The organism is Nostoc sp. DedQUE08 (genome assembly GCF_034530895.1).
Classification (GTDB): domain Bacteria; phylum Cyanobacteriota; class Cyanobacteriia; order Cyanobacteriales; family Nostocaceae; genus Nostoc.
This window is the reverse complement of the sequence record NZ_JAVRCD010000025.1, coordinates 1-57671: the sequence shown is the minus strand read 5'-3', so window position 1 is coordinate 57671 and position 57671 is coordinate 1. Positions and strand designations below refer to the sequence as shown.

At 40.8% G+C, this 57671-nt stretch carries 52 protein-coding genes, 1 tRNA gene and 2 pseudogenes (1 of these 55 running past the window's edge); 30 read left to right on the top strand and 25 right to left on the bottom strand.

The genetic code is table 11. The features are described 5' to 3' along the window. The 5 genes and pseudogenes from RMY64_RS18015 to RMY64_RS17990 all read left to right on the top strand — a co-directional run. Positions 1-1503, top strand: the 3' portion of a protein-coding gene (locus RMY64_RS18015) for an ATP-binding protein (RefSeq protein WP_322683670.1). The gene continues 264 nt to the left of window position 1, outside the view; only the last 1503 of its 1767 coding nucleotides appear in the window; the start codon falls outside the window, past its left edge; the stop codon is at positions 1501-1503. Positions 1504-1511: 8 nt separating this feature from the next. Then, positions 1512-2261: pseudogene (locus RMY64_RS18005) on the top strand (metallophosphoesterase family protein); the annotation flags it as partial. Continuing rightward, positions 2241-2693, top strand: coding sequence for an exonuclease SbcCD subunit D C-terminal domain-containing protein (locus RMY64_RS18000; RefSeq protein WP_322700777.1), 453 nt, complete (start codon positions 2241-2243; stop codon positions 2691-2693). The pseudogene RMY64_RS18005 and the gene RMY64_RS18000, both read left to right, overlap by 21 nt. Beyond that, positions 2680-3033, top strand: a complete 354-nt coding sequence (locus tag RMY64_RS17995; protein WP_322700758.1) for an AAA family ATPase — start codon at positions 2680-2682, stop codon at positions 3031-3033. The genes RMY64_RS18000 and RMY64_RS17995 overlap by 14 nt, the downstream gene beginning before the upstream one ends. Before the next feature lie 36 nt (positions 3034-3069). Then, positions 3070-5706: an SMC family ATPase gene (locus RMY64_RS17990; protein WP_322700757.1), complete on the top strand. Its 2637-nt coding sequence runs from the start codon at positions 3070-3072 to the stop codon at positions 5704-5706. A gap of 107 nt (positions 5707-5813) precedes the next feature. On the opposite strand, the gene RMY64_RS17985 is transcribed toward RMY64_RS17990, so the two are convergent. Further along, on the bottom strand, positions 5814-6749 hold the full coding sequence (locus RMY64_RS17985; protein WP_322700756.1) for an alpha/beta fold hydrolase: 936 nt from the start codon (positions 6747-6749) through the stop codon (positions 5814-5816). A gap of 178 nt (positions 6750-6927) precedes the next feature. Between RMY64_RS17985 and RMY64_RS17980 the strand changes: the two genes are divergently transcribed. The 7 genes from RMY64_RS17980 to namA all read left to right on the top strand — a co-directional run bounded on the left by RMY64_RS17980 (position 6928) and on the right by namA (position 12719). Further along, positions 6928-7809 (top strand): shikimate dehydrogenase, encoded by an 882-nt coding sequence (locus RMY64_RS17980; RefSeq protein WP_322700755.1) that lies wholly within the window; start codon positions 6928-6930, stop codon positions 7807-7809. 335 nt (positions 7810-8144) lie between these two features. Continuing rightward, on the top strand, positions 8145-8393 hold the full coding sequence (locus tag RMY64_RS17975) for a helix-turn-helix transcriptional regulator (protein ID WP_322675641.1): 249 nt from the start codon (positions 8145-8147) through the stop codon (positions 8391-8393). A 273-nt stretch (positions 8394-8666) separates the two neighbouring features. Next, a complete protein-coding gene (locus RMY64_RS17970; protein ID WP_322700754.1) occupies positions 8667-9848 on the top strand; it encodes a hypothetical protein in 1182 nt (393 codons plus the stop codon). Between the two features lie 593 nt (positions 9849-10441). Beyond that, positions 10442-10690, top strand: coding sequence for a hypothetical protein (locus tag RMY64_RS17965; protein ID WP_322674867.1), 249 nt, complete (start codon positions 10442-10444; stop codon positions 10688-10690). Between the two features lie 140 nt (positions 10691-10830). Then, a complete protein-coding gene (locus RMY64_RS17960) occupies positions 10831-10983 on the top strand; it encodes a hypothetical protein (RefSeq protein WP_322700753.1) in 153 nt (50 codons plus the stop codon). Between the two features lie 121 nt (positions 10984-11104). Then, positions 11105-11311 (top strand): hypothetical protein, encoded by a 207-nt coding sequence (locus RMY64_RS17955; protein WP_322683676.1) that lies wholly within the window; start codon positions 11105-11107, stop codon positions 11309-11311. Between the two features lie 337 nt (positions 11312-11648). Further along, positions 11649-12719, top strand: coding sequence for an NADPH dehydrogenase NamA (namA, locus tag RMY64_RS17950; protein ID WP_322683677.1), 1071 nt, complete (start codon positions 11649-11651; stop codon positions 12717-12719). Between the two features lie 290 nt (positions 12720-13009). Here the strand turns inward: namA and RMY64_RS17945 are convergent, their stop codons facing one another. Next, entirely contained in the window at positions 13010-14392 is a 1383-nt protein-coding gene (locus RMY64_RS17945) for a DUF2252 domain-containing protein (RefSeq protein ID WP_322700752.1), read from the bottom strand. Positions 14393-14569: 177 nt separating this feature from the next. Here RMY64_RS17945 and RMY64_RS17940 point away from each other — a divergent pair, with 177 nt between their 5' ends. Beyond that, entirely contained in the window at positions 14570-15250 is a 681-nt protein-coding gene (locus RMY64_RS17940) for a RibD family protein (protein WP_322700751.1), read from the top strand. A gap of 116 nt (positions 15251-15366) precedes the next feature. Here RMY64_RS17940 and RMY64_RS17935 read toward each other — a convergent pair whose 3' ends face one another. The 3 genes from RMY64_RS17935 to RMY64_RS17925 all read right to left on the bottom strand — a co-directional run bounded on the left by RMY64_RS17935 (position 15367) and on the right by RMY64_RS17925 (position 16484). Further along, the gene (locus tag RMY64_RS17935; protein WP_322674861.1) at positions 15367-15717 is read right to left on the bottom strand and encodes a histidine triad nucleotide-binding protein; all 351 of its coding nucleotides are present in this window, start codon (positions 15715-15717) and stop codon (positions 15367-15369) included. Between the two features lie 277 nt (positions 15718-15994). Beyond that, a tRNA-Pro gene (locus RMY64_RS17930) sits at positions 15995-16068 on the bottom strand. A gap of 50 nt (positions 16069-16118) precedes the next feature. Next, the gene (locus tag RMY64_RS17925; protein WP_322674860.1) at positions 16119-16484 is read right to left on the bottom strand and encodes a DUF1818 family protein; all 366 of its coding nucleotides are present in this window, start codon (positions 16482-16484) and stop codon (positions 16119-16121) included. A gap of 709 nt (positions 16485-17193) precedes the next feature. On the opposite strand from RMY64_RS17925, the gene RMY64_RS17920 reads away from it, so the two are divergent. Both RMY64_RS17920 and RMY64_RS17915 read left to right on the top strand, forming a co-directional pair. Continuing rightward, a complete protein-coding gene (locus RMY64_RS17920) occupies positions 17194-18435 on the top strand; it encodes an aminoglycoside phosphotransferase family protein (RefSeq protein ID WP_322689331.1) in 1242 nt (413 codons plus the stop codon). Between the two features lie 101 nt (positions 18436-18536). After that, complete coding sequence (locus RMY64_RS17915; RefSeq protein ID WP_322700750.1) at positions 18537-19625, top strand: T3SS effector HopA1 family protein; 1089 nt, start codon at positions 18537-18539, stop codon at positions 19623-19625. 224 nt (positions 19626-19849) lie between these two features. Here the strand turns inward: RMY64_RS17915 and xth are convergent, their stop codons facing one another. Continuing rightward, positions 19850-20632, bottom strand: a complete 783-nt coding sequence (xth, locus tag RMY64_RS17910) for an exodeoxyribonuclease III (protein WP_322674857.1) — start codon at positions 20630-20632, stop codon at positions 19850-19852. Between the two features lie 456 nt (positions 20633-21088). Here xth and RMY64_RS17905 point away from each other — a divergent pair, with 456 nt between their 5' ends. From RMY64_RS17905 to RMY64_RS17895, 3 genes are all read left to right on the top strand, one after another. Continuing rightward, on the top strand, positions 21089-22159 hold the full coding sequence (locus RMY64_RS17905) for a glycosyltransferase family 4 protein (RefSeq protein ID WP_322700749.1): 1071 nt from the start codon (positions 21089-21091) through the stop codon (positions 22157-22159). Between the two features lie 55 nt (positions 22160-22214). Continuing rightward, entirely contained in the window at positions 22215-22400 is a 186-nt protein-coding gene (locus tag RMY64_RS17900) for a hypothetical protein (protein WP_104909358.1), read from the top strand. A gap of 111 nt (positions 22401-22511) precedes the next feature. Continuing rightward, on the top strand, positions 22512-23534 hold the full coding sequence (locus tag RMY64_RS17895) for a zinc-dependent alcohol dehydrogenase (protein ID WP_322683862.1): 1023 nt from the start codon (positions 22512-22514) through the stop codon (positions 23532-23534). Here RMY64_RS17895 and RMY64_RS17890 read toward each other — a convergent pair. Together RMY64_RS17890 and RMY64_RS17885 are read right to left on the bottom strand one after the other, a co-directional pair. Continuing rightward, complete coding sequence (locus RMY64_RS17890; RefSeq protein ID WP_322683684.1) at positions 23531-23968, bottom strand: hypothetical protein; 438 nt, start codon at positions 23966-23968, stop codon at positions 23531-23533. The two genes, RMY64_RS17895 and RMY64_RS17890, sit on opposite strands and share 4 nt — an antisense overlap. Beyond that, on the bottom strand, positions 23949-24401 hold the full coding sequence (locus RMY64_RS17885) for a Panacea domain-containing protein (protein ID WP_322674854.1): 453 nt from the start codon (positions 24399-24401) through the stop codon (positions 23949-23951). Before RMY64_RS17885 ends, RMY64_RS17890 begins: the two co-directional genes overlap by 20 nt. Positions 24402-24568: 167 nt before the next feature. Here RMY64_RS17885 and RMY64_RS17880 point away from each other — a divergent pair, with 167 nt between their 5' ends. Then, positions 24569-25333 carry an ABC transporter ATP-binding protein gene (locus tag RMY64_RS17880; protein WP_322674853.1) on the top strand — a complete coding sequence of 255 codons (765 nt, stop codon included), beginning with the start codon at positions 24569-24571 and terminating at the stop codon, positions 25331-25333. 65 nt (positions 25334-25398) lie between these two features. On the opposite strand, the gene RMY64_RS17875 is transcribed toward RMY64_RS17880, so the two are convergent. Beyond that, a complete protein-coding gene (locus tag RMY64_RS17875) occupies positions 25399-25929 on the bottom strand; it encodes an orange carotenoid protein N-terminal domain-containing protein (RefSeq protein ID WP_322683685.1) in 531 nt (176 codons plus the stop codon). Positions 25930-26146: 217 nt separating this feature from the next. Between RMY64_RS17875 and RMY64_RS17870 the strand changes: the two genes are divergently transcribed. Beyond that, positions 26147-26524: a hypothetical protein gene (locus tag RMY64_RS17870; protein WP_322674851.1), complete on the top strand. Its 378-nt coding sequence runs from the start codon at positions 26147-26149 to the stop codon at positions 26522-26524. A 145-nt stretch (positions 26525-26669) separates the two neighbouring features. On the opposite strand, the gene RMY64_RS17865 is transcribed toward RMY64_RS17870, so the two are convergent. Together RMY64_RS17865 and queG are read right to left on the bottom strand one after the other, a co-directional pair. Beyond that, on the bottom strand, positions 26670-27305 hold the full coding sequence (locus RMY64_RS17865) for an HAD-IA family hydrolase (RefSeq protein ID WP_322674850.1): 636 nt from the start codon (positions 27303-27305) through the stop codon (positions 26670-26672). Then, positions 27280-28254, bottom strand: a complete 975-nt coding sequence (queG, locus tag RMY64_RS17860; RefSeq protein ID WP_322700748.1) for a tRNA epoxyqueuosine(34) reductase QueG — start codon at positions 28252-28254, stop codon at positions 27280-27282. Before queG ends, RMY64_RS17865 begins: the two co-directional genes overlap by 26 nt. Before the next feature lie 238 nt (positions 28255-28492). On the opposite strand from queG, the gene RMY64_RS17855 reads away from it, so the two are divergent. After that, positions 28493-28924 carry a ketosteroid isomerase family protein gene (locus RMY64_RS17855; RefSeq protein ID WP_322674848.1) on the top strand — a complete coding sequence of 144 codons (432 nt, stop codon included), beginning with the start codon at positions 28493-28495 and terminating at the stop codon, positions 28922-28924. Between the two features lie 281 nt (positions 28925-29205). On the opposite strand, the gene RMY64_RS17850 is transcribed toward RMY64_RS17855, so the two are convergent. The 3 genes from RMY64_RS17850 to RMY64_RS17840 form a co-directional block, all read right to left on the bottom strand. Further along, complete coding sequence (locus RMY64_RS17850) at positions 29206-29631, bottom strand: anti-sigma regulatory factor (RefSeq protein WP_322674847.1); 426 nt, start codon at positions 29629-29631, stop codon at positions 29206-29208. Positions 29632-29634: 3 nt separating this feature from the next. Beyond that, positions 29635-31308 carry a SpoIIE family protein phosphatase gene (locus tag RMY64_RS17845; RefSeq protein WP_322700747.1) on the bottom strand — a complete coding sequence of 558 codons (1674 nt, stop codon included), beginning with the start codon at positions 31306-31308 and terminating at the stop codon, positions 29635-29637. 163 nt (positions 31309-31471) lie between these two features. Further along, a complete protein-coding gene (locus RMY64_RS17840) occupies positions 31472-32191 on the bottom strand; it encodes a response regulator transcription factor (protein WP_322674845.1) in 720 nt (239 codons plus the stop codon). Positions 32192-32615: 424 nt separating this feature from the next. Here RMY64_RS17840 and RMY64_RS17835 point away from each other — a divergent pair, with 424 nt between their 5' ends. Together RMY64_RS17835 and ftsE are read left to right on the top strand one after the other, a co-directional pair. Then, the gene (locus RMY64_RS17835) at positions 32616-33371 is read left to right on the top strand and encodes a WecB/TagA/CpsF family glycosyltransferase (RefSeq protein ID WP_322683688.1); all 756 of its coding nucleotides are present in this window, start codon (positions 32616-32618) and stop codon (positions 33369-33371) included. Between the two features lie 292 nt (positions 33372-33663). Continuing rightward, positions 33664-34410, top strand: coding sequence for a cell division ATP-binding protein FtsE (gene ftsE / locus RMY64_RS17830; RefSeq protein WP_322700746.1), 747 nt, complete (start codon positions 33664-33666; stop codon positions 34408-34410). 116 nt (positions 34411-34526) lie between these two features. On the opposite strand, the gene RMY64_RS17825 is transcribed toward ftsE, so the two are convergent. Further along, positions 34527-35300 carry an armadillo-type fold-containing protein gene (locus tag RMY64_RS17825; RefSeq protein WP_322700745.1) on the bottom strand — a complete coding sequence of 258 codons (774 nt, stop codon included), beginning with the start codon at positions 35298-35300 and terminating at the stop codon, positions 34527-34529. A 186-nt stretch (positions 35301-35486) separates the two neighbouring features. Then, positions 35487-36071, bottom strand: a complete 585-nt coding sequence (locus RMY64_RS17820) for a hypothetical protein (protein WP_322674841.1) — start codon at positions 36069-36071, stop codon at positions 35487-35489. Between the two features lie 612 nt (positions 36072-36683). On the opposite strand from RMY64_RS17820, the gene RMY64_RS17815 reads away from it, so the two are divergent. After that, positions 36684-37580, top strand: coding sequence for an alpha/beta hydrolase (locus RMY64_RS17815; protein WP_322700744.1), 897 nt, complete (start codon positions 36684-36686; stop codon positions 37578-37580). Positions 37581-37706: 126 nt separating this feature from the next. Here RMY64_RS17815 and RMY64_RS17810 read toward each other — a convergent pair whose 3' ends face one another. After that, the gene (locus RMY64_RS17810; protein WP_322674839.1) at positions 37707-38240 is read right to left on the bottom strand and encodes a DUF4330 domain-containing protein; all 534 of its coding nucleotides are present in this window, start codon (positions 38238-38240) and stop codon (positions 37707-37709) included. A gap of 486 nt (positions 38241-38726) precedes the next feature. On the opposite strand from RMY64_RS17810, the gene RMY64_RS17805 reads away from it, so the two are divergent. Beyond that, on the top strand, positions 38727-39590 hold the full coding sequence (locus RMY64_RS17805; RefSeq protein WP_322683692.1) for a M48 family metallopeptidase: 864 nt from the start codon (positions 38727-38729) through the stop codon (positions 39588-39590). Positions 39591-39827: 237 nt separating this feature from the next. Here RMY64_RS17805 and RMY64_RS17800 read toward each other — a convergent pair whose 3' ends face one another. Beyond that, positions 39828-40583, bottom strand: coding sequence for a metallophosphoesterase family protein (locus RMY64_RS17800; RefSeq protein WP_322683693.1), 756 nt, complete (start codon positions 40581-40583; stop codon positions 39828-39830). Between the two features lie 270 nt (positions 40584-40853). Here RMY64_RS17800 and RMY64_RS17795 point away from each other — a divergent pair, with 270 nt between their 5' ends. Next, on the top strand, positions 40854-41138 hold the full coding sequence (locus tag RMY64_RS17795) for a DUF2470 domain-containing protein (RefSeq protein WP_322674836.1): 285 nt from the start codon (positions 40854-40856) through the stop codon (positions 41136-41138). A 468-nt stretch (positions 41139-41606) separates the two neighbouring features. Here RMY64_RS17795 and RMY64_RS17790 read toward each other — a convergent pair whose 3' ends face one another. After that, the gene (locus RMY64_RS17790) at positions 41607-44048 is read right to left on the bottom strand and encodes a hypothetical protein (protein WP_322700743.1); all 2442 of its coding nucleotides are present in this window, start codon (positions 44046-44048) and stop codon (positions 41607-41609) included. Between the two features lie 470 nt (positions 44049-44518). Here RMY64_RS17790 and RMY64_RS17785 point away from each other — a divergent pair, with 470 nt between their 5' ends. The 3 genes from RMY64_RS17785 (at position 44519) to RMY64_RS17775 (ending at position 49746) form a co-directional block, all read left to right on the top strand. Continuing rightward, complete coding sequence (locus RMY64_RS17785) at positions 44519-45688, top strand: glycosyltransferase family 4 protein (protein ID WP_322674834.1); 1170 nt, start codon at positions 44519-44521, stop codon at positions 45686-45688. A gap of 63 nt (positions 45689-45751) precedes the next feature. Continuing rightward, positions 45752-46897, top strand: a complete 1146-nt coding sequence (locus tag RMY64_RS17780) for a glycosyltransferase (protein ID WP_322674833.1) — start codon at positions 45752-45754, stop codon at positions 46895-46897. Between the two features lie 722 nt (positions 46898-47619). Next, on the top strand, positions 47620-49746 hold the full coding sequence (locus RMY64_RS17775) for a bluetail domain-containing putative surface protein (protein WP_322683698.1): 2127 nt from the start codon (positions 47620-47622) through the stop codon (positions 49744-49746). 22 nt (positions 49747-49768) lie between these two features. Here the strand turns inward: RMY64_RS17775 and RMY64_RS17770 are convergent, their stop codons facing one another. After that, positions 49769-50140, bottom strand: coding sequence for a hypothetical protein (locus tag RMY64_RS17770; protein WP_322674831.1), 372 nt, complete (start codon positions 50138-50140; stop codon positions 49769-49771). Positions 50141-50656: 516 nt separating this feature from the next. After that, positions 50657-50926, bottom strand: a complete 270-nt coding sequence (locus tag RMY64_RS17765; protein ID WP_322700742.1) for a hypothetical protein — start codon at positions 50924-50926, stop codon at positions 50657-50659. 844 nt (positions 50927-51770) lie between these two features. On the opposite strand from RMY64_RS17765, the gene RMY64_RS17760 reads away from it, so the two are divergent. Then, positions 51771-53069: a sodium:proton antiporter gene (locus RMY64_RS17760; RefSeq protein WP_322700741.1), complete on the top strand. Its 1299-nt coding sequence runs from the start codon at positions 51771-51773 to the stop codon at positions 53067-53069. Between the two features lie 143 nt (positions 53070-53212). Here RMY64_RS17760 and RMY64_RS17755 read toward each other — a convergent pair whose 3' ends face one another. The 4 genes and pseudogenes from RMY64_RS17755 to RMY64_RS17740 all read right to left on the bottom strand — a co-directional run. Beyond that, a complete protein-coding gene (locus RMY64_RS17755; protein WP_322683700.1) occupies positions 53213-53602 on the bottom strand; it encodes a hypothetical protein in 390 nt (129 codons plus the stop codon). A 381-nt stretch (positions 53603-53983) separates the two neighbouring features. Next, on the bottom strand, positions 53984-55090 hold the full coding sequence (locus RMY64_RS17750) for a saccharopine dehydrogenase family protein (protein ID WP_322683701.1): 1107 nt from the start codon (positions 55088-55090) through the stop codon (positions 53984-53986). Between the two features lie 123 nt (positions 55091-55213). Then, entirely contained in the window at positions 55214-56722 is a 1509-nt protein-coding gene (crtD, locus tag RMY64_RS17745) for a C-3',4' desaturase CrtD (RefSeq protein ID WP_322700740.1), read from the bottom strand. A gap of 424 nt (positions 56723-57146) precedes the next feature. Beyond that, a pseudogene (locus RMY64_RS17740) lies at positions 57147-57401 on the bottom strand (hypothetical protein); the annotation flags it as partial. Positions 57402-57671 lie beyond the last annotated feature (270 nt).

The following is a 57671-nucleotide window of genomic DNA, read 5'->3' as shown; positions in this document are numbered from 1 at the left end:
GCTCACGTCCAAGTCACAAGAATTGAGCCAGAAGAGTATTTACCTCCACAACCGGGCGATCCGGTTCGCCTAGCTGTAGATAAGCAGTTAGCATCGGCATTATATTTTGACAGCATGGATACCCCAATTCCGGCTGGTATTATGAATAACGGCAATGCGGCTTATTTTAACTACTCATTTATCAATGGTGAAAAAGGCGCTCATGTAAATATCTCTGGTGTTTCTGGTGTGGCTACTAAAACATCTTACGCTTTGTTTTTACTATATTCAATTTTCAATTCTCCGGCTTTAGGTTCTTACAAAGCTAATACGAAAGCACTGATTTTCAATGTTAAGGGTGAAGATTTATTCTTTTTAGACAAGCTGAATCAAATTTATGGTAATTCAGGAAAAGAAAAAGATAAAAATAAATATGAAATTTTAAAATTGCCAGTACAACCTTTTAAAAGTGCAAGTTTTCGGGCTGCGCCAAAAAGAGATTCTCGGACTGTTGACTCTGACTTAGAACAGCGTTCTGAAGGGATATCAGTTTATTTGTGGAGTATTCGGGAACTGTGCCGCGATCGCCTGTTTCGGTTTTTGTTTACTGGTGAAGATTTAGACCGAGGAAATTTATCCTATTTAGTGACGACGGTAGAAGAACGATTAGCACGGGTAGCAGAAGAAAATGACCAGAACGATCGCAACAGTCGGCGCAAAGTCCAAGCTCATTTAGAAGTAGAAGCCTTTGGAGAAGAGAATAAAACAAAGATTAAGACATTTAGAGAATTAATTGACTTTTTAGAAGACAAACTGCTTAACGATGAAGATAGAGAAGAAAATAGGCGTTGGTTAGGACGAAATGTCCCAGCTACAGCAGAAGCAATGATTCGGCGTTTGTACGGTATCAGTAGTGAAGTTAGCCATTTAATTCGCGGTGATTTATCACCAGATGAAGTTGCTAAATACCAACTCAATCCAATAGCTTCAGATGCTCAACTGACTGTCACTGATATCCACAAACTCAGTGCCCGTGCTCAAAAATTTGTTGTGGGTGTTTTACTACAAAAGCTATTTTTTCAAAAAGAGAAGCAAGGAAGAGAACCTGTTGTTTTTATTGTCCTTGATGAGTTGAACAAATACGCGCCTCGTGATGGACGTAGCCCGATTAAAGATTTACTGGTAGACATTGCAGAACGCGGGCGATCGCTAGGAATTATCTTAATTGGTGCCCAGCAAACAGCCTCAGAAGTCGAACGGCGCGTTGTGGGACAAGCGGCTATTCGTGTTGTCGGGAGATTAGATTCAGCAGAAGCAGAACGTCCAGAATACAACTTTCTGACGGGTTCTTGTCGCAAGCGAGCTTTATTTCTAAAATCTGGCACAATGTTTGTGCATCAACCAGAAGTCCCCGCCCCAATTTTAGTTAACTTCCCCTTCCCCGCTTACGCCACTCGCAAAGAAGAAGTGTTTTTAAGCCAAGCAGAAATTACCAGCATCGAAGCTGATATTGACCGTTTTTAGGAGGAATTGTGCGTTTAATTCATACATCTGACTGGCATTTGGGGCGTCACCTCAAAGGCAAGGATCGTACCCCGGAAATTGAATTTGCTCTTCAGGAACTTTTACGACAAGCCAAAGAATTAGAAGTTGATGCGGTGTTAATCGCAGGCGATATTTTTGAAACTCCTAATCCTCCATCTGATGCTGAATGAGTTGCGTATCAGTTTTTTGAGGGGTTGCGAAATGCCAAAATCCCAGCAATTGCGATCGCAGGTAATCACGATTCTGCTTCCCGCTTTGATGGGATCGCTAATCTCTTGTCTTTAGCTGGCGTGCAGATTTTAGGGAAACCTCGTCGCGTCAACCAAGGAGGTTTGATTACCCAAGAAACGCTCAATGGCAAATTGCGTGTAGCTGCAATGCCTTTTGCTTCAGAACGGCGACTATTGACAGTTGAAAATCTCTGGACAATGGATGAATTGCAGCAAATACAGCACTACAGAGACAGGGTAGACTACTTGCTCAAAAATTTAGCTGGCGGCTTTCAAGATGATAGCGTTAATATCCTCATGGCTCACCTGACTATCGATGGTGCTAGGTTAGCTAACTCCGAAGCCCGTCATCACACCAAAGAAACCTACGCCTTGGCTGGACAAAGCCTACCCGCTGAAGCTCAGTATATAGCTCTCGGACACATCCATAAATCTCAAGAAATTCCAATTGCAGCTCCTACTTACTATTCAGGTTCTTTGATTCAAGTGGACTTTGGCGAAGCTGAAGAAGATAAGGGATTTTATCTGATTGATGTTGAACTTGGTTCTCCCGCCAAAAAACCAGAGTTTATATCTATCCCCTGTCAAAAACCTTTGAACATAGTCGAATGTGAATTGAGCAATTATGAAGAAAAACTAGAACCACAACGCAATCACCCAGGCTATCTGAAGGTAATTATCAACTTGCAAACACCTCAAATGGGGTTAGCTGACAAAATTCGGAAAATTTGTGGCGATAAAGTGCTGCAAATTGAGCCACGTTTTCCAGAAGTGGAATCAAAGCAAGAAAAATCTGTAAATCGCGAAGAGTTCGATCCAGTGGAAGAATTTAAACGCTACTTCCAAGAAGAATTAAACACAACGCCTCCTCTTGCCGTTGTAGCAAAATTTGAAGAACTATACAAGGAAATTAAGGAAAACCAAGATGCGACCGCTTGAACTGACTTTAGAAGGTTTTACCAGTTTTCGCAATCAGACAAAGATTAACTTTGAGAAGTTGGAAGTATTCGCTATTACTGGCCCAACAGGCGCAGGCAAATCATCTTTACTCGATGCGATGACTTTAGCATTATATGGGAAAGTAGCAAGAAAAACTCAACCCAAAGAATTATTGAGTCAGGGGAGTTTAAAATTACAGGTATCATTTCGCTTTTTAGTAAATGAAACGGAGTTTTTAGTCTTTCGCTCATGGTTATATCGTACTAGAACGTCCCAGCTTACTTTTAAGTTAGAAAAGCGGATAAATGGCGAGTTTCAACCTTTTGGAGAACAAAAGTAAGCAGAGATTAATGCCGTTATCGAGAAAGTTTTAGGAATGAATTTTGAAACTTTTACAAAAGTTATTTTGCTTCCTCAAGGTCAATTTGATGAGTTCCTCAAAGGTAAAAGTACTGAACGGCGTCAGATTTTAAGCAATCTGGTTGGATACGAAAAAATTTTTCCAGATATGTGTACGCAGGCTGGGAAGCAAGCTAACTTTCTTGAAGGTGAATGTAACGTAATTCAAGAACAGCTAAAAAATCTGGATTTCTCATTAGATTTAGAACTGAATTCTCAACGACGCGATCGCTCTGAGTTTCTCTCACAAGAATTACTTAGATTACATGAAGCAGTTACCAAAGCACAAACAGGTTTAGCCGCAGAAAAAGAATTATTACAACATCTGAAAGCTTTAGCAGATTGGCAAGAGCAACTTGAGGAATTAAATAAACAAGCTATAAACATAAGTAAATTAAAACAGCAATTAGAACAAGCGCGAGTTGGCGATCGCTTATCAGCCATCTGGACATCAGTCAATTTGGCTCGCAATCAATATGACAAAACTCATGCTGATGTTGAGATTGCTGCCAAAGCTTTGATTGAGAAACAATCAGCTTTTAAAATTCAAGAAGATAAATTCAATCAAGCACAAGCCTACCACACTGAAATTGCACCTCAGCTAAAACAGCGAGAAGAAGCTCTTACTACTGCCAAAATATATGAACAACAGCGTCGTCAAATTAACAATGAAGTAAAGAGGGTAGAAGAAGTATTAGCAGATAAAGTCAAGCTTTTAACTGAGGCTGATAAAGCTGTCAAAAAAGCTGAAGCTGAATTAATGCAAAAAAATCAGATATTGACTAGAGTTAATAATGAAATGTCTCTATATTCCTCTGGTGGTGAGAGATTAGAGCAGCTTAATCAAGTTACACCTCTACTAATTAAATGGGAAGGAGTTCAAAAGCAAGTTGAAAGCGATCGCACCAAACTACAACAAATTACTCAAGAGTTAATCACCACTGAGTCTGATTATCTGTCTGCTATTTTAAATTTCCAAAAATCTGAAGCAGAATGCGAGCAATCTCGTGTTGAATTAGATACTGCTAGACAAAACAATTATGCTGCGGCTTTACGTGCATTGCTACATACTAACGATGATTGTCCAGTTTGTGGTGGAGTTTGTCCAGAAGCCCACTTATTACCACAACTAGAATCTTCTGATAATATCGAAACGCTAGAAAAACGTGATCGCGCTGCTGAACAAATCCGTCAAAAAGCTGCTGATACTAAAACTAAAGTTGAAACAATCAGGGATAATCTAAAAAAACAAGAAATTGAATGTCGTCAAATATTAGCAAAAAAAGAAGCCGATCTGAAGGCAGAAACACAACAAATTATTGTTATCTTAAAAACAGACAAATGGAAAGTTAAAGTACTTGAACAGGAACGCCAAGCATTACATGAAAGTGACGCTAAGTATCAACAATGTTTAAGAAATAAAGAGAAAACAGTTACAGAAGTTCAAGTAAGCGAACAAAATTTAAAGTCTGCAACAAGTAATTTATCAGATAAGCAAACCCAACATCAAGATGCAGCACATGAAGTAGAACGTCAAAAAACACAACTTCAGGAAATATCAGACAAACTATCCAAACTTACTGGAAGTGAGTCTTACGATCATTTATTCCAAAAGCTAGAACGAGATAAACAAGAGTTAGAGCATCGTATTCAGCATCAAACCCATAACTATCAAACTGCTCGCGATGAATTTCGGCAAGCTCAACAAAGTGATGTCAAAGCAAGAAAAGACTTTGATTTAGCTTCTACTGAAAAACAACACCTAGAAACTGAATGGCAGACTAGTTTACTATCTGTAAACTTTACAGAAAAAATATTTCAACAATCTAAAGTAGATCCAGAATTACAAAATCAATGGCAGCAAAAAATTGAAGATTACAAGACTAATAAAATTGAGTTGCAAACTAACGTTCAGCGAGAAACTGATGCAATTGGTGACAGAACTACTAAGGCAGAAATAATTGCACAGTATGAAAAAATTGTAGCTGATGCTGGAGAAAAATATAAACAAGCACAAGATGAATACAACGATTTAAAACTTGTGATTGCTAAAGCTGAAGAACAGCAAGAGCAAGTAGAGAAATTGCAAGCACAACTATCTAGCAAACAACAAGAGCTAGGAATATATAAAATTTTATCCAAAGAGTTGAGATCGGATCGATTTCAAGACTATATTCTCCAGCATTTTGAGCGAGAATTAGTAGAACAAGCAACAGTGTTTCTGCTCGAACTTACAGAACAGCGATATGCATTGAAATACGAAAAAAAAGACTATAAAGTAGAAGATAACTGGAGTGGTGGCGAATCGAGACGAGTGCAAACACTATCTGGTGGTGAAACCTTTGCTACTTCTTTATCACTGGCTCTGGCACTTTCAGAAAAGTTGTCTAGAGGAGCTAAGTTAGGCAGTCTGTTTATAGATGAGGGATTTGGAACATTAGATGCCGAAACTCTGCAAAGTGTCTCAAATATTCTACTGTCTTTGGGAAAACAAGAGAGACTGGTTGGCGTAATTACTCATGTTCCCGCTTTGGGAGAGGAGTTAGGAACACAAATCAAAGTAGAAAAGTTTTTAGAAGGCTCGCGGATTGTTGTAACAGGGATTTCAGCTTAATGGTAGTTTTCTTTTTTATCTAACTATCTTTTTGATAGAAAAATTTACAAGTAGAGACGCAATAAATTGCGTCTCTCAACATCATTTTCTAATGAGATTTAATCTCCCTAGTCAATAGACAAAACCCAATCGTGTAAAAGTTGGTTTACTTTATCAGGTACTTCGTCGTGGGGACAATGACCTGCTGTTAAAAAATGCTCTGTCAATTCCGGGCAATATTGACGAAACTTTCGAGAACGTTCTCTAGCATTCATCCACGGATCGGCTTCTCCCCATAACATCAACAGAGAACAAGTTAATTGCTTTAATAGTACATCAACTTTTTCCCCTTGAGGACTGCTAAAAACTGAAACAAATACATCCAACGCACCCGGATCAAAAGCAGGGCGAGAAATTTCTTCTACCAATTGATCTGTAACTGCACTTTTATCAAGATATACCTTTTCTAAGGTTTGGCGAATTACCCAACGTTGTCGCACATATTGAAATAACACAAACTGAGCTAAAGGTTGTTGAAAAATCCATTTAACTGAGTCACCCAGAAGTTTCTCTAAAGAAGAGGGTTTTTTGGGTGGCTGAATTTCGCTTTGCAAAGCTTCCGGTTCCGATGTCATCTGGCTTTCGCTAAAAGGCCCAGCACTATTGAGCAACACTAATCCAGCCGCACTGTCAGGACGTTGGGCTGCAACACATAAGCAAGCATAACCACCAAGAGAATTACCTGCTAATACTGCTTTTTCACCAATCACTTCGCTGATAAAATCATGGAGTTGGTCGCGCCACAAGTCGCCACTATACTGCAATTTTGGTTTTGCCGATCGCCCGAATCCCAAAAGGTCGATCGCAAATACTTCAAAATCTTGACACAATCCTGTGATATTCTTGCGCCAGTGGTCTGTGGAAGCACCAAATCCATGTACCAAAAGCAAAGGCGGACGTTGCGTTTGTTTCTCTCCCGCACGCACGTAGTAAACGTTGTGCCCGCGCCACTGCCAATATTTGCCAGGAATTGGAGTTGTAGAGGAGGCTGTAGTTGCCTGCATGATTTAAAGAAATGTTAAGGAGCTTTTAATAATTGTAGGCTACCTGAGGGGATTGGGGCAGGGGAGCAATCAATTCAAAATTCAAAATTCAAAATTCAAAATTAAAGAACTCCTGCCTTCTGCCTCCTCTTTCCCAATGACAAATGACTAATGATTAATGACTAATGACAAATGACAAATGACAAAAAAAATTACAGGCAAAACTAAGCTACTAGGGGTAATTGGGCATCCGGTGGAGCATTCGCTGTCGCCAGTGATGCATAATGCAGCGATCGCACAATTAGGATTAGATTACGTTTATCTGCCTTTTGCGATTGAACCACAGAATTTAGAGGTGGCGATCGCAGGTTTTGCTGCTGTTGGGGTTGTCGGCTTTAGTGTGACAATACCTCACAAACAGGCAATCATTCCCCTACTCTCAGAAATTACACCCCTGGCTCAAACTATTGGAGCCGTGAATACTGTTAGCCGCCAAAATAACAAATGGGTAGGCACAAATACAGATATAGAAGGATTTATTGCCCCTTTGCAGACAACATATAAACAAGATTGGAGTCAGAAAGTAGCGGTAATTTTAGGCAATGGTGGTGCAGCAAGAGCTGTTGTCGCAGGTTGTACTCAGTTAGGTTTTGCCCAAATTCATGTTGTTGGGCGCAATATGCAGAAATTAGAAGAATTCCGCAATAGTTGGAGCAATTCACCCCTTGCTGAGAAATTCCAGGTTCATCAATGGGAGAAATTACCAGAACTAATTCCTCAAGCAAATCTGCTGGTAAATACAACTCCGATTGGGATGTATCCCAAAGTCGATGAATCGCCTTTGAATGTAGAAGAAATTGCGAATTTACCAACGGGTGCGATCGCTTACGATTTAATATATATTCCTAAACCAACGCAATTTCTCCAGCAAGCACAAAAACAAGGTGCAATTGCGATCGATGGATTAGAAATGCTAGTTCAACAAGGGGTAGCAGCATTAAAAATCTGGTTGCAGCAGGAAACTTTGCCTGTAGAAGTGATGCGTCAAGCATTACAAAATCACCTGGGTTTGGGAAAATGAAACGTTCTATAGAACTCCTACTTGCTTATTTCGGTGCGTAATTGATTCCTTAAAAATCAATACAGTTCAAAATGAGCAACAAAATCCAGATGTAGAGACGCGATTTATCGCGTCTTAAAAGACCAATTATCTACACCAACAACCCTTAACCCAAGCGTGTTGCCTTAAAAATCTCATTAGGAAATACGTATCTACGGACGTGTAATTACTTGGTTAGCAAACCAAGAAAGTATAAAAACTCTAGTATATTTTCGCCTATCAATTTAGCATTAGCCCCAATAGGATGTAGCGGAATACATATCACTCGCCAGATTAACAGGTGCGTTCTTAGCTAAATGACTATTAAGAAACCTTTGCTAATCAAGCAACCGCAAGTTGGAAAGCTCATCCGTGAACTTCGTGGCATAACCGATCTTACCCAAGAACAGTTTGCAGCATCTTTAGGTATAACTTATTCGACGGTAAACCGTTGGGAGAAAGAATATACCAAGCCTTCATCTCTAGCTATGCAAAAGATTGAGGGGATGTTAAAGGAGATGGGCGAGCTGGGGCAGAAAGTGTCGGTGAAGTATTTATCGAATTAGAAAGCAGCCAGAGAGGCTTAATTGAAGTTACTTTCCCCCAATTAACAGGTTATCGCTACGACATAACCACAAACAATTCAATTCTAATTTTAGCGATGTTTGCAGATATGCATATTCTGCGGATTACTCAACCTTTGAGTTTGAGTTTACCGTAGCCGATATTTTTTGCACTTTTGAAGACGAGTTTAGCTTAAAAACGCGCAAAAACTCCCAAAATTTTTTTCTTAATTGAACAGCCAATACTTTTCAGTCAACCTTATCTAGGACTGTACAATGTTTGATTACTCTACCCCCGCTTTAGCTACATATCTTAATATTTCTTCGCCAAGAGCAGCTTGCACTAACGGCAGCAAAGTTGCGGTTATCAATACTGAAGGTGTATGGGAAGTAGAAAGTAATGGGACGAAAAAACTAATCCCAAACTCTAATTATGATGCTCGTGACATAGTAGCAATTGACGGCAAAACTTATGTCTTAGCTGTTCCAACAGGACTAGTAAAAATAAAAACTGACGGAACTAAGCAAAAAATAGTTAGCAACAAAGCTAATTCAAAGACACGGGTAAAATTTTTGCAAGATTGGATTATTTACCAGTCTGCAAATACTCTATCAATTTATGATAAAAACCTCAACTTTAAAGCCAAACAGAGCTATGGCGTAACTGAGGTAATGGATTTTGAGTATAAAAACGGGTATCTCTATACTAGTGGCTACCAGCAACAAAAGAGGTTAGGTATTCCCGTCCAGGTAGCTTTTCTTTACCGAATGGTTTTCGATGGAGCAAAAATATTTGCTTTGGCAAATTTAGCAGGAAATAACCAAGGCAAACTTTGGGGCTACAATTCTGCCGATCTTGCTCACGATATGGCAGACACAAGACTTAACCGATTACATATTGTTGAAGACAAGCTTTATGTCCTTGGTTCAGTTTATGGGGGTAACTCAATCTACAGGTGGAATGGCAAAGACTTATTAACAAAGACTTTGATTACCACAGACAGCTATACCAATGCTGCACAAACCCGTGATGAGACAAAGGTTTATATAGGAACTGTTAATCTGACTAATTTTACTGTCGAGCGTGGACAGCTAAGTATTCCAAGAAAGCCTACAACTGCCGGGATGGGAGACGGCAGTAGCAATTTCCCTAAAACTATTTACTCAGATGGCAGTAAAATTTTTGTGGGTTCTTCTGCTGCTTATGCGATCGCCAATAGAGATAATCAAACCTTCATGGGTAAACCCATCTCGCCTTACCGTGGAGATGCATCTCTTTTAGTTGTCTCCAAAAACCTAATGACTCGCCACGCTTGGGTAACACCGGGAAATGGTGAAGTATTGCTATTTACTGATAAGTTTGCAGTAATCAAAACAGATAATAAAAAAAATGACTTGGCTACAAATGTAGGAACTGCCCAAACTTTACCAACAAATACTTATTTCGTTAGGTTTTAATAGAGCAACTAGATTGTAGAGAATATCGTTGCTCAATTCTTTTTTGCAGAAAACTATCAGCCAATACAGTTCAGATAAACCCAAAACCCGGATGTAGAGACGCGATTTATCGCGTCTGGAAAGACCAATTATCTACACCAAGACCCCTTAAACTAAGCGTATTGAACTATACGCAAGATTAATTATTAGTTTTTTGTTGGCGTAGAGTTTACGCCAACAAGTTAGTTTTTTATCCAAAGTCTAATACGTACTTTATATCTTAACGATAATTGCATAGCAGGCTATTAAGCTAAAAGTTTTACCCTGTCTCATCTAACTCTTATTCGATGCAGGATATATTATTTTAACCATTGAGGACAAGTATAGTTCTTGTCCTTTATTTTTTTGAGAAAGTTTTCGCCACAGACTGCATTTTATTCAAGGTAATATCAATAAATTTTAATAGCCTCTTGTTTTTTAGCACAATTTATGTAAATCTCATAACTGTATAATACGGTAAGACTATGTACTTATCGTATTATACCGAAAAATTAGGTGGGTTAGCCAATAAACTCAAAATTTAGTGCCAAGTAAACTTTTTAGGAGATGTAATCGTGAATACATATCAATCGGAGTCAGGCAATAGTTCGACTTCGCAACTGAATTTAGAGACTGATGTTCTAGTCATAAGCGGCGATCCATCAGCAACTTGGGCAACTTGGAATGCTGCTGCTCAAGGGGTAAGAGTGATACTCGTAGATAAAGGCTACTACGGTACCAGTAGAGCAACAGCATCTTCTGGTACTGGTTGCCTCGTAGATGACGAAGGGCGTCCTAGTCGTCGCGCTATAAGAAGCTCATGATTATATGCGCTTGATACGTAATCTCCCCAGCTTCAAAGAGAGATTGAGGGTGAGGACATTTGATTTATACAAGAAGTCTATTCTGTAAGCTGCTAGTCAGGCAACTTTGCTGATTTCTAACCCTGGATTTGCATTTAATTTTGAGTAGACAAATTGGTAGCGATCGCGCTCATACACTTGCCTTTTTTCAACGGATTACTGCCCTCACAGGACGCGATACCATCGACAATATCCGTAATGAAAAGTTACTTAAATATGCACAAGTTAGAGATTTTCTTAACAAGCAGTATTAAGAGCGAATACTACCTGTATTTTAAAGATAGCGAAAGAATGAAGAATGACAATTTTGTTACTTTCTCTTTCCTAAATTAGGAGTTACTAAACTTAAACTTGAACATTCGTGGAGGTCAAATCATGTTTTCTGGAAAAATCGAAAAAGAATTTTTTAGTGAAGAAATTTGGTCAATTTGGCAAACAACTAAATTACCAGACCATCTACAGCTATTAGTGGATCGAGAACTAGGAAAACGCGATATCTGGGAATTGCAGTCTCAAAAGCCTGACGATCGGTCGATTTATCCAAATCTCTATGATGACTCTAGTCATTCAACAAATATTTAACAAAAGAGGTAGTTCTTGCGTAAGGCAGGATAGCATAGCGGTAGCGAGTCCGCCCACTCTGTAAGAGTTGCAAGCTAGCAAGAGCGTCGGCTGGAGGAATACTGCCCTACGCAAGAACTACTGCGATACCTACGACGGTAAATTCGGCTCTGTGAGTAAGGGTTTAAGTCTCCCAGCAAATTCAAAATTTGCTGGGAAACTATCAAGTGGTGGGTCTAAATTCCCCACTGATTGCATTCTGAATTTTGACTTCTCTATTTAATTAATGCAAAATCGAATTCATGCTGCAAATCCCTTCCCAATTTATTTTACGTAGCAAGAGAAGGAATCAAGATTAATGGCACATCTATTTGAACCATTCAAGATTCGTGAAGTTGTTTTTCGCAACCGCATCGCCGTTTCACCGATGTGTCAATATTCCAGTACAAATGGATATGCTAATGATTGGCACGTTATCCATTTAGCTTCTCGCGCAGTTGGCGGTGCAGGTATAGTGTTCACAGAGGCGGCAGCTGTAGAGCCGCGTGGACGCATTAGCCCGCAAGATTTGGGAATTTGGTCGGATTCACATATCGAAACTTTAGCCAAGACTGTGGCATTAATTCATAACTTTGGTGCTGTTTCAGGTATTCAACTTGCTCATGCGGGTAGAAAGGCCAGCACTGCCAAACCGAGTAAGGGAGGGAAAGCATTAGATGAATCTCAGGAAGGTTGGCGTCCCTTAGTTTCGAGTAGTGCGATCGCTTTTAGCCAAGATAGCCCAGTTCCAGAAGCCCTCAGTCTTGAGGGAATTCAAGAAATTATTGACGCTTTTGTTCAAGCAGCCAAACGTTCTCTCCAAGCTGGTTTCAAGGTAGTGGAAATCCATGCTGCCCACGGTTATCTACTGCACCAATTTCTTTCACCTCTTTCTAACCACCGTCAAGATGATTATGGTGGCAGCTTTGAAAACCGGACTCGTCTGCTCAGAGAGGTAGTTCAAGCAGTCCGAGAGGTTTGGCCTCAAACACATCCACTCTGGGTACGCATCTCCGCCACCGATTGGGTAGACAATGATGGCTGGGACATTGAGCAAAGTATTGCTTTAAGTGACAAACTCAAGTCTTTAGGAGTCGATCTCATCGATACTTCATCAGGCGGTACTATACCGGGCGTTCATATCCCAATTAAACCTGGTTATCAGACTCAGTTTGCCGAACGCATCCGCCGCGAAGCTAATATTCATACAGGAGCCGTGGGCTTAATTACATCCCCTGAACAAGCTGACGAGATTATTCGTACAGAAGTCGCTGATATAGTCCTGTTAGGACGCGAACTACTCCGCAATCCTTACTGGCCACACCTGGCAGCCAAACAACTGGGACACGATAAACTCTGGCCTGTTCAATACGATCGCGCTTGGCTGTAAGCTTTCCTCGTTCCCATACTCTGTAGATTAGTGACAACTTAAAGTAATAAACTTCTTGGCATTTGTCAGGAAAAGGGTAAGGGGAAAAGGGGAAAGGAACAATAAAAAACATGAGTCCCTTTTCCCGCCTCTTGCAAAAGTCATTTTTACAAGAGACTCCATGAGCGGAACTCACAAGGAACAATAAAAATATCTCTTCCCCAGTCCCCAGTCCCCAGTCCCCAGTCCCTATTTTTAAGGCAGGTCTGATGTACAATCAGGTGAATTGATTAGAGCAATTATTTGATGTTCTAGTAGAGTTTCACCCCTTGTTTATAAGCATCTACAAAACTCTTGTAGTCATATTCAACTTGAGTTGCATAGTCCACAGCAAAGTTAAAAATTTCGTCTTTGAATACAGCTTTATTACCACTCACAATATCAGTTACTTCTTTGTCAACGCTGACAGGAATAATCGCAGGATCGTAGTCTCGATCGGAGATTGCATGGTTTTTGGCAACCACCTTCCCTGCGTATCCCATCGCATCCATGAATTTTGACTTACTGGTTAACAACTTATAGTCAAAGTCCACTTGGTAGGGTGATTTTTCACGCACCATAAAGGGGATGCTACTGACAGTAGTATAACCAACCAAGGGATCGAGATTGGATAACATCGCTTTCGTAGTGATTGTCACCCTTGCCCCTTCTTGATTTCCGTAGACTGAACTCGGCAGGAAACCTGGAACTGCGATCGCCACTGCGCTACTGCCTTCCTGTTTCATCTCCAAAATGCGATCGTCGTCGCTTGCTGAACTTGGCCCCTCAATCAGCAAGTAATATCGGTACTTCCCAAGACTACCAACACCTGAACCTAATTTAAGCCGAATGTCCTTGAGGGTATAGTAACTGTCGTTGTAGCGCTTACTGATAGGAATTGAGGCGATATAGCTGCTCATAGCCCCAGCAATATCAGAATAGGTGCTGCTGGATACAGGCTGGAGTTCTGAGGCTGTCTTGAAGAGACGATTGTTACTGTTATTTAGCACTGTATACTTTTTTAAAAGCTTAGAACGGCTCTTATCTGATGCCTTTTGAATCAAATCTTTGACTACACCGTTCGTATTGCTGGATTCTAAACGGTATGACAGTTCATCATTGCTTCCCTTAAAGTCATTCATCTTGTTGAGGTAAGCATCCAAGAAGTTTCGCACAACATCCTCAGCATCCGTTGAATTAAAACCATTCTCTTTAGCTACCAACAAAATAGAGATTGCCATCCGTCGCAAGTCCCAAACGTAAGGGCCAAGATAGCCTTCATCAAAGTCGGTGGTATCAAAAACGTTGTTGTCTTTGCTATCTCTTATCGCTCCAAGATTTTGCAGATGCATATCTCCTTCTAACCAGACGGCTGAGGTTGAAGAGTTTACAAATCGTGAACTTGGTAAAGTCTGCATATCACGATAAAAAATGTGAGCCGTCCCCCGATAAAAGGTGAAAAAGCTATCTTTAGCTGTCATCTTTTGCATTTTCGTTGCCAGTTCTTGAGGCAATTGAGAAGCAAAGGGATGATTATATTGGTAAATTTCATTCACCACCCAACTTGAACGGGGAGTTGCAGCTTGAACTGGAGATGCAAACCCCAAAATTAAAATTAAGACAAATATGACGATTGCAGATATGTGGTTAGACATGATAGTTTTTGAGGCGTAAAAAAACTCTTGTGTAGAGAGAATCATTCAACAACAGTTTTTTACCACCTTGAGCCATACTTAACAAAGTGATTTAAAGCACAATGCAACAACTATTCACTCTCAAGTATGGAGAGGATTCAAAAAGGTAAAATTATAAAGAATCGTTACAACATAATCATGTCAACCATCCAAACAACTGTGGTTCTTGCGATGACGGCCGATGGAAAAATTAGTGCCGTAGATCCGAAAGCGCCTCGTGAACCCAATGTAGTCGATCATGCACACTTGGAGTATCAAGTCTCTCTTGCCGATCTATTGCTGGTAGGAGCAGGGACAATTCGGGCTGAGGGGGGAGCCTTTACAATTAGCGATCGCGAACTGTTGGCAGCACGTGAGGTTCGCGGCCAGTCTCCCCAGCCGATTACTTGCGTTGTTTCAGGTTCCCTTAACTTATCGCCGGACTTGCCTTTTTTGAGTCAGGACATTGAGCGATGGATATTTACCACACGGACTGCTTTAGAGCGCAGTTCTGATACAACAACTTTGCAAAAACTGGCTGAACTAATTGATTTGGGAGATACAGACCTAGACTGGGATCGGGCCTACACCTTGATGGCAGAGCGGGGTATTCGCAAAGTCGTTGCTTTGGGAGGTGGCTCTTTAACAGCTGCTCTAGTTCGGGCAGGGCGAATTGACGATTGGTGGTTGACCATTTGGCCGCTCATTTTTGGGGGAAAGCACGCCCCTAGCCCAGTGGAAGGAGAGGGTTTTCTTCCCTATGCTGCTCCTCATCTAGAACTTATAGAAACTCGTCAGGTTGGAAGCGATCTGTTTTTACACTACCGCACAATCAAGTGAAAACGCGCTGCCAGAATTTGGCACTACGATCCTTGATACTAGAAAGCAGGGGCAAAGGGGTGCTTTTGCCCACAATTTGACTCAGTTTGTACCTTTTACCCTACCCCTGCCTCTAATCAACCAGGAGGCCAATTTAACTGCCGTCCTCCCAAGATATGCAAATGTAAGTGATCGACTGTTTGACCGCCGTCATCACCAGCATTGATGACAACTCGATAACCATTTTTTAATCCAGCTTCTTCTGCAACACGTTTAGCAGTTAACAAAAGATGCCCCAACACAGCATGATCCTCAGATTCAGCCTCAGCTAGTGTCGCAATGGGTTTTTTGGGAATGATGAGGATGTGAACGGGTGCTTGGGGATGGATGTCTTTGAATGCTAGGGCTAAATCATCCTCATAAACAATATCAGCGGGAATTTCCCGACGAATGATTTTGCTGAAAATCGTTTCTGTAGTTTCACTCATGCCAATCTACCTACTAATCTGCTAGAGATTTTATATTAAGTCCGCCTAATTACTTATCATTGACAAAATTTGATTGTGCGGGTAATACCATTTTGGATTTTAGATTTTGGATAGTGAAACATCCATTGGATAAGTGTTTCAGTTTTCCATCTGTCGCAATCATTTTTCAAATTGGTATAACATCCCTATTTACTGTTCGGTTAGGTTTTTTCAGGAAAAAGCTATGAAAAAACCTGCTAATCTTTGAAAAAGACTAGCAGGTATGGCTTATCATCAATCGGAGCGGCGGGATTCGAACCCACGACCTCCACTACCCCAAAGTGGCGCGCTACCAAGCTGCGCTACGCCCCGGTCAGAATTCCTATCATATAACAAAACTGTAGGATTATCAAGAGGCAATTTTAAAAAACCTTAAGCATCCCACTAGCTTGCAGTAAATCTGGAACAGCAGAAGCATTCCATTTACCTTCTACACATCGCCCTGTATTCAAGATGAAGCGCAGACTGTAATCATCAGGATAGCCTTCCACTTCCATCCATAATAAATCGCTTTCGGCTTCACAAGTAATTTTTTCCTCTTCCATCAATTCAGTTGCGAGTTGCTTCATGGTGTCTGCTAGCTGTGCTAGTAGACGACAAAAATCATTTAACTCGGCTTCGGTTAATTCAATCGCCCAATCATCTGTACCAACTAAACCTTTAAACTCAGGTGTATCGGGGTTCCAGCCAATACGCCAACCCAATCCGGTTTTAACAACGCGTTCCATTCAAAGTAGGCTTGTGCATTCTCAGGTTAAAGTTTTAAAAGTTATCCGCCAACTGGTAATCACAAATCATACTTGAAAAATGCCGTGTTTCAAGCTTGACAAAAGTACACTTACATAAGATACGCTCATGTAGGCTTTGTTTGCGATCGCCCATAGTCATCTACAATTTGTAGGTGACGAAAATAACGTGAAAATAAGCTTTCCAGACATCAATTCTGAAAATTAAATCAAAAAATAATTACTAATTGCTAAAAAACTCCGGTTTTTTTGGCTTTGTGATGATAAATAAAAGTAATACTATTGAATCACGTGCTTCGTACCGCGAAGGATTACTGAAATTCTTCGCTGCTGTCTAGATGACTACTAAACATCAAACAACATCTGCTACCAATCAGTTTTTTGCTGGGGATGCTTCTTTGCTACAAAAAAAGGCTCTACCACAAAACTTACTCTAGATGTATCTAAGTAACTATGCTGATAAAGTGTAAAGATGTCACGGTATCTGGCAGCCAATTTTAAAGGAATCGCAAAGGACTTGGTGCCAATTTGGCAAGTTTTTCTCCAAAATATGAGATATTAGTAGATTGTAGAAATCTTTATTCTTATTCACATCTCTCTTTTTGCATTAGTTCCTATCTACTAAAACTCTTAAGACCAAGCAAATTTGACACGATAAGTTTAAGTAATTTAATGAAGTAGGAAATAATACATGGTATTATCACTGTCTTCTCATAACGTTATCCAGTATCTGCAAGACGCGGGTCTGTGTAGCTCAGAAGATGGCCCATCAGACAAATCTGAGTTGCCAGGAAGTAGTCAGAACAATTTCAATTTACTAGTGACTTTAGCAGATAATCACCAACTGCTGATTAAACAAGAACGTAACGTTAACAACAATGACGGCGCGCCTCATGAATTGTTTCAGGAGTGGCTGTTTCACCAGTTGTTACAACAGTTTCCAGTTCTAGGTAATACTTCAGCAATTGCGCCATTGGTAGTGCATTTTGACGAAGAAAATTCAATTCTTGTCCGTAGCTACTTGAATGAATATCTAGAGCTTGCAGAATTATACCACAACAATGAGATTTTTCCACAAGAAATTGCTTCTGCCATCGGCATAACTTTGGCGGGACTGCATCGCGCCACCTACAATCGCCGAGAATATCAGGATTTTATGGCAACTGCTCCCCAAGGAGAGTTTCGCTACGGGTTTTACAATCCAGCGCAAGGGGTAGGGTCGATTGGACCGGAGATTTTTGCGACCGTTCCCACGGATGCACTAAAATTCTATGTTCTTTATCAACAGTACGAGAGTTTGTCATCTGCGATCGCAGATTTGGCATATAGCTGGAATCCTTGTTGTTTAACTCATAACGACCTGAAATTGAACAACATTTTGGTTCATTCCAGATGGGAGCAATTAGACAATTGTCTTATACGACTAATTGACTGGGAAGCTTGTTCTTGGGGAGACCCAGCCTTTGATTTAGGAACTTTACTGGCAAGCTATTTAGGAATTTGGCTTAAGAGTCTGGTAGTAGACCCCACCATTGAGTTAGAAGAATCTCTACATTTGGCGTTAACACCGTTAGAGATTTTACAACCTTCAATTATTGCCTTAATTAGGGCTTATATAAATGCTTTCCCAATGATTTTGGAATACCGCAGTGACTTTATTTCGCGGGTTATCCAGTTTGCGGGGCTGGCATTAATTCATCAAATTCAGGAGATGATTACCTGCCGTAAACATTTTAATAATGTTGAACTCTGTATGCTGCAAGTAGCTAAAAGTTTACTTGTAATGCCAGAGCAAGCTCTACTGACCATCTTTGGAATCTCAGAGTCAGAAATCCTGAATCCTGTGGCAAAGATTCATAAATTTCCTCAGCCTGTGAAAGAGCAGCAGTTACTTCGGATTTATTACGAGAAAACTCGGCTACGTGGTTGTTAGTAGTAGGGAGTAGAAAAATTTGAATCAGAACACACAATTCTGAATTCTGAATTCTGACTCCTGAATTCTATTTTATTAAAGTTTGATTTCTGAATGGATTAATGCTAAATTCCTCTATCAATCAATCGTTAAATTCTCTATTTGATATTGCTCAGAATATCCAGATTGAGTCTAATTTTTGTATTTACCATCCCAATTATCAACCCTTCGCTCTGCCGACTAAAATAGCCGATAGATTTCAGCAAAATTCCGTAGATTTACAACAAAAGTATCTTACTCTCCTGCTGCGAAATTTTCTTTACGGAATCTATTACAATGGCTCCCTGCAAAGTACTTTGGCAGTCAATACTGATAATACTAATCAACCGCAAAAGCATAATTTAGCAGATAATTCTATTTTGGAGATTGATTGGGACTTTTACGAGCAACTGCACGCCAGTAATCACGGCATAGGTTACTTTGACCCTCGATGGCAGGTGTTGCGGAAAGAACCTGATGGGACTATGGCTGTGACTAAAGGCGGTTTAACACTTTATGTTGAGCCAGATTGTCATCTAGAATCCAGTAAGAAATCTACCAAAGTGGGTGATATGGTAGCAATCTGGATGCCCAAAAATCGACTGCAAAATGGCTGTTACTTAGCAGTTAGCAATGTTGGACAGGAACGGCAAAGCAACCCAGACGCCGATTTAGGAGCAGGGCGAATCTACTTTAACTTTACGCCATCTGGTGCGATCGCTCTCATGGAAAGCTTGACGCTGCAACTAAATGCAACCTCGATTCCCTTTAGCTTTCAAGTTCTCCACAACCCCTCTGCATACGGACGCTATGATTCGGGGCTACTTTACTTTGAACTCCCCGACTATCCAGCAATCCGCAAAATCCTTCAGACTGTTTATATCGAAAATCAATTTCATTTCCAGCCCGAAATTCCTTTGTTTACCAAATTTTTAGCTCCAGGGTTAGGTTTAGCTGAGGAACCAACCCAAAAATTTGCAGCACAAGAAAGTTTTGGGATGAACCGTTGCCAAATCGTCGCTAATGCTTTGTTGGAAGCTTGGCAAAAAGGTAAAAATGCAATGGAGGAGCGGATGAGGACGATTGACCAACACTTTGCGCGGCATCTAATAGATTTGCAGCGTCCTTATCTCAATCCCAGTTCTGAGGATATATATCAGCCGTTAAATTGATTGATTAATTGGGGATTGGGCATGGGGCATGGGGCATTGGGCATTGGGCATTGGGCATTGGGCATTGGGCATTGGGCATCGGGCATCGGGTATGAAGATGAGGGATAAGGGAGTATAGAAAAAGTTACAGCAAGTTTTTCCCCAATCCCCAATCCCCAATCCCCAGTCCCCAATCCTTAATGCCCAATCCCCAATCCCCAGTCCCCAGTCCCCAATCCCCCAATTTAAAATTCCACAATAACTGGCACATGGTCGCTAGGTTGGGTTAACTTTCTGGGTGCGACATCAATAATGCAACTTGTAGCACGCTCATATAGCACGGGTGTCAGATAGTGGTGGTCAATTCGCCAACCTAAGTTACGACGAAAAGCGGCGGAGCGATAATCCCACCAACTATAATTTCCACCCTCTGTGGTGAATTTGCGAAAAGCATCGGCAAATCCCAATTTCAGAATATCCCGTAAGGCTTGGCGCTCTGTTTCTGTTGCCATAATGTGATTTTCTGTACTCACTTGCTCGTGAATATCCTTATCTTCCAAGGCGATATTGAAGTCGCCGCACACACAAATTGCGGATTCTGACAACACCAGCAATCGCAAATACTCGTGTAACGCTGTTAACCAACGCAGTTTGTATTCGTATTTCTCCGTTCCTACTGCTGCGCCATTAGGAACATATAAGTTTACAATCCGCACGCCATCAATTACACCTGTAATCACGCGCTTTTGCTCGTCCCATTCGTGATGTAAATCTGGCAAAATCGCCCTAAACCCGCTACTGACATTTAGAAGTGGCTGGCGGCTAATCAGGGCTACGCCGTTATAAGATTTTTGCCCTGACATATAAAGGTTATACCCTAACTGCTCAAAAGGCGATCGCGGAAATTCAGCATCCACAACTTTGGTTTCTTGCAAGCAGAGAACATCAACAGGATTTAGGGTTAACCAATCGATAACCTGTTCCAGGCGAGTGCGAATTGAGTTGACGTTCCAAGTAGCGATTTTCATTAGTTAATATCAGAATTTTTGTAAATTACTAATTACAAATTATGTAATTATTGTACAATTACTTAATATTTATATTTTCTGTTATTTTTCCCAATTACCTTTAAATGAAGCTTTAATGGCTTGATCCCATTGAATATTTTAGTATTGTCAACTACTAAATATTCAATTTTGTAAGTTCTGCTACAAAACATTCTACCTCTTTATGATCCCCAAGACAGATGCAACAAATAATAGGTTAGCTATACGGTTAGAAGTGTAGCTCAGAGTTGACTTTTGCCGAGAGTCAGTTAGATTTGTTGGCAGAAAATTTGCGGTACGGTTAACCTTTATTGCGCTTTTGATAGCCTGTAAGGTTAATTTAAATGTCAAAAGAGTAAGTACAAATGCTCTTTACTCATAAAATAATGATCTAGCTCATTATTGAGGACAATTTCATCGACTGAACCAGAAAAACTTATGAAAATCGCTCAAGTTGCCCCCTTATGGGAAAGGGTTCCACCTCCTAATTATGGAGGAATAGAATTGGTAGTGAGTCGCTTGACTGATGAACTTGTTCGTCGCGGTCATGAAGTAACTTTATTTGCCTCTGGTGATTCTCAAACTTTGGCTAACTTAGAAGCAGTTTATCCACGTGCATTACGCTTAGACCAAAATGTGAAAGAGTATGCAGTGTACGAAATGCTAGAACTAAGTCAAGTTTACCAGCGTGCCGAGCAATTCGATATCATCCATTCTCATGTAGGGATTTCGGCGTTACCTTTAGCGAGTTTGATAACAGCAACTGCTACAGTCCACACCCTGCACAATAATTTTACAACTGACAACCGTCACGCATTTAGCTACTACCAAAAGCAACCATACATCAGCATTAGTAATTCGCAGCGTCAAATTGACCTTAATTATGTTGGCACGGTTTATAACGGAATTGAGCTAGCAGATTACCCATTTGTAGCTCAACCCTTAGAACCTCCATATTTAGCATTTTTAGGCCGTTTTTCGCCAGATAAAGGCCCGCACCATGCGATCGCCATTGCTAAACAAAGTGGTTGGCGCTTGAAGATGGCAGGAAAGGTTGATGCAGAAAACTCGGAGTTTTTTGAACAAGAGATTGTCCCTCACATAGATGGTGAGCAAATCGAATATCTCGGTGAAATTAACCACGCCCAAAAAACTGAACTTCTGGGTAATGCTGCGATAACTCTTTTCCCCATCAGCTGGCAAGAACCTTTTGGTTTAGTAATGATTGAATCAATGGCAGTTGGTACGCCAGTAATTGCCATGAATTTCGGCTCCGTACCTGAAGTTATTACCCACGGTAAAACAGGTTTTATCTGCAATAGCTACGCAGAAATGGCAGCAGTGATTCCACTAGCATTGGAACTCAATCGTCAAACCTGTCGAAAACATGTAGAAAACAACTTTAGCGTTAGCCAAATGGTTAACGGATATGAAGCTGTTTACAGACAAATTATAAAAGACCGCATAGAATCGAATGGCCGCATTCATGCAGCTAACATTCAGTTTTAATCAACTGCTTTTTTGACTTAGTTTAAAACAACAATTTTTTAAGGAGGACATTGGTATGAGTACGAGAGCCAACACTTGCCCATGCTGCGGTGGTTCCCTCCTGCGTCATGCCCGTCATGGTGAACTATATTGGTTTTGCCTGTCATGCCGACAAGAAGTACCGCTGTTAACTGCTACTCGCCTGCCTAATGTGGAAACCCGGAACACCGGTGTGGTTCCCCAGCCAGCGGTGAATACCTAGTTTTTCAATCAATATATAAAACCTACTAAAAATCAATACTGATTTCGTTTAAACCTATCAATAAGCGCCAACTGGTAAAATCGGATGGAGCTAATTAATAGGTTTAAAATTTTGTTAGCAGCGTTACTTTATGGTCAAGAAGATTTACGCCTAGAGGAAGTTTCTGACCCTACTCCGGCGGCTGGAGAGGTTGTAATCCAAGTGGGGGCTGCAACAACTTGCGGTACAGATTTGAAAGTCTGGCGGCGTGGTGGTCATGCCAGGATGCTGATACCGCCAACCCTGTTTGGTCACGAAGCGGCTGGGCGAATTGTTGCTATGGGTGCAGGAGTGACAAATTGGCAAGTAGGCGATCGCATCGTCGCTAATAATTCTGCTCCATGCACGAATTGCTTTTTTTGTCAACGTCAAGAATATTCTTTATGTCCAAATTTGACCTGGAATAATGGGACTTTTGCCCAATACTTGAAAATTCCTGCACCGATAGTAGAACATAATTTGTTGCAGATTCCCGATGAGTTGCCGTGGGAATTGGCAGCCATGACGGAACCTTTGGCTTGTGTATTGCATGGTGTAGCGCGTTCTAATATTAAGCCCAAAGATAAAGTAGTCGTCTTGGGAGATGGGGCAATCGGGCTGATGTTTGTGGCGGCGTTGAGTGAGACAACTGAGGTTTTGCTGTGGGGAGGTAATAACCACAGACTAGAAATTGGTCAGAAATTGGGTGCAACCCAGACCTTTAATTATCATCAAATCCCGGATATTCCCAGTGTAGTGAAAGAACTGACCCAAGGATGGGGCGCAGATGTAGTAATTGAAGCTACTGGTGTCCCAAGTGTTTGGGAAACTGCGATCGCTTGCGCCCGTCCTGGTGCAACAGTCAACTTATTCGGTGGATGTCCACGGGATACCAGCATTACCGTCAGTACAGAACAGCTACACTATAGCGAACTTACTCTCAAAGGCGTGTTTCATAATACACCAGAGTATGTGCGATCGGCCCTTGCACTCATAGCTAGTCGTAAAATTCCCTTTGAGTTACTTATTAGCGAACAACGACCATTAAAAGATTTAGAACAGGTGTTTTCTGATATGAAGGTGCGTAAAGTAATTAAGGTAGCAATGATTCCTTAATTTTTTGCAGGGTACAGCAGATGATCTAAATCTAGCCAAACAATGTAGAAAATCTCGTCAATAAAGAACCCATGAACCCTACCATGTTCATTTGAGGAGATGGAAAACTGATATGGTATGTCAACTAATTGTTCTTCATTTGGCAAACCAAATGCCCTCTCGCTGGTATCTTCCCACTTGATGGGATGACACCTGAGCGTACTGCTACGATTTACTAACAACTCTTGAGCCGTTAGGCTAGATAGAGCTTTTAACCGATCAAGCAAGGTCAGCCAGTAGATTATTTCTTTTTGGCTACAAGAAAATTTGCTGTTACTGTCCTGATAATATTTAAACGAAAAGCTGATGCCTTGAGTTGGCTTCAGCTTTGTTGCTCTAATACCTGATGTGCCGTCTTTGGCAATCTCAGTCTTCTTAATCCTTTTCTTCGACACGAGATCCGTAATACTCCTTCATCCACTGTTTCTGAATAACTTCGTTGGAAGCTTCATCAAGTGGTAGATTTCCTCTAGCCAAATTCCAGGGTGTCTCGGCATGAGTCATCTGCTCTAGTTCATAACCATCACAAGCAAAGTATTCGTGTGCAACCTCATCTAGAAACTCTTGAACCTCTTGGGGTAATTCTGGGTTAACATCTTCTAAAATTGGTTGCCATCCAAAAAGCCTATACTTCTGGTACAACGCAGGTATCACAGGGCCATGTATCCAGGCTTGAAAATCCTCTGGGAATAGAGGAGTGTCATTGAGTGCAAGATGCCAAGCCTGAGCGTAGTACACAAGCTTTTGCAGCTTTAGATTACTGATAAAAGAGCCTGTTTCATTTGCTAACCAGATAAAGTAATCTGCTACGTTAAAACATGACAACACTACAACCACCCCCTTCAGTATGCTAGATAATAGTTAGCTTTTATTTGCTCTAATACATCACCTTACAGAGTTATCACAGCAAGAGCTAGGAAGAATTTTTCTGCTTCTTATAGTCTAATTGAGCGATCGCTATAATTGCGTCTCTACCACCTAATAACTAAATCCTTATGGCAAACACTATTTCAATTACCGATTCTCTAGTTCCTAATCCCGTCCCGAAATCAACAATTATTCGTTTGGAGAATATCTTTAAAGTATATGGCAGTGGCGAAACTGAAGTTAAAGCACTTAACGATGTAAATTTGACTATCCACGAAGGTGAATATTGTTCAATTATGGGGCCGTCTGGTTCAGGAAAATCCACAGCTATGAATATTATCGGCTGTCTAGACAGACCCACAGGTGGACATTATTACTTAGATAATATTGATGTGGCGCAAATGGATGATAAATCCTTGGCACACATCCGTAATAAAAAGCTGGGGTTTGTCTTCCAGCAATTCCATTTATTACCCCAACTCACAGCATTAGAAAATGTGATGTTGCCAATGGTCTATGCTAGTGTGAATCCGAAAGAAAGAAGCGATCGCGCAACAGAAGCCTTGACGCGAGTTGGTTTGGCAAATCGCCTCAACAACAAACCAACTCAACTATCTGGTGGACAACAACAAAGAGTAGCGATCGCCCGGGCGATCGTCAATCGTCCCGTAGTACTCCTCGCCGATGAACCCACAGGCGCACTTGATTCGCGCACAACCCAAGAAGTTTTAGATATTTTTGGCGAACTCAATGCCAGTGGAATTACAGTTGTCATGGTAACTCATGAACCAGAAGTTGCCCGTCAAACCCAGCGCATCGTTTGGTTCCGTGATGGTCAAGTAGTACACTCCAACCTTACCCCAGCCGACTTGAGTCAGTTAGCTGTCTCGTAGGTTCTTAAAGTCCGCCTGTGCGGACTTTAGTTTGTGTAACCGCGACTTCTAGTCGCCAAAGCTGATTACAAACTTGACGTTTTTCCAGTTTCTGCTTGCGTTGCGATCGGCTTAACATCGGTGTAACCCAATTCACCAGATATTGTCCGAAACACTGAAATTTGCTCTTCAAATTCTAATTTTTCAATTTGCGAAAGCAAATCATTAATTTCTTTAGTTGGCTGGTAGGTGCTTGGTAAATCAACCACCTTATCTCCCATAGCTACCGCCCAAGCATACCAAACTAACAGTTGATTGTTCTCTTTTATTGCCCCATAAGCACGGGAATACTCTGTGTCCTTACGGTTGACTATATCCCGCATAATTGCCAGTTGCTCCTCATCTGACAACTTAAAATAGTCTTCTGATAAAATTGGTGATAGTTCTGGTTCAGCAGCAGCAGGAGCGGCTGGAGTCACAGAGTCACCCATTTTTTTATAAACAAAATAGAACCAAGCTAGTTTAGCATCGGTGTCTAAGGCGTTAAACGCATCTACCAAGTTTTGAGTTTCATTGCTCTGGGCTTGAGAAATATTTTTATCGTAACTTGCAGTCATAAATTTGTTTCCAAAGAAATTTTACAGGCCAAACTAAGGGTTACCAAAATTTAAGCATCAGATTCTACTACCAATAGAAAGAGTTAAATTAATTAAAAATTGTCGATTTAATCTACCTTTTAATAGAGGTAAAAGTCTCCCCCAAGAAGCGATGAAGCAGCACATTACTTTGCTATAATTTTCCCAGCAATAAAAAATTTACCTTAAGGTTTTAATTATGCCTGATGAAGAAGTGAAGCCAAATTTAAATGAAGCTTCCACCCAGGATGCCCAATTAGCTGCTGATAGCATAGCTAGTGGTGAAGAAGAAGCGCCAACGGTGGATTTTGATGCTGATTATGCAGCTGCACAAAAATTCAGCGTGAGTGAAGTTGACCGCACAGGTAAAGGTGCAGCAGCAGCCGAAGCAGCCACTGCACCTAACCAGAAAACCTCTCAGCCACAACAAACAAAAACTCAAACGCAGTCAACTGGTAATCCTGATGATTTTCTAGAGTCAGCAAAGGAAGTTGGGAATTCTCCGGCTGAGGGTGTAACTAATGTTAGTGATGATTTAGTAGAACAAGCTTTGGAAAAGGGTGAACGGAAAAATTAGTTTTTCGTGATATCTTGCTATTTTGTAAGATGGGCAATGTCACAAAATAAAAGAATTGAAACTATCGCCATTGGGAGACATTGCCCACTCTACTTTTTTGCTCAATTGTCAATTTTTAAAATTATCACTATCGATTTTTGACTATTTAACGACTGTTCATCACTTCTAGTAGTTCGCTAGGTTGCTGAATTAAATAATCTGGATTTTGCTTGGCTAGTACTTCCGGTGAATTAAAGCCCCAAGTGACTGCAATCACTTGGATATTTGCTTTTTTTGATGCTTCTATATCTCTGGTTTCATCTCCAACATAAATAACCTCTTGAGGTTTGAGTTGCTTTTGCCTCAAGACATTATTTATAATAGTTGTCTTGCCAAAAATTGTAATTCCTGAGTAGATAAAATCAAATAGGTGATTTAAATCATTGATTGTGAGGAATTGCGTAACATTTTCTTTAGAATTAGAAGTGATAATACCCAGTTTATATCCTTGATTTTGGAGTTCTGTTAATGCTTCCTTAATACCCAGAATTGGCTTTAATTCTGGTATTTTATTTTTTAATTCCCCTTTAACTTGTTTAACTAGAAAAGGGATCTTAAATAGAGAAACTCCGGAGTACTTAATGATTTCCCTAGATGTTAAGCCTTTGAGAAAGGCTAATTGTTCTGGGCTTATTTGTTTATAACCAAAGTCTATAGCTAAACGATTAGCAATACTTACAAGGGCATCTACTGTATCAGCAATTGTGCCATCAAAATCAAAAATAATTACTTTCTGGGTCATTCTTCTGCTTGGATGCGTCAAGATTAGCTAGGGCGTTGCGTCGTAACATTTCTGGCTTAATCCGCCGCAAGGCAGATGCTGGAAATCGTTTATCCCACTCCCGATCTGAGATTTGGGCTAATTCTAGCAGGTGGGGAGCAATATTCACTGGATTTGGCTGAAACTCTTCAATATCAGTTGTTTGGGCAAAACGTTGATTCCAAGGACAAACATCTTGGCAAATATCGCAACCAGCAACCCAGCCTTGCAAATGAGGTGCGATCGCTTGTGGCAATTCTTTGTCCCGATTTTCAATGGTATGATAAGCAATGCAGCGATTAGCATCGACAACAAAAGGCTGAGTAATTGCACCTGTGGGACAAGCCTGAAGACAACGAGTACAGGTACCGCAGTGTTCTGTGTGTGGGCGATCGCTCTCTAATTCTAAATTGGTCAACACTTCTCCCAAAAATACCCAAGAGCCATATTCTGGTGTAATCACATTACCATTCTTGGCAATCCAACCAATTCCGGCAAGTTGAGCCAACACTTTATCTTGCACCGGGCCAGTATCTGCATAATAAAGAGCCAATACGCCTGGATCGAGTGATTTTAGCCATATAGATAGCTGCTTGAGTTTTCTATGCATCACCTTGTGATAATCCCTTCCCCAACCATAACGGGAAATTTTGGCGTACTCCTCACTTTCAGGACGTTGATGTGGTGTGTAGTAATTCAGCGCTACACACACTAGCGATCGCACCTCTGGCATCACTAAGCGGATATCCTGACGCTTTGGATTAGCCATCCATTTCATATCAGCGTGATAACCTAGTTCAATCCATGCTTGCAACCTCTGCGCTTCTGTGGCATTTACCCGATCTACAGCAGTAATTCCAACTTTGTGAAAGCCCAACTCGCTGGCTTTTTCTTTCACCAGACTGCTGCTCGTTACAGAATACTGATTCATTTTTTTTATCTGGATTTTGCCCAAATAAAGGCGTTTTAATTATATATGATGTAGCTATTACCTTTAATTAAGATTTATTAAATGCTCATATGTAGCCTGTCTTAAACTGCATAGTAGTTCAAAACTTCCATCGTTAGGAAGATTTATTAATATGTAGCAATCTATTTCAATAGCAGCTTTTTTTTTACTTATTTTTGTATTGAAATTAATATTTAGATACCATAATACAGGTAATTTTATGACCTCTGCTGAATTTATATCGCCAGCGCAGTTTAAAGAAGAATTTCAGATTGAAGGAATTACAGAACCAAGTGTACTGCGTTATTTTGAAACCTTAAATGCAGGAGAATTTGAGGCAACTGCTGCCTTATTTGCGATAGATGGTGTGATGCGTCCGCCATTTGAATCTGATATTGTCGGGACAGATGCGATCGCAGCCTACTTAAAACAAGAAGGTCAAAACATCAAAGCTTACCCGAACACAGGAATAGCCGAGACTTTAGAAAATGGAGATATCCAAGTCCAGGTAACAGGCAAAGCCCAAACTTCCTGGTGTAGTGTCAATGTCTTGTGGCTATTTATCCTCAACCAACAACGGCAAATTTCTTATACTAGAATCAAACTTTTAGCTTCCCCGAAAGAGTTACTTACTTTACGTCGTGAAAAGTAAATAGCGAATAACTAAAAAGAGCAAAATTTGAAACCAATATTTATCACCTACTCACACAGTATTTATGGCTTTCTCCTAACTCCTGAGTTTTGAATTTTGAATTCTTCCTCATAAATGCATGACTTGAAAAATAGTAATACCAATTTGAAAAAAGAATGCAATAGATACATACGGACATACCTTTGTTATGTCTGGCTTTCTTAATGCATGAATTTTGTTAGCGTCGGCGGCAAGCGAGTCCGCGAGCGTCATCTTGAATTTTGAATTGGTATAACTTTTGTCTATCGGACTAATTCAGGTAAAGTAGCTTCTAACTTCAGACAGTTGGCACCATTAACCTGCAACTTGTAATCTACTTTATCCATGAGACGATTCATAATCAGCCAACCATAACCACCTTCTTGCTTTTCCAGCGGGTTTGGAGCGTAGTAGTTAGACATGTCAAAGCCTTCGCCGTAGTCCCAAATTTCTAAGGCAAAATCCCGGTCTTTCACTTCTAAACGCAGTAATATGGGTAAATTTGGTTGATCCTTGTGGGCATGACGGACTGCATTAGAATAGGCTTCTACTAAAGCCAGTCTCAAACGACTTGATTGCCGCGACCAATCCACAGATTCCCCTAGCTGAATTTTCAAACATCCCAACAACCAGTTTTCAACAATATTGAGAAAATTCAAATCGCTTGGTACATGAAGCTCACTTTTCATGACTTATAAAATCTCCAGTGAAAGTATAGTTTGATCGTCTTCTTGAACGTGATTATCTGCCTGGATGCGAGCTAGTAAATGGTTAAGAGAAAGTGGTTGTTCCTCTTGTTGTAAGAGTTGCCAAAGACCATCTTGATTCAGCATCGAACGGTTTAATGACTCAACCCCAACCTCAGTTTTTACTGTTGAATCAGGATTATTTGATACCATTGCTTCTGTAATTCCATCGCTGGCTAGTAACAATGTGTCTCCAGCAGCGAGAACCAAGCGACCAGACTGTGCCTGCCACTTAGGCAAAATCCCCAAAGGAACGCTGCGAACTTTCAGGTAATTGGGATTTTCGGCTAAAGCACCTTGGCGTGACCATAATATTGGGTAAATATGACCGGCATTGGTGTAGACCAGTTCTTTTGTGCTTGGGGTATAACAAGCTAACACAAGAGTGACAAAATAATTGTTGCTAATTAAATCTTCACTGAGAGCGTGGTTGAGGTTCTGCATAACCACATTCGGCTCTGCTGGTGTCTCTTGAGATAATTCTCGGCGCAAAACTGAAATAATACTAGCCATAAATAAAGCTGCTGGGACGCCCTTGCCAGAAACGTCACCCACTGCCAACCACAAGTCACCTTTAGGATGGACAAAAACTTCAAAAAAATCGCCTCCTACTTCACGCGCGGGATAGCAGCAAGCTTGTACCTTCACACCTTTAATGTCAGGTAAACTTTGGCGTAGCAGGTTGTATTGAATTTGCCGAGCCACCTCTAACTCAGTGTGAATCTGCTGTTGCTTTTCTTGGAGGCGTTGGTAGAGTTTTGCTTGGGAAAGAGCTAAGGCTGCTTGTTCGGCAACACCTGCAATTAGTTGGATGTCTTCGTCTTCCCAAGGGCGATCGCGTCCCCATTGGTGGAGGGTTAGCACAGCCAACAAATGCTGATGGTAGCTAAGTGGCACAACTAGGTGATGACCAGGATTACCGTTATATATATCTTGAGCGAGTTGATAATGACGGGTTTCCAGCACTTTTTCGATTAAAACACTGGAGTCGAAAAACGAATCTAATACATCAGATTTCGGATCGCGGTAGAAAAACTCGTCTTGTGTGAGGCGATCGCCCTCTACCGGTTTGAGTAAGCAACTGGTAGCTTCAAATGTTTCTCCAATAGTTGCGACAATTTTTTGCAGCATACTATCGTAGTCTAAAGATTCCCGAATCGCTGTTGTTACCGCATTAAACAAAGATTCTCGCCGTAAGGACCGACGCAACTCTTGGGTGCGCTTCTTAACTAGGCGATATGTATCAGTAGCTTGCTCAACTAAGCTTCTCAGCCGTTCTGGATTCCAGGGTTTGGTAATGTACTTGAATACCTGACCGGAGTTAATCGCATCTACCAAATCTTCGACATCAGTAAAACCAGTTAACAAAATCCGAATCGTGTCTGGAAAGCGCTCTACGGTGCGACTAAAAAATTCAGTCCCATTCATTTCTGGCATTCTTTGGTCAGAAATAATTACCGCCATCTCGCCAAATTGATCCAACATTTCCATAGCACCAAAGGCATGATTGGCTTTATATACTTGAAAATCTCGCCTAAAAGTGCGGTAGAGTAAATCTAAATTATCTGGCTCATCATCTACCACCATGAGCTTAAGTTTGTCCGTACCAATTTCAGCCATATTTGACTTTTATTTTTATATATTTGAATGGCGAGATAACATGATGTTTATCCCACCTAATAAATAAGAGAAAACCAGAAAAGCCATTCACTTTGAAAATATAACTTTTCAAAGTTGTGAGTTTCCCTTGATTATCCTCAATCGATCCACACCAAAATTAAATTTATCCAACTAACCCAGAACGCAAGGCGCGGACTGCTGCTTGGGTACGGTCATCGGCACATAGCTTATTCAAAATATTGCGAACGTGAGTTTTAACAGTGCCAACTGTGATGTAAAGTCTTTCCGCAATTACTGCATTACTACAACCTTCGACAATCAACTGTAACACTTCCAATTCCCTTTCTGTCAGGGTGTAAGGTTGAATTTCTTCCAGATTCTCAAAAGAATCAGGGTTAGGAGCAATAGTCTTGGAATCGACCAAAGCCGATTCCAACTTTTGAGGATTTTGTTGCGCTTGTTGTAATACAATCCGAGCGATCGCTGGATCGATCCAGGCGTTGCCATTGTAAGTTACTCGTACTGCTTCCAGCAAATTATCAAATTTGATATCTTTCATACAGTAAGAGTCTGCACCAGCGGCAAAAGCTGCCAACACCGCTTCTTTGTTATCCCGCAGCGTCAAAATTAATACTTTTGTAAGTAGCTGCTGGCCATTAGTAGTAGATTTTACCTCCCGTGTTAACTCAATGCCATCCTTATCTGGTAAACCAATATCGACAATGGCAATATCTGGTTGTAGCATTTTTAACATTTTTAGACCCTCAGCAGCATTAGCAGCTTCACCTACAACTTCAATTTCATCCTTTTGCTGTAGTGCTGTACGAATACCCACACGAGTTAGGTCATGGTCTTCAATCAGAGCGATACGAATTTTACTCATAGCCAACTTCAGCCCGTTACACTATAACCATAAAGTCGAGTTTCGTGACATACTCCCACACTAGCTGCAAGCAGTATAGTGGGAGCTTCTATTCCCGGAACCAGAGTTGCGAGTTGAGCGTTTTATACTGAGTGAATATTACACTTTAACAATAAAAGTTGGACTGGTTCAGCCCAAGTACAAGCGCCCAAGATTAATAGACAAAGGAGTGAAATTAATTATGTATTATCTAAAACCCTTATATATTACGTAGCAGGGCTGCGTATATACATTCTTGTTCACTATTATGTCTATTTAGTTTAATTATGCTTACTCTCGTTGCAGGGCAAAGGGGAATCTCTTTTGCCTAAGTTCTAATATAAAAAAATTTGATAAACTTAACATTCATGCAAAATCTGGTGTGAGTATTACTTAAGAATAGGCTATGTCTAACGGCAATCAAGCATTTTCAGTGTTGGGAATACCAGTTCATGTGATGGCTGACTATCCAGGCTGGTTGTTAGAATGCCTGCACACAGGCAGAGGAACTCATGTCGTAACGCTCAATGCAGAAATGACTATGCAGGCAGAGCGAAATCAATTATTAGCTCAGGTGATTAAAAATGCTGAACTGGTGATTCCAGATGGAGCTGGAGTTGTTCTGTATTTACGATGGCTGTTATGGCAAAAAGTGCAGCGGTTTCCAGGGATTGAATTAGCAGAAAAACTTTTGCAAGCACTTGGGCAACAAAAGACAGGGACAAAGATATTTTTCTATGGAGGAGCGCCTAGAGTGGCGGCAAATGCGGCAGATTTTTGGCAGCAGCAAATTCCAGATTTGAATATAGTCGGCACTCACTCAGGCTACCATTCTCCAGAAGAAGAAGCACAATTGCGACAAACTCTGGCTCAATTGCAGCCACAAGTGATTTTTGTGGGTTTGGGAGTGCCACGTCAAGAGTTATGGATTGCCGAAAACCGCCATTTGTGTCCCCAAGCAATTTGGATTGGCGTTGGTGGTAGTTTTGATATTTGGTCGGGAACTAAAACTCGCGCTCCCGCCTGGTTAGGAAATAATAATTTGGAATGGTTGTATCGCCTTTATCAAGAACCTTGGCGCTGGCGGCGGATGTTGGCTTTGCCGGCGTTTGCTGTGAAAGCGTTTGTTTATCGTTTGACAGCAAGAGGTGCAATTAGTTGAGAGTGGGGCATGGGGCATGGGGCATGGGGATCAAGAAACGTGGCGTGGCGCTGCAAAAAAAGATCAAATAAATACTATCTCTGTGTAAAACTGTGCCCAATCCCCAATCCCCAATCCCCAATCCCCAATTCTGAGTGTTATTACTTAGTTAGTATTAAAGTCTTGAAAAATTTTTAAATTTTCTTTGTTGAAATTTAAATTCCCAGGCGAAACCTGGGAATCCTTATTTTGGGGAGAATGTTACATCTAAGCAGGCAAACTGTTTAGTTGTGGGTATGAGGAAAGTTTAACAATGCCAGTATTAACAACTCAAGTTAAGAAAGACTTTTCCGTTCACGGAGAAGACAGTGAAACTCAACAGCACGGTAGCAATACTACTACAAAGGTACAATTGCAATCTGTAACCAAGACTTATGCTAACGGCACTCACGCCTTATTGAATGCAAACCTTGAGGTAAAAAAGGGAGAATTTCTGTTTATCACGGGGCCAAGTGGTTCTGGTAAATCAACGCTCTTGAAACTGCTGTATGGCCAGGAGTTTCCTACACAGGGAGAAGTAATTGTTGATGAATGTAATGTAGCGGATTTGCGGGGCGATCGCTTGTCATTATTGCGGCGACGAATTGGTATTGTGTTTCAAGACTACAAACTCATTAGTCAACGAACAGTAGCAGAAAATGTCACTTTTGTGCTGCAAGCTCAAGGGTATACCCGTAAAGAAATTCAACGACGTTTAGAACCAACCTTAAAGCTAGTAGGTTTGCTGAGTAAAGCTGACTGCTTTCCAGATCAACTTTCTGGGGGAGAACAGCAACGGGTGAGTATTGCCCGTGCGATCGTTGGTACACCACCCCTACTGTTGGCCGATGAACCTACTGGAAATCTCGATCCCGATAATTCCTGGCAAGTAATCCAGATTCTCCAGAAGTTAAATTCCTTTGGGGCTACGGTAATTGTCACCACCCACGATGAACAATTGGTACGGCGGTGCAATCATCCGGTAGTGCAAGTTCGTAATGGAACATTGTCTCGAAAATAAGTGTTGGGCATGGGGCATTGGGCATTGGGCATTGGGCATTGGGCATTGGGCATTAATTAGGACTAGTCGTTTAACCAAGGACAAATGACAAATGACAAATGACAAATGACAAATAACTAATAAACATGATGTTTTACTTTTGATGATACGGGTACGAAAGGTACTGGTGTTTTGAGGGGTAGTACTTGTAGGCGATCGCAGGCTTGTAAACTCTTAAAAGCTGCCTCTCGCACTACAACTTCTTCCTCTCGGCTGAGTAGGAGTTGCAAGCATTGGACAATATCTTGCTGCACTGAAGAGTCAACTCGCTTACGGCTGATGAATTTACTTAGTTGACCTAGAGCAATCAACCGCTTCAATGGATCTTTTTCTGTTAAATTCATCAACAAGCGATCGAGGTGGTCTTCTTCTCGATTTTCAGAGAAGTTGACAATTTGCCATACCAATAAAATTAAGGTTAACAGGGTTCCTACAGCTTGCGCGATCGCACCAGCAGCAATCCAGTGACTGTGAGAGTCGACCCATATTGCCGCTGCCATGTAAGTGCTGACAGTAGCAATACCGCCACTGATGACTGCTAAAACTAACCGACGATTTGAACTATTTAAGAACTTACGTATTTTAGACCAGCGCAATTGCCAGTCCCACTCTTGCATTGAGTAAACCAATACCATTACTCCAATGCCGATAAAAAGAGCCAGTAGCAGTTTCCAGTTCCACAACAACATGGCAATGATAATTGTCAGGAACCCAAGAAAGCCCCCAGGGCCAGAGAAACGTTTAAATGTTTGCTGCTTTATGGCTCCCTTTGTCTTGAATTTTGGAAGCGACCAGTTCCAGTTGGGGATTTGGTTGATCAATTGCTGCCAAGAAGACGAAGCCTGTGCCACAGTGTTTACCTACTTGATTATGAAATTACCTATTGTATAAGTTTTACTATGGATGAAGAAAGAATGAAGGCTCAAATCACAAAATGCCCGATTTTATAGACAGATAGTAGACTAATACAGCACAGCGCCAATTAACATACCATTTTCAATCGCTCAGAGCAAGGGCATTTTGTACGTAAGTCTTAATTAAAGACAAAAACGAAAGTTATCAAGGGTGAATTGCCCATCAAAAGTACAAAAGGTAACGCTGTAAATGTTATTCACATTTATAGATAATAAGGTATTGGGGGAAATTGCCGAATCGGAATTGGCAAGATTAGAGCCTGGTAGTGCAGTTTGAGCGAGTAGTTGCCGATCGCGATCGTAAGCGGAAAGCACTAGCCGTTGCGAACTAGTCACAAAGGCGCTAACCGAGTTCACGGGACGCAAGAAAGTAGCTTCTAAAAATCCGCTTTTGGGCGCTCCCATTAAGACTATTAGCCCTGAATAGGTTGGAAATGCTGGATTTGATGGCTGTATTGCTAGAGTATTGTGAAAAAGGACTCCCCAACGTTCATATTGGCGCTCTACCGCTTCAAAACACTTCAAGTCTTCTAGGTCTAAACAAATACAAGTAGGTACAGTAAGTCTGGCAGTATCAAGAGCTGGTTCGACCTCTCCCCGCCTAGCTGAAGCTTTAATTTCGTTTTGTATATTCAAGTTGTCAAGCGCAAATTTAGCGTCTTCAATCGTTGGTAGTTTATTTGATTGAAGAGTAGCCTGCTTTACCATGACATCCCGCCTTACTATTACTTAGATAAAAATCAGATTAGTTATACATCAAAAGCTGTGATTTCTACATGTATAAGTAGAATTAACAGCTTATTAAAATAAGCGTTTTAACTATTTTTGATGTGTTGACGCTCAAAATTATTTATCGGTTTTTTGATAGACTACCATAAAAACTTATGCTGGATTCACGCTGGAGCGATCCTCGCTACCATGAAAAACCCTTATAAAACAGTAATTTCAACGTTCAGTTACTTTATTTTTATGAAAAAAAGCACCAAATCTTTACAAGTAATCCAGTAATTTTATATCTACTTAATCTGACGCTAGCGAGAAGTCTGAGAGTGATTGGTTCGCTGATAATAACAATGAGTGGGGAGTTTGAACTAGACACATGAACAGTGCTGAGTGAAAAGACTGCCTATAAAGGACGTTGCTCTTACTAAGTACACAAATATTAAGTGCTTTTTAATTTACTCAGCACTGAATGCGGTAAACATCTAGGGTGACTAAAGGGGAGGCACAGAAATTATCGAATCTTCTCTTCGTGCGCCTGCGCCCCAGGTATCGTGTCTTACTTGTGCCAACGAATCACTACAGTCAACAAAAAAACTTATGTTTCAACCACTAGGATTTGAACAACGCTCTATAAATACCTCACTAGGTAGAATGGTATATTATACTGCTGCTGGAGCGCCTTGGGAGGATAATGTGACTGCCAAAGACGATCGCGAAACTTTGGTATTCTTGCACGGCTTTGGTGGTGGGTCTTCTGCTTATGAGTGGTCGAAAGTTTATCCGGCTTTTGCGGCTGAATATCGGGTCATTGCGCCAGATTTACTCGGTTGGGGTAGGTCTGAACATCCAGCACGGAGTTATAAAATTGAGGATTATTTGATTACGATTCGGGAGTTTTTCGAGCAGACTTGTACTGGGCCAGTAACAGCGATCGCTTCTTCTTTGACCGCAGCATTTACAATTCGGGTAGCAGCAAATCATCCTGATTTATTTAAGTCTTTAATTCTTACCACCCCCGCCGGACTTTCTGACTTTGGCGAAGACTACTCTAGGAGTTTTTTTGCCCAGTTAGTTAGCGTTCCCATTGTCGATCGTTTACTTTACAGCACTGGAATTGCTACTAGTAGTGGTATTCGCAGCTTTTTAGAACAACGGCAATTTGCTCAATCCAATCGAGTTTACGAAGAAATTGTAGATGCTTATCTAGAATCTGCCCAACAACCTAATGCTGAGTATGCAGCACTGTCCTTTGTACGTGGCGATTTGTGCTTTGATTTATCCCTTTACATTCAACAATTAGTCACTCCCACTGCGATTATTTGGGGACAAAAGTCGCAATTTACAGGCCCCTCAATTGGTCGCCGCCTTGCTGAAATCAATCCCTTAGCGATCCGATTTTTTCAACAGTTGGAAGATGTCGGATTGACACCACAGTTAGAATTGCCAGCAGTGACAATTGGGTTAATTCGCAAATTTTTGCCTTTGCTTAATTAACATGAGTAGTAGAGACGCAAAATTGGACTGGGCTTTCGCCTTGCTTTCCTAACGCGTCTCTACATTCTTTTTCAGCAGATGTTTAATAAGATTTCTAGAGAAAATATTATCAACAAAAGTGATATACTATTTGTCTTTCAATCTGATATCAATGACAGTTGCATTGAAGTTGTAGTTAAAGCCTTCTAACTCAAATGGCATCCCAATTTTCACTTTACTGTTACCCAAAACTGGCCCGCTTTCAGTAACTTGGGCTTTACCATCTAAAGTCAAAAGAAAATCTGCACTATAATTGTTTCTTTTTGGATCTGGCAGTTCTTTAACAGTACCATCCGGTTGGAAGACATTGATTGTTCTAGGTAGCTGTTGAATAGATTTAATTTCAATCTGTCCGTATGGCTGATTGCGGATAATCACATTGGTTTTCCCACCCTTTTTTAAACCATTGTCGATTAATTTTTCCGGGTCGCGTACATTCAAACCACGAACTACTAAGTCTACTTCTATGGGTACTGTTTTCGCACCAACTTGGGCAACAGAACCAGAAGTGCCAGGAAAAATAAAGATGCCAAAGATAACTAGCAAAATTACCAGTAAAGCACCTAAATCTAGGAGATTGATTTTGCCAAACAAGCGACCTTTTGAATCTAAAATAGCCATAAAAAGTTTTCCGAGTTAATAACGAAGTAATGGATTGTAGCTAGAAAGTTTACGATGGAAACAGTAATTTTCCCTATTTGGTAATAACTCAAAGTATTCAAGGGTTGCAGTTATGCGACAGTTTATCACGAGTTCGTAATTTCCGAAGAGTCGGCAGCTAACCCTGAAAATTTTACCTGTTATAGCAGATTTCAAGGAAAGTAAGGTACACAAGCTCGCGTCTGTTACCCATATATAAAGCGTGTTTGACTCTTGAATTCTGAATTCTGCTGTAATACTTACGCACCTAGAAAGTAAAATCTAGTGTTTAGGGCTATCTCTAGAGAGAATCTCTAGCCTCCCGCAGTTCGGTCGATTTGAGTCAAGATTATCTGTATAACAACTCCTTTGATATTGAGTTAAGAATGCAACTTAGAATACTCTAAATCCGTCTCATAATTTGTCCCCTCATTTTATGTTCTTCCAAAATAATCTTCAAAGCGTATTATGTTCAATTGGAAAGGTTTTGCTGCAAATTACCGTGTATGGCGGCGTCGCTGGTTTTATCCCCTAATTTCAGTGGTAGTCGCCCTGAGTCTGTGCCTGAGTACACCCTTGCCTGGAAGAACTTTAGATTTCTTACCTCTTTTACTCCAAGGAGTTCAGGCATTTCAGCTTTCTAATATATCCCCTAATCAAGAAGTTGATCTTGGTAAGCAGATTAATCAGGAATTGGTCGGCAGTCAAGTCCGACTTTACCGCAATCCCGAAGTGAATCGTTATGTAGAACAAGTTGGTCGGCGTTTAGCAGCGAATAGCGATCGCCCCGATCTCCCCTATACTTTCCAGATAGTTGAGGATGACGCTATTAACGCCTTTGCGACCTTGGGCGGCTATGTATATGTCCACACGGGTTTGCTGAAAACCGCAGACAATGAAGCGGAACTCGCAAGTGTACTCGCCCATGAAATCGGTCATATTGGCGGGAAACACGTAGTCAAGCAGATGCAGCAAAAAGCCCTCGAAAGCGGTCTATTAACGGCGGCTGGCTTAGATCGAAATTCCGCAGTGCAAATTGGTGTACAGATAGCGCGAGACTTACCACGCAGTCGTAAAAACGAATTTGAGGCCGATCAAAGAGGACTACGAACTTTGACACGCACTGGTTATGCCCAGTCAGCAATGGTCTCTTTTATGCAAAAGCTGCTGAAAAAGGGTGGTTCCAGTCCGACATTTTTGAGTACACACCCCGGAACCAGCGATCGCATTGATGCCCTCAGACGTGCAATTAACTCTCAACCTAGTAATGGAAAATCTGGCTTGGATAATGCTAGTTATAAAGCAAATATTCGACCATTAGTAAGGTCTTGAGGAAATTGGGCATGGGGCATTGGGCATTGGGCACTTGTACTGAGCGTAGCCGAAGTATGGGGCATTGGGCATGGGGCACTTGTACTGAGCGTAGCCGAAGTATGGGGCATTGGGCGTTAGGAGTGCTGAGTGCTGTTAGTGGTAGCGGGGCGTTTAGCCCGTGCTGAGTTAGGAGTTAGGAGTTTTGTTTATCTCCTTGTCCCCTTGTCCCCTCATCTCCCTCATTTCAAACATTGCTCAATTCCTATTGCGGCGATCGACTTTAATTTTGGCTGGATCGACTGTACTTACAACCTCTTCTAAAGGCAGGGTACGGATATAGTTTTTAAAGATATTAACTTGATAAACCAACTGATTTGTCACATCTAGTCCAGTCAACCAGCCACTCCGGGGATGATAAGCGCCAGTATCTATGTCTAGCCATCCCTTTCCTTGTGCCAGTTTACCAGGAGAAACACCCGGCAGGGTAAAGGTAATGGTGTGACCGATGATAATTTGTTTATCTGGAAAGTAGGGTTTTTCAATACTGTGAAATTCCTCTCGTATCCAGCACAGTTCATCGGCAGTTTGTTCTGTCACAGATTTGGAAGGGTCAACACCAGCATGAGTTAACCAAATATCTCCCAAGTCAATGTATGTAGGCAAAGCTTTTAACCAATCCAGATGGTCATCAGGAATGGGAGCCTCTTGGTAACTGGCCACGGTAGCTTGCCCTCCCCCAAACAGCCATGCTTGCATGGTCGAGGAGGAAGTCCTTTCATTCGTCAGAATGCTTAATAACATCTGCTCATGATTTCCCAACAAACATGGGTAGTTATTTTGTTTGACAAAATTAACTACTTGTGCGCTATGAGGGCCGCGATCGATTAAGTCTCCCAGAAAATAGACTCGATCTTCTGACGTGGGGGCGATCGCCTCCAACAGTGTCATTAAACCTTCATAGTGTCCATGCACATCCCCAATTACAATTCGTCTGGGGCTAATTTCGCTCATTGTCTCTTAGCTGCAATAGTTTTGGCTAATACTTCTGCTACAGTTTACGCTGTCTGGTTTCCGCAATGAAAGGTAAAAATACTGGATAATGCTTATTTTAATTTAATTTTTGTACCAGTAATAAACTTAACTTATCAAATATATACAACAGCAATTGTTTTTCAGATATAACTTATAATAACGATGGCGTAAGACTAGCTTTTTCTGCTAATTTAAACTACTTAGCCGAGAATTTAGGCTCTTGCCATATTCATCATTTTTAAGTTCACAATGTCTAATGGTTTTTCTGCTGAAATTAGTTCGCGCATCTGCAAGCACATGAATGACGATCATGCTGATGCTGTAGTTATTTATGCTAAAGCTTTTGGTGGTGTAACAGATGCCAATGCAGCCGAAATGCTGTCAATTGATGCACAGGGTATGGATTTAACAGCGCAAGTAAATGGGGAAACTGTACCAGTTCGCATTCAATTCGATCGTGTTTTAGTAGATGCGGAAGATGCTCATCAAACTTTGATTGCAATGGTGAAGCAGGCGCGGGTTCAGACTAAATAAGAAATGACAAAATAATTGACACTAAATCTGCGATACATTTAATCGCATATTTTTGTACATATATACGAATCCGATTTTATTTCTGAACTGATTTGCGTAGGTAGGCAATAGGCAAGGGGAAAGAAAGCTTCCTAGTTGTACTGAGTTTTTTCAGAAATAAAATACTAGTTCTATAGCAATACTGAATCATTTGTGAAAAACAAAATCCCCGACTCTGTAAAAGTTGTCGGGAATCTGTGGCTTGGTTAAGCTTAGAGGATGTTTTAAAAGTCATGATTGATGTATCAAATATTTCTTTACCCCACCCTAACCCTCCCCTTATAAAGGGGAGGAAACCGGATTTTCTTGTTTCCCACCTTTATAAGGGGGGATTAAGTGGGGTAAGAATTCGATTAAAGTCACAGCTAACTACTTTTAAAACATCCTTTTAGAGTCAAAGCTGTGTTATATCGTAATTAGTGTAAATACTCACCCCGCCAGCCGATACATAATCACTTTTCCTTTCCAATTTTCTTCTACAAATACTAGATGCTCACCATTGGAACGCCGAAAAGCGCGAATACCGTAGGGTATATCAATCCAGCCACTTTCGCTGCCAACTTCTGGGCCTGGTTTTAACTGTTGTACTTGCGCTCCCGTCTTGGCATTGTAGACATATACCTCTGCGGTTTTGACTGTCACGGCAAATACATAGTCTTCCGTCACACTGATTGCTGCTGTAGACACTTCACGCTTCCCGGTGCTGTCATAGGGAATTACAATCCGCCACTTGGGAGTACGATTTCCTTTACTCCAATTGTCAAAACGGGCAATCTCAGATCCAGCAACTCCAGCATCGTCACTAAATGCAGGGCGATCTACCGTAAAACCTGACAAATACATACTATCTGTTTCAGGAAAATATTCGATCCGGCGCAAGTCGTTAAATATTTTGGGAGTAGTTTGCTTTTCCATCGAACTATAGCTGTAGATGGGGTTGCCTTTAGGATCTATTCCCTGTAAAGAATAATGTCGAATGCCATCTTCTGTTCGCAAAGCTTTCCAAACATCTCCTTTGCTGTCTACCCACCAGCCACCGAGATAAGGATAATCTTTACTGCGATCGTATTCGTTCTTTTCAAATTTGCCATTACCGTTGCGATCGCGCCAGATCCATTCTCCTTTTTCTGGTTGATGCGGTGGCCAATTTCCGGTGATAAATGGTAAATCTTTGCTATTAGTACCAACAAACATGCCGGCGGGTATGGCGACTTTACCATCAGTGGCGGGATTAAAACGATAGATTTGCAGAAAGCTGTTATACATATCTGTGAGGAACAAAAACGGCTTCCCTTGGATGCGGCGAACAAAGGTTCCATCTGGCGATGTATGCAGACGTGGATCTTGAGGATATTTGAAAGGATTTAAGGTATAGGCTTTGTAAGTCCATTGCTTACCAGCAGGTTTACTGTAATCCATCAGATAGTGTTCTTGTTTGGTGAATACATCTACACCATCAGTTTTAGGATCGGCATCTGCATTATCGACGAATATCAATCCCAGCGATCGCCACATTAGTTTTCCCGATGGCGAAAATTTCCGCAAATCTGTTCCTGATTTGTTGAAACCATTACTATTTATATAGATATTGCCGGAAGCATCTGTACCAACTCCGGTAAGTCCGTAAAGTTTCAAATCTCGAACTTCACCAGGAACTCCTGCATAGATACCGCCTTTAGTGCCAAAACTACTCACCTGCACTGGCCGATCTTTGATCTCATAAGTCAACATTTGCTGACGCGGGCCATTTTCTGCTACTAACAGCTTACCTTGATGATTAATAGCGATCGCAGTTGGTTCGACGATATCTGCAATCTGTTGGGGCAATTGCTTTCCACTTTGGGAATAATGTAAAATTTTTGCAGGTTTACTACCATTTTTGCTTTGAATAATCCACAGATTTTTTTGTGAATCGATAGTTATTGCTCCCGGATTAGCAACGGCAAAGCTGCGAAGTTTCTTCATCGTATCAGTATCATAAACACGAATCTGGTTAGCAGCAGAATCACTTACATACAACTCGCTTCCCACAGTTGCTAATCCAGTAACTTCACTTTTAGTACTGGTAATCAACATACTTTTATCCCAACCACGCCCATTCGGAAACGGCGCGGGTTTTCCTGATAAATCATAGCGTCTAACGCTATACCAAGTTGTTCCTTCTGGTGGATAATCTTCTTTTGTATCGCCCCTCGAACCTTGAGTCATGGCAATGTAAACATATTTACTATTTGCGGTTACAGCTTTGCCACCGCCACGACTCCAGCCGTGAGTATCCCCAAGGGCAGCAATAACCTTACCATCTTTATATATTCCTGCCTCCATTGCCGCCTCATCCCAATGACTGTTGGTATAAACTGTGCCATCAGGAGCAACATACATGCCCTCAATATTGTTTTGTACCCGCAGATTTCCACTACCAATAGTGTTACCTATCCACGATGTTTTGTAGTTCAGCGCGGCTGTTTCAGTATTGTTTTGTACCCGCAGATTTTCACTGCCAATAGTATTACTTATTGGCGACATTTTGTGTGTAAGTATGGGTATTTCAGTATTGTTTTTTACCCACACATGTTCGCTGACAATAGTATTATTTGTTGATGAGATTTTATGTTTAAGCGGGTGTATTTCAGTATTATTTTGTACCCGAATATTTTCGCTGCCAATAGTATTATGTGTAAGCGTGCGTGTTCCAGTTGTTGCCCAGTCTGTTGTAATTCCAAGGGTAGTAACAATAACTCCAATAGTCAGACTGAGTAAAAAGTTGAAAGTTTTATTTCTTTGTAAATATTTAGTATTAGATAGTTTTTTGATGTACTGATTGAGATAATGACGGAGTTTTTTGAACTGCGTCAGTAATTTATTTGTCATATAATTTTCAGGTTTTAATTATTTATATACAATCATTGTTTATGAAATCCGTAAAAAAATACAACTATTTTTAAGTGGTTAATATCTGGTCTACGTTTGGGTTGCAACAAAAATGGATATAGTCGAGTAAAGGTATTAATATTTACTTATTTTTACATCATAATAGTAAGCATTAATACAAAAATCTTCTATGTTTCTTGCTTTATACCAGCTTTGCTTCCTCCCTATATAGCATTCACATTTCTGAATTGATAGGTATCATATATAGCTATATCAGTGTTATCTGGTTAATAAAAACACAGGTTTAAATCCTTGTTGACGTTGATATATAAATAGTTTATAAATTGATTTTATATACAAAAATTATTATTGGTAATGTGTACTCATAAATTCTATTGATTCAGGTTTAGATACAGATGTAAAAGCGCAGAGATATGCGCTTGTTTTAGTATATTTATAGGCGATACATAGTGGAAAATAAACTAGAAAACTTTACTTCATCATCTGCATCTATTCTCACTCTGGGATTAGGCTGGTTTCCCAAAAGTCCCGGAGGATTAGAAAGGTATATTTATGAACTAACTCATAAATTAGCAGCAAATCAAGACCAGATTGAATTATGTGGAATTGGTCTACCAGAGGCTGAGATAAATTCGCCCATTAAGCTGACTAACTTGGCGAGTCCCGATAGTGCTATTTGGCAAAGATTATGGTCAATTCGCACGAATTTCCAGAAAACAAGAACTAGCAAACCAGATGCTATTAATTTGCACTTTGCATTATACAGCTTTCCTCTTTTAGATATTTTGCCAAAGGGAGTACCAGTTACTTTTAACTTTCATGGCCCTTGGGCTTCTGAAAGTCAGCAAGAGGTAGTTAATAAAAATCTCAGTCTTTTAATCAAGCACTGGTTAATAGAAAAAAACACTTATAATCGTTGCGATCGCTTCATTGTTTTGAGCAAAGCATTTGGGAAAATTTTACACGATCGATATCAAGTACCGTGGAGCAAAATTAATATTATTCCCGGTGGAGTTGATATTAATTGGTTTCAACCAAATTTATCACCCCAAGAGGCTTGTGCAAAGCTAGACTGGCCTAGTAATCGCCGAATTATATTTACATCACGCCGCTTAGTGCATCGAACCGGAGTTGACAAATTATTGCAAGCTGTAGCTATAATTAAGCCCAGAATACCAGATGTTTGGCTGGCGATCGCAGGTCGCGGTCACATTCAAGCTGCACTACAACAACAGGCTACAGAATTAGGACTAGAAGACAACGTTAAATTTTTAGGTTTTCTTCCTGATGAACAATTACCTATAGCTTATCAAGCTGCTGAATTGACTATTATGCCTAGCCAATCTTTTGAAGGATTTGGATTAGTAATAGTTGAGTCTCTAGCCTGTGGTACTCCTGTTTTATGTACTCCAGTTGGGGGAATGCCAGAAATTTTATCAGAATTTTCACCCGATTTAATTACTACTTCAACAGAAGCATCAGCTATTGCTGAAAAATTAGAGCAAGTGCTTTTGGGTAATCTCCCCATACCTTCACAATCGGCCTGTCGCCACTATGCTACCACACACTATGACTGGAATCAAATTGCCCAGCAAGTACGGAATGTTTTATTAACTTAAACAAGTAATTTGAAGAAATTATAGGGGCACTACATGAGCCAAGTTAGATAAAATAGAGGTTTAATGAAAATACTTTTCTTAGATCAAAGCGGTAAACCAGGCGGTGCCGAATTATGTTTAATAGATATTGCTAAACCTTATGGCGATCGCGCTTTAGTAGGTTTATTTGCAGATGGCCCATTTAAACATTTACTACAACAAAATTATATCCCAGTAGAAGTTCTCGCAACTCAAGCAATCCAAGTTCGCAAAGAAAGCAGTTTGCTACAAGGATTCAAGAGTTTGGGACAACTTGCACCTTTAATTACTAAGGTAGTTAAAAAAGCGCGTGAATACGATTTAATCTATGCCAACACCCAAAAAGCATTAGTTGTCGGTGCGTTGGCAAGTTTTTTCAGTCGTCGCCCTCTGGTTTATCATTTACATGATATTCTTTCCAAAGAACATTTTAGCCCAACTAATCTTCGTATTGCTGTTAACCTAGCTAATCGTTTTGCATCATTAGTAATTGCTAATTCTCAAGCTAGTCAATCTGCCTTTGTACAAGCAGGAGGACGCCCAGACATCATCGAAGTTGTTTATAACGGCTTTAATCCCAAAAATTATCAAACTGATGAGTCTGACATTCAGAAATTACAGCAAAAGTTAGGATTAGAAGGGAAATTTGTCGTTGGACACTTTAGCCGTCTTGCACCTTGGAAAGGGCAACATATTTTAATTGATGCCCTTGCGAAATGTCCGCATAATGTAATAGCAATTTTAGTGGGTGATGCACTGTTTGGCGAACAAGATTATGTCCAACAGTTGCACCAACAAGTTCGTGAACTGGAATTAGAAAATAGAGTCAAATTTTTAGGATTTCGTTCTGATATTCCCCAGTTAATGGCAGTTTGTAACTTGGTGGCACATACCTCTACTTCACCAGAACCTTTTGGTAGAGTGATTGTAGAGGCAATGCTATGTGAAAAGCCTGTAGTTGCAGCCAAAGCTGGAGGTGCAATGGAATTAGTAGAACATGGACTTAATGGTTTTTTAGTCACACCAGGAAAACCCCAGGAACTTGCACAAGTAATTACTACCTGTTTACAGGAGACGGAAATAACTGCAAATATAGCTAAGAATGCCAGGATTACTGCTAGTGGGCGTTTTGATATTGCAACTATTAATCAGCAAATTTTCCAACTGCTGTCTGATATCATGTCCGCTTAAATAGACATAATACCCGTGCTAACCCCACCCAGCTAAAGCATAGCTTTTACTTTCTTCCTCACTTGCAAAGGGGTGCTTTTATGATTGATAATTAGACGGGCATAATAATATTAAAAATTAGTACAGCCTTGCACAAGTTTGCAGCGAATCGAATTTAAAAACTTTGCCTTAGTGTGCGAATATTTACACCAAGTTGCTGTATTTAGCAATGCTCTATGTCATATAAATAGTGTAATTCAGAACACTGACTAGAAAAAACTCTATCTTATATTGTTATTTCTATAAATGATACAACAGAAATACATTTAACAATCTTCTGCGACTTTCAACTACCCACATTTGGTAGATAAAAAGATTTTGCTGACCATAACGCTGTATTATCAAAATACATCGCAATACACAACACCCAAGGCAAACGCATCTAAATTACTCTCGATCGCAACCAAGGTTAAGAACCAACGACAAAATCAGCATTTCTCATTTGGTTTAGTTTCCAAGACTCAAAGCAATATCTACGACAGGCTGTGACGCTCCTGCGGACGCTCGAGTACTCGCTACCGCTTCCTAACGCTAACGCTACGCTATCAGTGACGCTAAATTTATGTCAATAAGCGGGGATTAATGCGACTATTTTCGAGCCATTGAGAATAAAATCCTTTTGTTGACATGATGCGTTTGCCCTGACACAAGACCGAATCAAACAGATAAGGAACACAAATATTATGCCTTCAACTACAACTTACGCTTACGATGCTGCTGGCAATGTGATATCTGAGAAGATAGACAACAACAGTGATGGGATAATAGACTCAGTTATTACCTACCGCTATAACCAGACATCCTTTAGCGAAGACAACAATGGCGACGGCATAGTTGATTATGCCGAAACCTCTACTTATGATGCCAACGGCAACAAAACATCCGAAAGCCAGGACTACAGCGGCGATGGCATAGTTGATTATGTCTATACCTCTACTTATGATGCTAACGGCAAGTTGACATCGTATAGCGGTGACATCAACAACGATGGCATAGTTGATTTTGTCTCAACCTATACTTATAATGCCAAGGGCAAGCGGACATCCTTTAGCTCTGACATCAACAACGATGGCATAGTTGATACAGTCGAAACCTCTACTTATGATGCCAACGGCAAGTTGACATCCTTTAGCAATGACTCCAACGGCGACGGCATAGTTGATTTTGTCTCAACCTCTACTTATGATGCCAACGGCAACCGGACATTCTTTAGCGAAGACTCCAACGGCGACGGCATAGTTAATATAGTCGAAACCTTTACTTATGATGCCAACGGCAAGTTAACATCCAAAAGCGGTGACTACAACGGTGACGGCATAGTTGATTATGTCGAAACCTCTACTTATGATGCCAACGGCAAGTTGACATCTACGGAAAGCTTCAACGGCGACGGCATAGTTGGTAGAGTCTTAAGCTATACTTATGATGCCAACGGCAACCAGACATCCTTTAGCCGTGACTTCAACGGCGACGGCATAGTTGATAGAGTCGAAACCTATACTTATGATGCCAACGGCAACCGGACATCCTTTAGCGAAGACTACGACGGCGACGGCATAGTTGATAATGGCTACACCTCTACTTATGATGCCAACGGCAAGTTGACATCCTCTAGCTATGACAACAGCGGCGACGGCATAGTTGATTATGTCTCAACCTATGATGCCAACGGCAACCAGACATCCTATAGCCGTGACGACAATGGCGACGCCATATTTGATTATGTCTCAACCTCTACTTATGATGCCAACGGCAACTTGACATTCTCTAGCGAAGACAACAATGGCGACGGCATAGTTGATTTTGTCACAATTGATAATACTTATGATGCCAACGGCAAGTTGACATCTTCTAGGCGTGACAACAGCGGCGACGGCATAGTTGATTATGTCTCAACCTATACTTATGGACGCACATCCGCCAGTTATGACTTCAACAACGATAGTGTAACTGATGCAGTTGGCATCTACAGCTACGATTTGAGCGGCAAGCTGATTTCACAGAAAATTGACAACAATAATGATGGTATCTTTGATCGAGTGACTGCCCTAAGTTACGATGATAACAACAGACTAGCTGCACAGCTAGCTGACCTCAACAATGATGGCATCGCTGAGGAGATTACCACTTACAACTACGATGCCAATGGCAAAGTAACTAGCGCAGATATTGACAGCAACAGTGATGGCACTACTGATGCAGTTGCCACTTATCTGTATGATGCCAATGGTCAACTGATTAGCAAGACCACCACAGAAGGAACTGTGCCAAACCAAAGCTTAAATGGTGGCAATGGTGCAGACACGCTCACTGGTGCGGCTGGTAACGATCAAATTAAAGGCAAAAACGGTAACGATCAACTCCTTGGATTAGCCGGAAATGACAAACTAGTTGGTGGTCATAGTAATGACATCCTTAAGGGTGGCGCTGGCCGTGATACCCTCACAGGAGATTGTGGCGCTGATAAATTTGTGTTCAATAGTCTGAGTGATTCGCTGCTGTCTGGCTTTGATAAAATTACTGATTTGAAAATCGATGAAGATAAAATAGATGGGCTGTATGCAGTTGACGCTACTAATTTAGTTCAACTTGGCACTGTTGCGAGTCTAAATCTTTCCGATGTACAGCAGATATTGAGTGCAACTGCTTTTGTGGCTAAAGGTGCGGCAACTTTTACCCTTGGTACAGAGAATAAGGGGCAGACTTTTTTGGCACTCAATGATAACACTAATGGATTCTCTGCCCTCACGGATGCTGTGATTGAAATTAGTGGCTACAAAGGTAACTTAGCCTCCTTAGCAGTTGTCTAATCATACTACGGTTCAGGTGTGACTATAAACCAACTAATTCACGAGATTCAAAATCAGAAAGTTGTTGAGCGATCGCTAATCTTGCTTCCAACTTAGCTACACTAAACTGGTTACGCAGATATTCCAAATGGGCGATGGCATTTGCTTTCTCGACAGTTAATCGAATTTGGGTGTCTATTGCTTTCTGATATTCCTGATTCACAAGCAACACCTCAAAGCGACGAGCCTTGCGTTGAGCATCATTCTTCAAATCCATCTCAAAGGCGGCGGTGCGGTCTGCATTGCCTTCAAATCGGTTAACTTGGTGCTGCACTGCCATCAACTGAGAATCTATTTCATTAGCCCGTTGGGCAGCTTGTGCGATCGCAGCTGGATAATGACTCAGTTGCATCATTTAATAATTTTCCTCTCAGGTCAATAATGTAGTGTTTAAGTATAAGACCAACCCTTGAATTTATTTACCAAAAGGCTGTCACAGAGCAGTTTTACACTTAACTCAGCTTGGTGGAAGCTATATATATATTATAGTCCAAATGTATTGAATTAGGGGAAAAAAAGCGATGCCTGAAGTGCAGGTATGCCAATTATTTTCCTCTAATTATTTACAATCATTTTCCTAATTTTTCGCTAAAATAAAGTTAAAATAAACTCTCAAAAATTTTTATCTTTACTCTGTATGAGCTAAGTTTTTAAGTTTTTGAAATTAGCTTTAGACAAAGGAGTAAAAATGAATATCGATCGTCATTAATTTCTAGAGATGTCTTTTGAATAACACTATTAATTTTGCCTTTTAAGATTAAGTCCGCCCATATACCCATGACTTATTTAGCCGTCAGACTGAAGTCTGCGGCTAATAAAGTAAGCCTGCATAAGCAGGCTAATTATTTTCTGCTAAATTCTACACTTTAGCTCAAGCTGCTTCCCGCAGTTGTGGTTGTGACGGCACACTCACCTCTGGAAATGAAAGCGAGAGTTGTTCGGCTTGAGGTACTGCCGCTTGCTGCAAAACTTGAACTTCAATATTCACGCTGACCAAATAACTACCTGTATCAACACCAACTGCTTCAGCAATAAGTTTAGCAATGTCTGGGCGTTTGGCAGTCAGCGGGTCACGTAAAATACACCGATCCCATTCATGCTTGGCAGTCGGATTGAGGTTGAGAATATAATGCTTCATCATCGAACTAACCCTTGAATCCATCTTCCAGAAGGTTTTCACAGAGCCATTATGCATTTGGCTAGGCTTTGTGGACGCTATATCTATTATAGTATATTTGTACTAAATTGGGCGATATCTGAGTCAGAAAGTAGGAAATATATCATGTCTAGCTAATTGCTATATTCCCTAATCTATGCGGAAAGCTCAAAAATCCCTTCGCTCTTTGGTCTTACAACAGTTTTCATGTATTTGAACCACACTTGTCGTAGGGGCGCAAGGCCCATTGGTGTCAACTTAACCCGAAACCCGCTTGGTGACAACGTTTTGCTCTCACCCCCAGCCCCTCTCCCATCCGTGAGAGGGAAACTAGACATTCAATTCCCCTTCTCCTTTGGGAGAAGGGATTAGGGGATGAGGGTGTAAGGGATTTGCAAAACGCCTGTCTGATATAGTTTTCGGCTTAAGTTTACACCAATGAAGGCTTTGTGCCCTTAGCGCGGGACACGATTAAGCCGTTCCACATTTAACTTGCATAATTAGCGTAGGCTTTTCGGTCTATGCCACAAGAGTTATATAAATAAATTAGATGTCGTTTAGCTTATAAATCATTCGTAAAAGCGTATAGGTGTGTCTTAGCTATATTCCCGTGCTACATCCAATTAGTTAAAGGACTTCTAACAAATAATCAAAGCGCAATGTCTAGGATGGGCAAAGCCAACGCCAAATTTATCTATTCCTTTCTTCTCCAATTTAGTGATGTCTCTAAATTCTTAATCCCAGAAAATCTGCCTATAGGTAAATTCTAATACAAAGGTATTGCAACTAAGCTTACAAAGCAACACCTTATATTTATGTAAATCGCTATATGGTAGATATCTATATTATTGACCTATTTGTAATTGGTCTACTTTTACTGATGGTAACTTTAGGGTCGGGTTGGATTACTCGCTTACCCCTTTCTTTTGCCATCATCTACCTAGTGGTTGGTATTTTTTTAGGCCCTTATGGCTTAGGGCTGATTGAATTACGTCGAGATGACGTTTTTAATACCGAACTGCTGGAGAAAATAACAGAACTTGTCGTGATTATTTCTGTGTTTAGCTGCGGCTTAAGAATTGTTCGGCCTCTAAAATTAGGGGTTTGGGATATTACAGTGCGATTGATTGTATTTCTGATGCCAATTTCAATTTTTGCTCTGGCTGTTGTGGGTAAATTCTTTTTAGGGATGAATTGGGGAGAAGCAATTTTATTAGGAGCAATTCTTGCACCTACAGATCCAGTATTAGCATCAGAAGTACAATTGACCAGTATAAATGACCAAGATGAGTTGAGATTTGGTTTAACCTCTGAAGGTGGATTAAATGATGCTTTAGCTTTTCCCTTTGTTTATTTTGGTCTTCATGCTTTAAAAGATGACAACTGGGGTAACTGGTTTAAACAGTGGATTACAGTTGATTTGATCTGGGCGATCACATCTGGCATTATTATGGGAATTATTGTTGCTAAATCTATAGTTTGGATTGAACAAAAAATTCAAAAACGCCGTCCTGCCGATAAGTTAATGGAAGACTTTACTGCTATCAGTACAATTCTCATAACTTATTCCTTAACAGAAATGGTTAATGGCTATGGATTTTTGGCGGTATTTGTTGCTGGCTTAGTTGTCCAACGCAGTTACAGAAATTCTGAAAAACCGATAGAACAATTAGAATTTGTTGAGCAAATCGAAAAACTACTGGAAGTTGGGACAATTTTACTATTGGGTTCAATATTATTATTGAAACCAATACTCAATTATGCTATGCAATCTGTGTTAGTAATAGTTTTGTTATTCTTGATCGTCAGACCTTTAGGAGTTTGGATTAGCACAATAGGTAAACGTCCTCTAGATTCACGCCGCCGAACCTTCCACCCAGGAACTCGGTTGTTATTTGGATGGTTTGGGATTCGCGGTGTTGGTTCTTTATATTATCTAGCTTATGCCTTTGGTCATGGTTTGAAAGGTGAGGCAGCCGAACAAATTGCTTGGATAACTTACACTACTATTGTAGCCTCGGTAATTGTGCATGGCATTAGTGCAACTCCATTAATGAAGTGGTATGAGCGCAATTTTGCTAACAATAAAAATACTACTCCTCCCACCACAATAGATGAATTTGAGTGAAAATATTTCTTGTATGTAGCGACTTTCAAGACAGTCGCTACAATTTAATTTTCTGAATTTGCTTCAAACCGGAGAGGCGCTTTGATTCTTAAATTCTAATTTCTTTGTTTGTAATAAAGCGGTTCAGGTTCAGTCTATATTCCCTATTTTCCTGTCACTTTTTCAATAACTTCTTTCGCTTTTTCACCAAAACTTTCTGGGGGATTTTGTTCTTGTTCAGCCTTCAAATTTCTTTCGTAAGTCTTCTCTATAGTATTAAGATTTTTTGAATCTTTTATTGCTTGCTCATAAGCTTCTTGTCGTTCTTCTTCTTGAATACCAACACCTGGGTCAAATTCGTTAGCACGATTAATTTTTTCTTCAGAATTTGGTTTATACTCTGGAGGTATTAGTTTTAATTCTTCAAGAGTAGTTGCGTGACTAGTTTGCTGAACAAAAATGAAAGAACCTGACAAGCTGATGAAAACCATCAAGCCAACAACCAAAAAGCTTGAACGTAATGCTTGTTTTAAACTTAATAGAATTTTTTGCATGAAAAAAATCTCCTAATCTTTTTGTTATGAGCCTTTTGAGGTAGAAGATAGATTGAATATCTTAGGCTCACAGGCATCCTAAGTGTTTAGGTACAGTTCTTTCTTCTACCTCAAGGTATATTAATTTTTAGCTAGGGTAATCTTATTCACAAGACTAAAATCCCCGACATCTTAGAGAAGTCGGGGATCTCGTTGTTCTCAAATGATTTAGTAGGAGGACAAAATTGTGCCACCTTACCCGTGTACTTTTTTCAAATGATAATCCCTATAGTCAAAGATTGTCGTGCTTACTAACAATACCATCTAGAACTCAACTTTTGGACTAATAGTTCAAATCGACTCAAGTAGACTGATATTTTTACTTTTCGATCGAATAGACACTTATGACCAACTATGATTAATTTTTATTCCTCGGCTTTGCATTACCTCTTCAAATAAATTTGTTGGTAATGCTTCTTCTACAGGAAAAACTCCAGGTTTTTTGAGTTTACCTTCTAGCAATAATTGGGCAATACTACCTGTGCCACAACCAGAAGCCACAGCAGTATTTTCATGCACGACAGTTGAGCAATAAACGGCTGTTTCACCATTTTTCTGCCCTGTAACCTCAGAACGAACTGCTACTCCAATTCCACTAAAATTATTAGTGACATCTGTCATTGAATGGCTGACATGAGACAGAAATTCAATCATGTAACGACGCTGCATTAACCACTTGGGAAAAACGTGTGCTGCAATCCAAGTTAGATGATTATAAAAATCTGGAACGGAACCAAACTTAGTAATTACAGTTTTCACTGATGGGAATGCATGGGGCAGTGTAAAGGTTTCTGGCATATCAAACCAGTAAACTCCGGTGCGTCCATATGGAGGTGGAAACTCAACTACTTCTCTTTCACTATAAGGCTTGATTATTTCCCATTTTCCATCTATCCAAGTCTCAAAAGGATACTGCAACCCAAGAAAAGTTGTCCGCATCACTGTAATGCCAGCACCACCAGAACCAGAAACTAAATAACTTAAATGGATCTTTTCTGGTAGCTGAAATTGTTCAATTCCCTGACGTACCATGCTGTTAGAAATACCAGGAAAAATGCCAGTATTAATAATTGCTGTCACGCCAGCAGCAGCAGCTTTTTCATGATAATTCAGAGCTTTGCTGGTATAAGACCGATGGTCGCTAACATCTAGATAATTAACGCCTTCAGCAATACAGGTTTCGAGAACATTAGTATCTCGATAGTGAAATGGCCCGGCACAATGGATGACTAAATTAGAGTTTGCGATCGCATCTCGCAATTTGTCAACTTCTGCCAAGTCCAATACCAAAAACTGCACTTGTCCTCCTGAAGACAAGCTTACAGCCTTCCCAAACTCCGCAGAACGTCCAGTAATCGTAATTTGAGCCTGCGTATGGGTAGCGAGATCCTGAGCAACACTGCTACCAATCCGCCCTCGTCCACCAAGAATTAAAACGCTGTCTGTCATTACTCCAGCATTCGCAACACTAACTTAATTTGACCAGTTTTGTGTCCTGTTTGCCATCGGTTATAAGTATGACTTACCTTTCAATCAAGGCAGAGTTTTCAATTATAGTTAAATCTGCCTTCTTCACGCCTCAATTTGCCTAACTACTGTTAGCGCTGAATAACTCACCCCAGCAGTACCTTCGCCGGGATGGGTGGAGTCACCAACTAACCACAAATTCTGGATTGGTGTCCGATTGGCGAACCCAAAGGGGCCAAAGGTGGGAATCCTTTGACCGATGCCACCAACTATACCGCGATCGCGGGCTGTAAAATGGGCAAAGGTGCGCGGTGTTGCGGCTTCTTGATAAATAATCGTTTCTGGTTTGAGATAGAAATATTGGGCAAGACGAGCGATCGCTTCTTGGGTAAACTTTTCTTTTAGTCCTTCATAATCATCAGTCTGCCACCACTGTGCGGGATCGACAAATGAAGAAGCAATAATTGTCGCTTTCCCCTCCGGTGCGCGACCATCTCCAGGATGACTGACGGAAACAAATAGGGAATTATTCTCGCCAATGGGGCCATTGACATCATACAGAAATTGCAGGTGGGGAGGACACCCAGGCGGAATTGCGCTGGCATCTACACCCAAATACACCACAAAAGCACCCGATGCTTGGGGCAATTTTTCCACCCGATTTTTATATCCAGATGGCGCTTGTTCTTTCAACAACTGCACCAAATTTTGCACGGTGACGTTGCTAACTATGTGGTCGGCGGCTTCTGTCCAAACTTCGCCAGTTTTCTGATTTCTAATAACAATAGCAGTAGCTTTACCGTTTTCTACTTTGATTTCTTCTACTGTGTGGCGCATCAACAGTTTGCCGCCGTCTCTCTCTAAGGATTGTACCAAGCGATCGCTTAATACTTGCATACTTCCCTGGAGGTGAAACAATCCTTGGGGCAGTTGGGATACACTCAACGCTGTGGCTGCATAAAGTAATGCTGTGTTTTCTGCATCCACCTGGGAGTATAGCTTCAGTTGCAAATCTAAAAAAGTCCTCAATCGCTGGTCATTTCCCAGTCCGCACAACCGTAAAGCATCTCCTACCGTAAACAAGGTGAAGGGTACGGTAATTAATGTACTCGGACGCACCGCCTGAGTTAGCTGCCACAAATCCCATAAATTACGCGGTGGTAGCACCGGGTCGCGTCCTTGAAATTCCCAACTAGCAGCAAATAAAGTTGCCATCAACTGCCAAAACGGTTCGCTACCAGGAAACTGTTTTTGTCGTTCCTCTTGCCATTTCTCCTGGTCGCGCCAAACGTTGATAGGTGTGGTTTCCCCAGGTAAATACACTGCACAAGCAGGGTCGCAAGGCGTTGCTTCCGGTAAATCTATGTCCAATTCTGAGAAAATCCGGTGGTGAATTCCCCCTGGTTCTAACCCCGCCACCTGAGTTGCGCCCACATCAAAGGTAAATCCTTGGCGTTTAAACGTGGAAGCACAGCCTCCCGGTACGAGGGCTTGATCCAAAATTAAGACACTGTAACCCCTATGAGCTAATAATGCCCCAGCAGTCAGTCCACCTATTCCCGCACCAATAACGACGACATGAGAGTTACTTTTGTCAAGAGAAATGCTGGACATTGATTATTTTCTTTAAAATTCTTAATACTTTTACTCATAATTTTACCTTAATCTCAAAGTTCAATGGGGTCGAAGGGTGCTAGTGTACACAAGTCATCGAATTACCCCCTTAATCCCCCCGATATATTGGGGGAAACCGGAAAATCTGGTTCCCTCCCCTTTATAAGGGGAGGGTTAGGGTGGGGTAAATTTACCCCTAAATGCAAGTGAGTAGACTGTTTCAAACTTGTGTATACACCATAGCCTTACTAAGGAGAGGAACAGATTTTGCGTAGCATAACCTTTCTTAAGCTATCTCAGGGGTTGCACGATAAATCTTAAATGGCCTCATCAAAAATTTGTATGTACACGGGGGTTAAGGGGGATCTAAAAGTGCCTATATTCACAGCAAAACACTTTTCAAACAACCTCTTAATTTGACACGCTACCCTAAACCCAAAAAATTTGAAATCAACGGCAATAGATTGCTGCATTGTTCAACCAACTTTGTAGCACTGGGTAAACTAGAAATTGTTCCTTTTAAAATCTTTATAGCCGTTTTCGCCGCCTTTTGCATCGCCCCCTCTTGAGGATTTTTCCCAGCTTCTGCTAAAGCTTTCACTTGTTCTAATGCCTCAGCTTTATCTTCTGGCGGTAAATTTGTATCAGCCTCAATTGCTGCTTGCAATTGCGTCAGCAAGAGATTTTTACAGAGATTTTATACAACTTTACTCTGCAATATTTCGGATTTTGGGAAAATAAAGAAAATACAAAAATTTTGGATGTAATACGCGGTATAAGAGCATGACTGCGTGCCTTTACCTTTGAATGCTTAAGGTATCATCAGCAATATTGAAGTTGGTGTCACCATACTTAAGCTGTAGCTATCAATATTGCAACTGTAGCGGTTCCACAACTTATGGGAGCAACTCCCGAACTTATGGGAGCAACTCCCGAACTTATGGGAGCA

Bases quoted from the DNA above. Each gene is read 5' to 3' on its own strand.
- RMY64_RS17790 (WP_322700743.1), bottom strand. From the start codon at position 44,048: ATGACAAATAAATTACTGACGCAGTTCAAAAAACTCCGTCATTATCTC.
- RMY64_RS17995 (WP_322700758.1), top strand. From the start codon at position 2,680: ATGCGACCGCTTGAACTGACTTTAGAAGGTTTTACCAGTTTTCGCAAT.
- RMY64_RS17905 (WP_322700749.1), top strand. From the start codon at position 21,089: ATGAAAATCGCTCAAGTTGCCCCCTTATGGGAAAGGGTTCCACCTCCT.
- RMY64_RS17815 (WP_322700744.1), top strand. From the start codon at position 36,684: ATGTTTCAACCACTAGGATTTGAACAACGCTCTATAAATACCTCACTA.
- RMY64_RS17755 (WP_322683700.1), bottom strand. From the start codon at position 53,602: ATGCAAAAAATTCTATTAAGTTTAAAACAAGCATTACGTTCAAGCTTT.
- RMY64_RS17980 (WP_322700755.1), top strand. From the start codon at position 6,928: ATGACAAAAAAAATTACAGGCAAAACTAAGCTACTAGGGGTAATTGGG.
- RMY64_RS17975 (WP_322675641.1), top strand. From the start codon at position 8,145: ATGACTATTAAGAAACCTTTGCTAATCAAGCAACCGCAAGTTGGAAAG.
- RMY64_RS17915 (WP_322700750.1), top strand. From the start codon at position 18,537: ATGCTAAATTCCTCTATCAATCAATCGTTAAATTCTCTATTTGATATT.
- RMY64_RS17985 (WP_322700756.1), bottom strand. From the start codon at position 6,749: ATGCAGGCAACTACAGCCTCCTCTACAACTCCAATTCCTGGCAAATAT.
- RMY64_RS17810 (WP_322674839.1), bottom strand. From the start codon at position 38,240: ATGGCTATTTTAGATTCAAAAGGTCGCTTGTTTGGCAAAATCAATCTC.
- RMY64_RS17765 (WP_322700742.1), bottom strand. From the start codon at position 50,926: ATGATGAAGCATTATATTCTCAACCTCAATCCGACTGCCAAGCATGAA.
- RMY64_RS17875 (WP_322683685.1), bottom strand. From the start codon at position 25,929: ATGACTGCAAGTTACGATAAAAATATTTCTCAAGCCCAGAGCAATGAA.
- RMY64_RS17775 (WP_322683698.1), top strand. From the start codon at position 47,620: ATGCCTTCAACTACAACTTACGCTTACGATGCTGCTGGCAATGTGATA.
- RMY64_RS17760 (WP_322700741.1), top strand. From the start codon at position 51,771: ATGGTAGATATCTATATTATTGACCTATTTGTAATTGGTCTACTTTTA.
- RMY64_RS17750 (WP_322683701.1), bottom strand. From the start codon at position 55,090: ATGACAGACAGCGTTTTAATTCTTGGTGGACGAGGGCGGATTGGTAGC.
- RMY64_RS17805 (WP_322683692.1), top strand. From the start codon at position 38,727: ATGTTCAATTGGAAAGGTTTTGCTGCAAATTACCGTGTATGGCGGCGT.
- RMY64_RS17865 (WP_322674850.1), bottom strand. From the start codon at position 27,305: ATGACCCAGAAAGTAATTATTTTTGATTTTGATGGCACAATTGCTGAT.
- RMY64_RS17955 (WP_322683676.1), top strand. From the start codon at position 11,105: ATGTTTTCTGGAAAAATCGAAAAAGAATTTTTTAGTGAAGAAATTTGG.
- queG (WP_322700748.1), bottom strand. From the start codon at position 28,254: ATGAATCAGTATTCTGTAACGAGCAGCAGTCTGGTGAAAGAAAAAGCC.
- RMY64_RS17900 (WP_104909358.1), top strand. From the start codon at position 22,215: ATGAGTACGAGAGCCAACACTTGCCCATGCTGCGGTGGTTCCCTCCTG.
- RMY64_RS17920 (WP_322689331.1), top strand. From the start codon at position 17,194: ATGGTATTATCACTGTCTTCTCATAACGTTATCCAGTATCTGCAAGAC.
- RMY64_RS17880 (WP_322674853.1), top strand. From the start codon at position 24,569: ATGGCAAACACTATTTCAATTACCGATTCTCTAGTTCCTAATCCCGTC.
- RMY64_RS17820 (WP_322674841.1), bottom strand. From the start codon at position 36,071: ATGGTAAAGCAGGCTACTCTTCAATCAAATAAACTACCAACGATTGAA.
- RMY64_RS17845 (WP_322700747.1), bottom strand. From the start codon at position 31,308: ATGGCTGAAATTGGTACGGACAAACTTAAGCTCATGGTGGTAGATGAT.
- RMY64_RS17990 (WP_322700757.1), top strand. From the start codon at position 3,070: ATGAATTTTGAAACTTTTACAAAAGTTATTTTGCTTCCTCAAGGTCAA.
- crtD (WP_322700740.1), bottom strand. From the start codon at position 56,722: ATGTCCAGCATTTCTCTTGACAAAAGTAACTCTCATGTCGTCGTTATT.
- RMY64_RS17795 (WP_322674836.1), top strand. From the start codon at position 40,854: ATGTCTAATGGTTTTTCTGCTGAAATTAGTTCGCGCATCTGCAAGCAC.
- RMY64_RS17780 (WP_322674833.1), top strand. From the start codon at position 45,752: ATGAAAATACTTTTCTTAGATCAAAGCGGTAAACCAGGCGGTGCCGAA.
- xth (WP_322674857.1), bottom strand. From the start codon at position 20,632: ATGAAAATCGCTACTTGGAACGTCAACTCAATTCGCACTCGCCTGGAA.
- RMY64_RS17940 (WP_322700751.1), top strand. From the start codon at position 14,570: ATGTCAACCATCCAAACAACTGTGGTTCTTGCGATGACGGCCGATGGA.
- RMY64_RS17840 (WP_322674845.1), bottom strand. From the start codon at position 32,191: ATGAGTAAAATTCGTATCGCTCTGATTGAAGACCATGACCTAACTCGT.
- RMY64_RS17970 (WP_322700754.1), top strand. From the start codon at position 8,667: ATGTTTGATTACTCTACCCCCGCTTTAGCTACATATCTTAATATTTCT.
- RMY64_RS17870 (WP_322674851.1), top strand. From the start codon at position 26,147: ATGCCTGATGAAGAAGTGAAGCCAAATTTAAATGAAGCTTCCACCCAG.
- RMY64_RS17935 (WP_322674861.1), bottom strand. From the start codon at position 15,717: ATGAGTGAAACTACAGAAACGATTTTCAGCAAAATCATTCGTCGGGAA.
- RMY64_RS17770 (WP_322674831.1), bottom strand. From the start codon at position 50,140: ATGATGCAACTGAGTCATTATCCAGCTGCGATCGCACAAGCTGCCCAA.
- ftsE (WP_322700746.1), top strand. From the start codon at position 33,664: ATGCCAGTATTAACAACTCAAGTTAAGAAAGACTTTTCCGTTCACGGA.
- namA (WP_322683677.1), top strand. From the start codon at position 11,649: ATGGCACATCTATTTGAACCATTCAAGATTCGTGAAGTTGTTTTTCGC.
- RMY64_RS17835 (WP_322683688.1), top strand. From the start codon at position 32,616: ATGTCTAACGGCAATCAAGCATTTTCAGTGTTGGGAATACCAGTTCAT.
- RMY64_RS17945 (WP_322700752.1), bottom strand. From the start codon at position 14,392: ATGTCTAACCACATATCTGCAATCGTCATATTTGTCTTAATTTTAATT.
- RMY64_RS17925 (WP_322674860.1), bottom strand. From the start codon at position 16,484: ATGGAACGCGTTGTTAAAACCGGATTGGGTTGGCGTATTGGCTGGAAC.
- RMY64_RS17850 (WP_322674847.1), bottom strand. From the start codon at position 29,631: ATGAAAAGTGAGCTTCATGTACCAAGCGATTTGAATTTTCTCAATATT.
- RMY64_RS17855 (WP_322674848.1), top strand. From the start codon at position 28,493: ATGACCTCTGCTGAATTTATATCGCCAGCGCAGTTTAAAGAAGAATTT.
- RMY64_RS17800 (WP_322683693.1), bottom strand. From the start codon at position 40,583: ATGAGCGAAATTAGCCCCAGACGAATTGTAATTGGGGATGTGCATGGA.